We start from the raw sequence: 57671 nt of genomic DNA on the forward strand, positions 1-57671 counted from the left end.
CATCGAATTCCAAGGCGATCTTTGCGGAAACCCCCTCCAATCCTACTCTTAAGATCACGAACCTCCCTGCGGTCGTGGAGATAGCCCGCAGGAGGGGGCTTCTTACCATCATAGACAATACCTTCATGAGTCCCTATTTTCAAAGACCGATCGAATTGGGGTTCGATATCGTGCTCCACAGTGCAACGAAATTCGTGGGAGGACACAGCGATGTGATAGCAGGTCTCGCGGTCACCGGTGATAAAAAATGGGGCACCCGACTGGGAGAGATTCAGACTTATTTCGGATCGGTTCTCGGGCCTCAGGATTCATGGCTTCTCCTCCGGGGTATCAAAACCCTTTCGGCAAGAATGGAGGCACAGCAAAAAAGTGCGGAGATGATGGCAAACTGGCTCTCCGGACATCCCGCCGTGAAGCACGTCTATTATCCCACCCTGCCCTCCCATCCCGGCAGAGAGATCCACTTGCGGCAGGCTACGGGCGGGGGGGCCGTGGTATCTTTCGAATTAGCGGACGGCAAGGCTGCGAAGCACGTGCTGAGGCGGGTAAAGCTGCCCCTGATGGCGGTAAGCCTCGGCGGTGTGGAAAGTATACTTTCCTACCCCGCAACCATGTCCCATTCTTCCATGTCACCCGAAGAGAGGGGCAGAAGGGGCATCTCGGACGGGTTGGTCCGGTTCTCGGTAGGTCTCGAAGATCCCCTCGATCTTTGTGACGATCTGGAGCAGGCTATGAAAGGCCTGAGCCCTGCAAAATAAGAGCAAAAAGGTCGGGGTTGAAGGGGGAAAAGATCTTCCTTCTGTTGGTCTAGGATCTTATTTTTGCTAAAATCTTGGGGTGCCGGAACTCCCTCAACGCGTCGGAAGCAATCCAGCGGGCGGAACCCGGTCCGAGACCGCGGATGCGCAGGGCTGTCTCGACGGCGGCTTGATTGAGCCTTCCGTTCCTCTTTCCGATCTGTCTCAAGGCCCAATTTATTGATTTTTTCACGTAATTACGTTCGTCGGTGGCCTGGCTCTCTATTAGAGAGAGAAACCCGAGGAATGGGTCATCGCCCGCTTTCTTGTCATGAACGGAGAGGGTCGCCATGAGCACAAAACCCGCCCTCTTCACGAACTCTCCCTCTTCCCGACTCCATGCATGCGCCTTTGTATATGCAAAGGGAGTGGCCCTGAAGAGGTTGTTACAGGTAAGATCACATATGTCCCACGAGTCGAAATCGGCTGCCCAATTTTCCATCTGCTCCTCCGTCCGCCCCGCCATGTCGATGAGGGCGGCGACGATCCGCGCCTCATGGATGGCCTATTCCCAGAGCCTTAGCGCCAGGTCATGGTTACGGCCCAGTCCCTTTGCCATTCCCCTAAGCTCTCTTACGGAAACTCCTAACGTATTGTCGGGATTGATGCCGAACCTCGCCATCGCCGCGACGTTTACCGCATTGGCCCTGACATGTAATTCCCGTATGATCTGATCGTACGACATGCTTCCTCCCCTCCATTCATTCTACCACAAAAGGAGACTTTTGGACGTCCTCAATCGGACCCGTCTTCGCCAAAATCAACGATCAATTTTTCAGTTTTGAACTCTCTCAACGAGTCTCAAAAAAGAGGGAGGCCCCACCCTTGACGACCGGCCTTTTCATCACCACTATATATAGAAGATGCCACTAACATTGATGAAGGAGGTAACATAATGGGAACGCTTCAGGAGAAGGAAATCAGGGGACTGCAGCTTAAGAACAAGGAGATCGTGTGCTCTGCGTGTGCGACCGATGAGGAGAGGGCGGAAGCCACTGAGTTCCCGGCAGAGGACGTGATTCACGATCAGTATCCCTGGTTTTGCGTAAGGTGCAAGAAGAAAGTGGAAAAACCCGCGTAATGTCCATTCTCATCGCTTCCCGGGGATTAGTCCGGGACGCGCGGCTTATCACGACAGGCATTGTTGCTATCCCTCGCCTCTGATAAAGAGGCGAGGTTTTTTGTAGTTCATACCTGTATCCTCGAAAAGAGGTAACTCCCGAACGCCATTATCGCCGCTGCAGTCAGAACCAATATCCCCAGATCCGTCATCAGACCGAACTGCGAACCGTGAGTCAAAATGCCCCTCAAGGCGTCCACGCCGTAAGCGAGCGGATTGAGAGAGGAGACGATGACTACGGGCCGGGGCAGGCTCTGCATGGGGAAAAGGGCCCCGGACAGAAAAAAAGTAGGCATGACCAGGAAGTTCATAATGAGCTGAAATCCCTGCATATCTTCGATCACGCAGGCGACGGCCGTACCGAAGGCGGTAAAGGTTACGGCAATGAGCGCCATAAATACGAGGGCCAGGGGTACCATGGAGGGGTCCACCGGCCGAAACCCGAATATGAGGGCGAGTAAGAAGACAAGCATGCCCTGGAATATGGCCACCGTTGCCCCGCCGAGAGTACGACCGATCATGATCCTCATCCTGGACACCGGCGCCACGAGTATCTCCTTCAGGAATCCGAACTGTCTGTCCCATAAGACCTCCATACCTGCAAAGGTCGCGCTGAAGAGGATGCTCATGGCGATAATGCCGGGGGCGAGAAATTCTATATAGTTCCCTCCCCCTGCCTTCGTGTAGATAGGACCGAAACCGTATCCGAGGGCGAGAAGAAAAAGGAGCGGCTGTCCGAGAGAGCCTACGATCCTTGCCTTTGACCGCCAATATCTTTTCAGTTGTCTTAGCCACAATACGTAAATAGCTTTCATCTCCGCTTGCTGAAAAACCTCCTTCGCACCCGCATCCGCTCGGGGCTGCTCGACTCTTCAACCCGTATATCACGTCCCGTGAGAGCAATAAAGGCGTCTTCCAGACTGGGAGTCCGCGTTTCTGCCATCAGTTCCTCCGGACTGCCCTGGACGATAATTCTGCCATGGTCGATAATTGCGATCCTTTGGGATACCCTTTCCGCTTCCTCCATATAATGAGTGGTGAAAAAGACGGTAATCCCGCGGGACCTGTTAAGGTCTTTTATATAATCCCAGATCAGGCTCCTCGTTTGAGGATCGAGCCCTAGCGTAGGCTCATCGAGAAAGAGGATGACCGGGTGGTGGAGGAGTCCCCTTGCGATCTCCAATCTCCTTTTCATGCCTCCGGAAAAATGTTTGACGAAGTCTTCCCTCCGGTCCCACAACTCCACGATCCGAAGGAGCTCTCCTATTCTCTGACGCCTCACATCCCGGGGAATATTGTAAAGTATGCCGTGATACTCCATGTTCTCGAAGGCGGTCAACTCCTCATCGAGGCTCGGGTCCTGAAACACGATACCGAAGGTCTGCCGCACTTTGTGCGGCGAGAGGGTGGGATCGAAACCATTCATGCGTATTCTGCCGGTAGTGGGGTGCAACAGGGTTGTCAGCATCTTGATGGTAGTCGATTTTCCTGCTCCATTGGGACCCAGGAATGCAAAGATTTCTCCGGACTTGACTGCAAAAGATATGTGATCGACCGCGACAACATCCTTAAATGTCTTTGTCAGGTCTTCTACGGAGATTATCTCATTCACGGGTGGTGCCATTCTCCTTTATTCTATCATATGTGCCGGGGCTGTGATATCATTTATCTTCCCTTACCTCTTTACATCAAAGGTCCCTAAACCCTACATTATATAAGCATATCCTGAGAAGTTTCCCATCGCAGGCCATAAGGGCGCATCGTTAAAGAGGGATTGCGGGGGAAGCAAACCTATGGTAAAGATATGATCACGGGTTATTACGAACGGCTCAGAAGCCGCGAACAGACTTGACGGCAAGACGATTTGCTCTTTAAAGTAAAAGATCTTCTTCGAAAGGAGTGTGCACGATGTGGGAATATACTGATAAAGTTCGGGAGTATTTTCTGAACCCGAAGAATGTGGGTGAGATAGAGAATCCTGACGGCGTGGCGGAAGTAGGCTCCATCGCCTGCGGAGATGCCTTGAAGCTCACTTTCAAAGTAGACGAGAATAAAAAAATCGTGGACGCCAAGTTCAAGACCTTCGGCTGCGCGAGCGCAATCGCTTCAGCGTCGGCCCTTACCGAGATGGTAAAGGGTATGACCATAGAAGAGGCGGGGAAGATCACCAACCAGGATATCGCCGATTTTCTGGGCGGGCTTCCGGCGGAGAAGATGCATTGTTCCGTCCTGGGCCAGGAAGCGCTGGAAAAGGCAATCGAGAGCTACCGCGGGACCGCCTCCCCGAAAAAAGAAGGGCAGATAGTGTGCGAATGCTTCGGCGTAACCGATAAAGAAATCGAAAAAGCCATCAAAGAGAACCATCTCACCACCGTTGAGGAGATCACTAATTATACTAAAGCCGGCGGCGGGTGCAGAAACTGTCATGAGAAGATACAGGCCATCATCGATCAGATCTATGCCCAGCCGAAACCTGACGCCCCTCCTGCGGAAAAACCCCGGCTCACCAACATACAGAAGATCCGCCTCATTGAAGAGACTATCGACAAGGAGATCCGGCCGTCGCTGAAACATGACGGCGGCGATATCGAGCTTGTGGATATCGTGGGAAACCGGGTGCTCGTGGCGACACGGGGCGCATGCGCCGTCTGTCAGGCGTCGCAGCTCACGCTCAAGGGGTTCGTGGAGATCAAGTTGCGCGAACTGGTCTCGCCCGAACTGGTCGTTGAGGAGGTGTCGCAGTGAAAACAGTCTATCTCGATAACAATGCAACTACCCGGGTTGCTCCCGAGGTCCTTTCGGAGATGACCCCCTATTTCAGCGAGCTCTACGGCAACCCTTCGTCCATGCATAGCTTTGGCGGCCAGGTGGCAAAGAAGCTGAGCGATGCCCGATTGAAAGTGGCGGGCATCATCGGCGCGGAGCCCGATGAGATCGTTTTCACGAGCTGCGGCACCGAGAGCGACAATACGGCGATTCTCTCCGCCCTTGCAGTCAATCCGGACAAACGCCACGTGGTGACGAGCCGGGTGGAGCATCCTGCTGTGAAAGTGCTGTGCGAGCATCTGAGAGAGAAGGGATATAATGTCACCGAGCTCGATGTGGACACGGACGGCAATCTTGACATGGACCAATATGAGAGGAGCCTCACTGCGGACACGGCCGTGGTCAGCATCATGTGGGCAAATAACGAGACGGGTGTAATATTCCCGGTTGAGAAGGCGGCACAGGCGGCACGGGAGAAAGGCATCATCTTTCATACCGATGCAGTCCAGGCAGTCGGTAAAATGCCTATAAACATGAAGGAAAACGCCATACACCTGCTCTCCTTTTCGGGCCATAAGCTCCATGCCCCTAAAGGTATAGGAGTACTCTATATCCGCAGGGGAACCCGTTTCTCACCTTTTATGATCGGGGGTCACCAGGAAAAGGGGAGGAGGGGAGGCACCGAGAATACCCCGAGCATCATAGGTCTCGGGGCCGCATGCGAGCTTGCGGCGCAAAAGATGGAAGACGAGAACACGAGGGTCCGGAGCCTTCGCGACAGACTCGAAAAGGAGCTTATCTCCCGCATCCCCAATCTCAAGGTGAACGGAGGCAAGGCGCCGCGCCTTCCCAACACCACCAACATCAGCTTTGAATTTATCGAGGGTGAGAGCATCCTTCTCCTCATGGACCAGTTCGGCATATGTGCATCCTCCGGCTCCGCCTGCACCTCGGGGTCTCTCCAGCCTTCCCATGTGCTGCGGGCAATGGGCGTGCCCTATACCATGGCCCACGGATCGGTCAGGTTCAGCCTGAGCACCTATAACAGCGAAGAAGATATCATGCTCGTAATCGAAAAACTCCCGGCCATTGTCGAGCGGCTGAGGGGCATGTCGCCCTATTGGGCCGAAAGCAATGTGTGCGCGCCTGCATAAAAAATATAGAAACAGAATCAGGTGAAAATCATGGCTGAAGACAGCTATTCCGCCACCACGGTGGAAATATTGCGGGAGATCAGGAGACGCCGCCCCCTGATCCACCATATCACAAATTTTGTAGTCATGAATACCACCGCAAACGTGACTCTCGCCGTAGGGGCATCCCCCATTATGGCCCACGCGAATGAGGAGATGGAAGCTGTCTCCGCCATCTCCGATGCCTTAAACCTGAATATCGGCACCCTCACGCTTCAATGGGTAGAGTCCATGATCGTGGCCGGACTCGCTGCGGGCGCGAGAGGAATACCAATTATCCTCGATCCCGTGGGCTCGGGCGCAACCCCGCTCAGAAGCTCCGCCACAGCCCGGATCCTCAAAGAAGTCCCCGTAACCGTGGTGAGAGGCAATGCGTCCGAGATCATGTCCCTTTTCACGGACGGGGAAGTCAGGATTAAGGGCGTTGACTCCCTGGAATGCGTTGATAACGTGCGTGACGGCGCCCGACGGCTGGCAGGGAGATTGAAGAAAGTCATCGCCGTTACCGGAGAGGTCGATTTTGTGACCGACGGAGAAAAGTCCTTCGAGGTGCACAACGGCCATCCCATGTTCGCCCGCGTGACCGGGACGGGATGCGCTGCCACGGCGGTAGTATCCTGTTTCAACGCGGTCGTGACCGACCCTCTCCTTGCCACCGCCGCTGCCCTCGCGTATTATGGACTTGCGGGAGAGGAGGCTGCACGCCTTTCACAGGGACCGGGGAGTTTCCAGGTAGCCCTTTATGACATACTCTACAGCCTTCCGGAAGAACTTATGCTCGAGCGGCTCAGGATAAAGGCCATCACATAAACGGCCGCGGATAGATGCTGAAAAGCGACACGGATATGGGCAAAAGGAACGACACAAACGAGGTTCACGGCACGCGGCGGAAACCTTCCCCCCACGACTACAGACTCTATTTCGTCACCGATTCCCGCTTGCATAAAGGCTATTCCGTCCTTGAACAGGTAGCCCTCGCCCTCGAAGGAGGGGTAAAGATTATCCAGATAAGGGAAAAAGAGATGGTCCCCGGCGATTACGCGGCATTGATCTCGGCGGCGCTCATGTTGACGCGGCAACACGGGGCATATCTGATCGTCAACGATCTCCCTGCAATCGCGGCGTCAACGGGCGCGGACGGGATCCATCTGGGGCAGGATGATATGGCCGTCAAAGCAGCCAGAGAATTGTTGGGGCAGGATGCGATAATCGGCATATCCGTCAAGACCCCGGAAGAGGCGGTGAAAGGCGAGAAAGACGGGGCCGACTATATCGCGGTAAACGGGGTTTTCCCCACCTCCACGAAAAGGGACCTCGGATATTGTCCCGGGCTTGAAGGGGTGACGCGGATTTGCCGGAGCACCAGTCTTCCCGTGGTCGGAATCGGAGGCATCACCCTCCACAACTGCCGCTCCGTTTTAGAGGCCGGAGCGCAGGGCATTGCGGTAGTCACCGCCCTTACCATGGCTGAGCACATCCCCACCGCGTGCAGGAACTTATGGGAACGCCTTTCGGATGAAAGGCAGTTGTCCGGGTCGCAAGTCCGGAAAGGTCCGTGATGGAAACAAAGCTGAAGGTCCTGTTGATCAGCCACACCCCCATGCCGGAAATGACGATCGCCGCTGCCGCCCGCCTCTGCTACCGGTCCGGAGACATTGAGACCCTCAAGGACGACAGGTTGGCAGGTCAAACAAAGAACTTTCTCTCAAAAATCATGGGGATGGGCCATATGAGCCCCGTAGAGCATGTCTCTTTTACCTTTGCCGTCGAAGGCATCTCGAGGGCCTGCTCCCACCAACTCGTCAGACACCGCATCGCGTCATACAGCCAGCAATCGCAGAGGTATGTGGATAAAACCGGCGGTTTTCACTATGTAGTGCCCCCTTCCATAGGAGGCGACAAGGAATTGAAGCGGCGCTTCGACTCTTTTATGCGGGAGACGCAGGAGTTCTATGACTATCTCGTCCGGATGCTTGAAGAGCAAGGGCGTACAGGTGAATCGGTCCGGGAGGACGCCCGGTTCGTGCTGCCCAATGCCGCGGAAACGAAGATCATGGTCACCATGAACGCCCGGGAGCTCCTCCATTTCTTCACCCAGCGGTGCTGCAACCGTGCCCAATGGGAGATACGGGCCATGGCAACGGAGATGCTGAGGCTCGTGAAGGCGGTTGCCCCTACCCTATTCGCCGGCGCAGGTCCGGGATGTGTGAGCGGCCCCTGCCCGGAAGGCACTTACTCCTGCGGAAAAATGAAAGAGGTGAAGAAGCGGTTCAGGTCCCTGTCGTGAGCCTGCCGATTATTGCTATAGGTTAATCAAAAGGGCGGCCCTGCGTGGGCCGCCCTTTTTAACTTACTTCAGGATCTGCTATGGTTTTCTCTGGGTGACGGTAAAGACTTTCTTCGTATTCTTCTGCTCAAGTATCACGTTAATCTTACCCACCCGGGCTTTCCCTGCATTGGATGATACGTCATAGGTAACCGTGCCGGGACCGGCTCCGAAAGCACCGGAGGTTATCTGGAGCCATGCGGCAGCCGCTCCGTCTACTGCGGCAGTCCATGAGCAATCAGCAGGGTTGGTAGTGATTGCGAAAGTATTACCCGGATGGGCGTTTGCATCAAATGATGCCCTCGGTGGGTTCAGGGCCTGCATGGTGCAGGGCCTGCCCCGCTGAGTGACGCTGAGCGCAGCTCCGCCTATATCAACGGTTACCGGTCCTCTTTCCACAGAACTTGTGTTTGCTGCAGCCGTGATTTTCACTGTTCCCCTATTGTTCCTCCATGTGACGTTGGAATAAGTGAGCCATGCTTCCGTCGGTGTCACCGTCGGCTGGGGACATCCAGTTCCTCCACTGGCGGTTATCCTCGCCACCGTTGATCCTCCGTTAAAATTGAGTGTTACACTTGAAGAGGACGTGATGGAATAGGCGCAGGTCGGCGCCTCGGTGGTGACCCAAGAGGTGCCTTCGCCTACCCTGGATATGCCCCAACCTATATTCATGTAACCGGCAATTCCCCAGTTCGGACCCCAGCTATTGCGAAGGATCCAGTATCCTCCGTTATTATTGTTCCAGCCCACGAGGATGATTTGATGGTTCGTCGAACCGCCGCACTGCGAGGTTTCATTGGTCCTGAAAACGCCGTTGCTATACGTATCCCAGCCGTCACCGGCACATACTCCTGCGGTGATCGGGCCATAGGTATAGATCGCACTCTTTATTTGGTCAACCGTGGGAATGGTCCACTCGGAGCCGGTAACGAATTGCCAACTATCCAAAATATAGGGTTTGGCATAATTGGTGGGGCAGGTTCCGTTGCTTTCGGTATAGGGTTTCACCGATTCGAGGACAGCCCCCGGAGCGCCTTGATTCATACCGGCGGTGTCATAATGGTAGATATGCGCCGTGAGTCCGCCATCACAATCCCAACCCGATTCGTTGCACGATATCAGGTACTGCTCGGAAAGATCGATCGCCTTGGTGGCCTGTCCGGTTTTCGCAAGGGCCGATTCCATAATACCTACCGTCCCAAAGGACCAGCAGCTCCCGCAGTTCCCCTGATTGCGAACCGCCGGGACGATGTTCTGGTTCCGCCAGTCAAAGCTTGCGGGCAGCGCAGTTTTCACTTTCGGAAAGATTTCTGTTTTTACGGCTCCCGCTGGTACGGATGCCTCACCCTGCGGGGCAAGAGGATTGCTCAAATCGAGTTTCGAAGACATAGACGAAACTTTAAGCCTGATCTGCCTCGCTACGGGCTCATTTTCCCACGACCGGCCGTAAAGAAGTTTCACGGTTTGATTACCGGCTCCCCTTGGAGCAAGGCTGATAATCTGCCGCTGGGGTACTCCGTAACCCCGGGTGTGGGTCTCGTACACATTCGCGGCCGTCGTGGTCATGCCGCTGTCCGCGGTGACATGCCATCTGTAGCCGGTGGACGGGTTTGATTCGAGAACGACCACCACCTCCCCATTCGCAGGGGGACTTTCAATAGTCATTTCCGTCACGCCGCCGAGTACATTAAATTCGGGTTTTGCGGTGGAATAAAGAAATTCGCGGAAACTCCCGACAGTGCCCTTACCTGATGCGGTGAGCGCATAGGCGACGCCTTTTTCATCACTGCCGATCACCTTTTTTTCCACTGTGATGCCCTTGGACTTCAGTTTAGAAACGAGCGCATTTATCGAACGTTGCGTGGCAACCTTCATTCCTATCTCCGCCGCTTCACTGTCAGAGACCGTTATCTGTGCCTCGAGGGACCACTCGGCAGCCGGAGACGCCGCCGCACCGGTTTCTGCAGACGCTGCAAAACTATTACCCGACCAAAACAATGACAAAACAAGCATAATGATGCAATACCCGATAACGGAACTGCCCCTTCTCTTCATCCGTCTGATCATTTTTCCCCCCAGGAATTCGGCCGTAATTCTGATATTCTCATCGGCAGCCTTTTTATAAAATGTGTGTATTGGCACTCTGACTTTGTCGGAGAATTATTGCTTTTTTGGCAGCTGAATCCTCCGCGACATTCATCCTAGAAGAGTATCGTGATTAGTCTAATTTTTCAAGTGCTTTGACGAAGATGCCCGTCATGATTGCCCTCGCCTCAAGGCATGGACACGATCTCTTGTCAATAAAGGAAGTTCGTTCTGTGCCTGGATAAATCATACACAGTCAATCATATTTACCGGTGGGAAAAATTGATCGTAGGGCGTGCACCCCATACGGAACATCATCCCATCTTCGCCATCTGGGACTGGAACTGCTCTTTAAACTTCTTCAGCACTTTGTTTTCTATCTGCCGTACCCGCTCGCGAGAGATTTGAAATATTTCGCCGATCTCCTGAAGGGTCAGGGGCTCTTCGGCAAGGGTTCGCTGGTCGAAAATAAATTTTTCTTTATCGTTTAAACCGCCTTTAAATTCCGTGACTTTCTTCGAGAGCCTTTCCGATTCCTCTTTGCGGCTCACGATCTCCTCCACGTCCTCGTCCGTTTTCATGGTATCCATGATCGTGTCGTCGCTTCCGTCATGGACCGGCGCTTCGAGGGAGATGTCCGTAAAGGCCAATCGCTGCTGCATGCAGTCGACTTCTTCCTCTTTCACTTCCAGGATGCCGGCGAGCACTTTCGGCTCCGGATAAACACCCAGGGCCTCGAGCTTCTGCTTCTCCTTGTTCAGCCGGTAGAAAAGTTTGCGCTGGCCCTGTGTGGTCCCTACCTTTACAAGACTCCATGAGTCCATTATATGCTTTAGAATATAGGCCCTGATCCAGAAGGAGGCATAGGTAGAAAATTTAGTGCCTTTATAGGGATTATATTTTTTCACTGCGTGGAGGAGTCCCACGTTTCCCTCCTGGATTAGATCCAGAATATTTAAATAGGAGTTGTAATATTCCAGGGATATCTTAACCACAAGCCGCAGATTGGCCATCACAAGCCTCTGGGCTGCATCGAGGTCCTGGTTTTCAAAAGCGAGGCGTGATACTTCGAACTCCTTTTCCCGCGACAGGACCGGGTATTTCGATACCTCCGCAAGGTATGTCTTCAACGGATCAAACGGGATTGGGAGGTCCTGGCTCTCCTTCTTCCCGGAATGTTCCTGAGGGGTCTCAGCGCTCATATCGTCAGTCATCTCTTACGAATCTCCTTACCGACAGGACGGCCTTTCCCGTCGACCCGGTGAACCTTTATTCCAAGGTCTTCCGACTCGCCGGCGCCGGCCTGTGTAGTTACGGTACCCGGTAACGAGCACCGGTCTGCCCCTCCCGACCTGGCCCGTCCTCACACGACTTTTACAGAATATAAGCACCTTTTTTGGGGTTGTCATGAAAGATTAATTCGAATAATAACTTTTTTTCACTCGGGGGAGTGGTCCGAAAAAGACACAATTTGCGGAGAGAGGTTCAATCTATCGACGCTGGGGGTATGAGGCCGATCTGCAGTTCAATTGCGTTTGATGCGGCGCCGGCCGGTCTCGGAAGATTGAAAACCGGCCTTATTCCTCCCGTTATTCCTTATCTTCCTTTTTTACCGGTTTGTCGCCTTCTTCGGGCTCGTGCACCGATTTCTTGAACCCCTTGATAGCCTTGCCTACCGCCCCGCCGATTTCCGGAAGCTTTCCCGCCCCGAAAATAAGAACTACTATTACAAGAATGATGATAAGTTCAGGCGCGCCGAGTCCAAACATTTATTCGCTCCTTTTTTTACGTTTATCGATATATAATAGTACCGTAAATTAACCCGGTCAACAGGTTATTTTACGGGTATGGCTCTGTCCCTTCCCTTTATCCCGTGATTGTAGTCCTTTCCCCTTAGAACGCATGGGAGACCTGCCCCCTCTGTACGATAATATATCCATTCACACCGCTTTTTTATTGATAATTACAGGAAATTGCGGGAGAATCTATATACATGAAGGGGCCGGGCACTGTCACGGAATAGAGTCCTGTGATGACCGGAGCGTCGGTCTTCTCTCTCCGGTCCTTGTTATAATCCGGCAAATCTATTAAATATCAGGAGGTTTATATGAGCGAAGACACAAAAAAACCGAAGAACTTATCGAGACGCGATTTTCTGAAAACTACAGGTGGCGTTGCGGCAATAGCGGGTATGACGGTGGGCGCGCTGGCAGGTACCGCGAAAGAGTCTTCAGCGGCAGCAGGTCCGATGCCCAAAAAATGGGATGACGCCTATGATGTCATTGTAGTGGGCACGGGATTTGCCGGTCTCGCCGCAGCCATCGAGGCAAAGAACGCGAGGGCAACCGTGGCCGTCATTGAGAAAATGCCGGTCCACGGGGGCAATTCCATTATCAACGGCGGAGATTTCTGCGCCCCGGACACAAAATTGCAGAAGGCGGCAGGGGTCCAGGATTCCGCCGAGCTCATGTACAAGGATATGATGAAAGCAGGGCAGTACCTGAACCAACCGGAATTGGCCAAGACGGTTGCCTACGGCGCCAAAGATGCACTTGAATGGTGCGAGAGCCTTGGAGCCCGATTTACCAAACTCGGTTTCCATGGAGGACATTCGGTAAAAAGGGCCAACCAGACGGTTAATGCGTCCGGTTCGGAAGTGGTCAATAAACTTTACGATAAAGCCAATGCTGTCGGAGCCAAGATAGAGACCCGTACAAAGATGGTGCGCCTCATCGCGAACAAGGATGGCAGGATTGTGGGCATGGAAGTAAAGAAGGGTTATAAATTCCCTGATGAGAATTCAGGCAAAACAGCCTTTATCAAAGCAAAGAAGGCAGTGATCCTGACTTCCGGCGGTTTCTCGCGGGATCTACCCCTTCGCCAGTTGCAGGACCCGCGCCTCAATGACAGGTTTGAGTCCACGAACCAGCCCGGCGCAACAGGCGAGGCATTGCTGGCCGCGTGCATGGCGGGAGCCATGGACCTTCAGATGGACTGGATCCAGCTTGGTCCCTGGACGAGCCCCGACGAAAAAGGATTCGGCCATGTCCCCCTCTTTTGCGAGCGTCTCGTCGGCTACGGGCCCATGATTAATCCCAAGACAGGCAAACGCTTCTTCAAGGAAACAGGAAACAGGAAAGAGCGAGCGGACGCGATCATCCTTGTCGGTGATCCCGTTATCATTATGGGAGATTCCTATGCGGTGCCGAAACAGGTATTCCCCAATGCCCTTCAGAAAGGGATGGAGGCGGGGGCCATTAAGAAATTCGACACCCTTGAGGATCTTGCGAAATTCTATAATATGCCGGTTGATGTCTTCAAAAAAGAGATTGATCGTTGGAATTCGTTCGTGGAACAGAAGAAGGATGCCGATTTCGACTGTATGATCTTCCCCGATGCAAAACCCACGGTTACCGCACCTTTTTATGCGGCCAGGCTCTGGCCTAAGGTCCACCACACGATGGGCGGGCTGGTGATCGATAAGAATGCCCAGGTAAAGGGGTTTGACTTCAAGCCGGTAAAAGGGCTTTATGCCGCCGGTGAGGTGACGGGCGGAGTACATGGGGCCGTGCGTCTTGGCGGGGTTGCCATGGCCGACTGCGTGGTCTTCGGTCGTATTGCAGGCAAGAACGCCGCAAAGGAAAAGGCCTGGGGCTGATTTTTTGAAATAATGGATGGAGAGGAAGGGGCGCTCGTTGCCCTTTCCTCCTTCCTTAACCTCCCGGGTTCTCCCGCGGCATTCCCCTTAAAGGGAAAGGAGATATTATGAGACGCGGCGACACCAGCCTTAAAATATCGGAGCGCTACGGCAGGCTCCTGATCGGTCTCTCTCTCGCCTTCATCCTGCTCTCGACCATGGCGACGAACGTCATGGCCGTACCCAAAAAACTCGCCACTGCGAAACCGGGCGATTGTGCGGCCTGCCACGGGAGCGAAAAGAGGCTTCCTCAGGACCATAAAGCCACAAAAGGCATGTCATACCAGGCGTGCCTCGAGTGTCACGAGAAAAGCGGGCCCATGAGCCTTACCGGTAAAATGCCGGGAAGCCACATGCACCAGATCTCAGGCATCACGTGTACGAAATGTCATGGCAAAGTCAAAAAACCTGAGGAAGTGAAAATGAAGCAGTGTGTGGCATGCCACAATACGGATAAAATCGCTGAGAAAACGGCAAAGGTAAAACCTCAGAATCCACATGAGTCTCCTCACTACGGCAGGACTCTGGACTGTAACTTGTGCCATCACCAACACGGGAAATCAGAAAACTACTGCAATCAGTGTCATAAGTTTGATTATAAAGTGCCTTGAGAGAGACCCGTTTTGGGTGAAGGGAAGGCTTCGGCCTTCCCTTTTTTTATTCGCCGGACATGGGATGATTTATCTCTTGGGTGGGGTCTTCTTTGCGGGTGCAGCCTTCTTTTTGGCTTCCGCCGCTGTCTGACGCTCCCTGGCAACCTCGGCCTGGCGTCGCTGCTGGGCCTTCATGGCGTCGATCTCATTCCGGAGCTGACTCACCTCTGTTTTCAACCTGTTCCGTTCCTTATTCATGCCTTCAACAGCCGAGTCGAAGCCGGTCTGCATGGTGGAAAGCTGTCCCCTGATCCCTTTCACTTCGTTCAGCTCGGTATTGAGAGCCGCCATTTTTGCCGCAAGAAAAGCTACAGCGCCCCCTAAGAGCACCATGAGGATAATCAGTACCAGCGAAAGAAGGGGTATTTTCTTTATAAAGGAAGGGATCTTCTCTTTTTTCTCTTCTTTTTTTGCATATCCCCGGGTGACGGAAAAATCGGGGAACCCGTCCATGTTGTTCGTTCCCTTATCGTCTTCATCAAAAATGGGCATAAAGCACCTCCAACGCATGAAAAACCTTCTCCCCTTAATATCACAGATCGACCCGCTATGCCACAAAAAACTTGCCGACCCGCCGGGTCTTATCCCGTCACGAACTAAGACTGGGGCATGAAGCCGGCACTCTGCCTCTTCAGTGCTGCCCTCTCAGAAACCCGGCGCTCCTTTTCACCGGAGATGCCTTGTGCTCTCAGGGTTGGTGCGTCGGGTAAAGATTCTTGACAAGGATGTTCAAAAAACGTTACCTTTTTGCGACGGTTTATGGACAGGACGCTTCTTCTCAATACCACTTTTGAGCCTTTGAGCGTCCTCTCTTGGAAGAAAGCAGTGACCCTTGTATTTCTTGGTAAGGTAGAGGTCCTGAAGGAATATGAACGGGAGATCAAGGGGGTCTCTTCCAGGATGAGGCAGCCTGCGGTTATCAGGCTTCTAAAGCTCGTCCGCAACCATCATATGAGCGTCAAGTTCTCGAGGAGGAATATCTTCCTGAGAGATAACCATACGTGCCAATACTGCGGGAAGAAATTCGACGGCAAAAGCCTGACCTGCGATCACATTATCCCGAAATCAAGGGGCGGTTCATCGGAATGGACCAATATCGTGACCTCATGCACTCATTGCAATTTGAAAAAAGGGGACAAGCTCCCCGAAGAAACGGGAATGCATCCCCGCAAAAGACCCTCGCGACCGAACGGTTTCTACATGATCATGCTTCTGGTAGGGGTGAATAGGATGCCCGATTACTGGAAAGACTATGTATTCCTGAAGGATTGATATGGACAGAATATGGGCGCCCTGGAGAATGGAATATGTCGGCGGAGGTGCTGACCGGAAAGATGGGAAATGCTTTCTCTGTGTCGGGGAAGGAGATGACGAGCGATCTCTCGTAGTAGGCCGGCAAGGCTCCGCTTTTGTCATCATGAACCGCTATCCATATACCAATGGACACGTTATGGTGGTTCCTGTGCGCCATGTCGGGTCTATTGAGCATTTGCCCGACGAGGAGGCTCTCGACATGATAAGGCTCGTGAAGATCATGTCCGCCATCTTCAAGGAAGATTTCGAGGCACACGGGGTCAATATCGGGATCAATTCAGGCAGGGCGGCCGGCGCAGGGCTTGAAGACCATTTCCACATTCACATGGTGCCCCGATGGTTCGGTGATACAAATTTCATGACCGTCGAGGGAGAGGTGAGGGTTATCTCCGAACATATCACGGAATCCTACAGGAGATTGAAGAGAAGGTTCGTTGAAAAAGTTCTTTGATCCTTCCCCTCCTGTTCTGACTCCCCATGACATTGTCACGGCTCTTACGGGGAGAAAAGAAAAGGAGCTTCTTCTTCCGAAAAGGGCGATAATCACTTTCGCCGCGGGAGACCTCAATTTTGTAGTTCGTCAGAAAAAAGGCGTTCTTATCGATGCATGGTCGCCTTTCAAGCAGTTTTACCGGCTCGATGACACAAATACTATAATAACCCGTTCTTTTATCGGAGGCCCGGCCATTGCGGCCCTCGTGGAAGAGCTCACCGCCTTTGGCATTGAAGAGCTTATCATGTGGGGCTATTGCGGGGCATTGAATGAAGAGCTCCTGGTGGGAGATGTGATTACGGCGGTGGGCGCCCTCAGAGAGGACGGCGTTTCACATCACTACCCCGGAGAGGACCCGGTCGTGCAGTCGAACTGGCTGGAGGAGTGGCTGCCTCCGGCAAGGTCTCAGAGCTTTCATGAAGGGGTTATCTGGAGCTGCGACGCCATATACAGGGAAACGGTCTCCAAGGTCTCGCAGTACCGTGATATGGGCATCAAGGCGGTGGAAATGGAAGCAGCATCTTTCTATGCCGTCTCAAGGTACAAGAACGTCAAAGGGATTGCCTTCCTCGTTGTCTCCGACCTCTTAAGCGGTGATAAATGGGTTGGTGGTTTCGGTACAAAGGCATTCAAAGCAGGCGCCCGGAAGCTTTCACAGTTCATCCTCGAGAGGGCGATCGTCTAAACCGGGTTGCCCCATGTTTCGGGGAATAAAAAAAGGGCCGGTTATACCGGCCCTGACTTTTCGTTCCTTTCCGCCTTATTTTTTTACCGCTTTCTTTATTACCACTATACCATTGGTAGGTCCCGGAATAGCACCTTCGACCAAAAGAATATTGGTATCGCCCCGCACGTCGACGACCTTCAGATTCTGTACCGTTACCTTCTCCGATCCCATATGACCCGGCATTTTCTTTCCCTTCATGGTTCTGCCGGGTGTCATATTCTGTCCGATGGAGCCTCCGTGTCTGAAGAATTCATGGCTTCCACGCGACGCGGGAGCCCCTTTGAAATGAAATCTCTTCATGACGCCGGCAAAGCCTTTTCCTTTGGATGTGCCGGTAACGTCGACAAATTCTCCCGGCTCAAAAATATCTACTAAAACTTCCGCGCCCACTTCGTGAGCTTCAAGCTCTTCGGCTTTAACCCTGAATTCCTTCAGAAATTTCCTGGGCCCTACCCCGGCTTTAGTGAAATGGCCTGCGAGGGGTTTATTGACGCTTTTCACCTTTACCACTTCCTGGAACCCGAGCTGAATTCCGTCATATCCGTCATTGGAGACGGTCTTTTTCTGAACGACTGCACATGGACCCGCCTGAATTACCGTAACAGGTATGGCAGTTCCATCTTCTCCGAATATTTGTGTCATTCCGAGTTTTTTTCCAAGTAAACCGATTCCCATGGTCCTTCACCTCCGAAAAGTGTTAAATAATAGTAGAAAAAGACAGTAAAGTCAAGGAGAAATCACATCGCCCCCTTGCCCCTCTCTTTGTTGCCCCGAATCTGCTACACTATTCCGTGATGAACAATTTTTTGCCTCTCACGAAAAAAGATATGGATGCACGGGGATGGGAGTCGCTCGATATAATTATAGTGACCGGCGACGCCTATGTCGACCACCCTTCATTCGGCGCGGCAATAATAGGCAGGGTATTGGAATCAGCGGGTTTTCGTGTGGGTATCATCGCTCAGCCCGATTGGAAAAAGACGGACGATTTTCTGGCTCTCGGAAAGCCCCGGCTTTTTTTCGGCGTCACTTCCGGAAATCTCGATTCCATGGTGGCAAACTACACCTCCCATAAAAAAATAAGGAGCAAGGATGCCTATTCACCCGGCGGGAAGGCAGGCCTGCGGCCGGATAGAGCCGTTATTGTGTATGCGAACAGGATAAAGGAGGCCTTTCCCGGCTCTCCCCTCGTTCTCGGCGGCATCGAAGCCAGTCTGCGCAGGGTAGCCCATTATGATTGGTGGGACAATAAGGTCCGGAGGTCCCTCCTCCTCGATGCTAAGGCGGATATCCTCGTATACGGAATGGCTGAATCACAGATTGTGGAGATTGCCCGGCGTCTTGCGGCGGAGCAGGATCTTTACGGGATCAGAGGGACTGTGATCGTGCGAAAAGAGGTCCACCCGGGCGAGGATTACCTTGAGTTGCCGGCCATGGATGAAGTCTCCCATGATAAGAGACGATTCAACGATGCCTTTCGAATATTCTATACCAACCAAAACCCTTTTTCAGGCAAGACGCTGGTCCAGCGGCATGACAAGAGGTATGTGATCCATTTTCCCCCTGCCCTGCCTCTCGGCCGGGAGGAGCTGGATGGCGTCTACCGCCTTCCCTATGCCCGCTCTCCCCATCCCTCGTATAAAGAAAAGGGCGGTATTCCGGGATTCGAGACAGTCAGGTTCTCGATCATCTCCCACAGGGGATGCTGCGGCGCGTGCAGCTTCTGCTCCCTTTCGGTCCATCAGGGGAAGATCATCCAATCAAGAAGTCCCGGGTCAATACTCGAAGAGGCAATGGCGTTGTCCCGGAACGAGGAATTTAAGGGCACGATCACCGATATCGGCGGTCCCACCGCCAATCTGTACGGCGCCCGGTGCTCCCGGTGGGCACGAGACGGCGGCTGCGGAAAAAAGGAATGTCTCGTACCGACGAAGTGCGCAATGCTGAAGCTAGGCTACAGGGAAAGCATCGATCTCTATAAATCGGTTATGGCTATCCCCGGGGTCAAACATCTGTTCATCGAAAGCGGGATACGTTATGACCTGCTTTGCGACGATGATTCGGCGGAATACTTCGAGCATCTCTGCCGCCATCACGTGGGAGGCCAACTGAAAGTAGCCCCGGAGCACGCATCGCCCGCGGTTCTGCGTGCCATGAACAAGCCCTCATTCGATAAATATGAAATATTTGTGGAAAAATTCAGAGAGATCAAAAGGCGCGTGAAAAAAGACCAATACCTGGTCAATTATTTCATCAGCGCCCATCCGGGAGCGACACTGGAAGACGAGGAGATTCTCTCTTCCTATCTCAGGCGAAGGGGGATGCACCCGGAGCAGGTACAGGATTTCACTCCTCTTCCCCTTACCCCGGCGGCATGCATGTATTACACGGAAGAAAATCCATTTACAGGAGAAAAAGTCTTTGTGGCAAAGACTTTTCAGGAGCGGAAATTGCACAGGGCCTTGATCCAGCACCATACCCCTTCGCACAAGCCTCTGGTTGCTAAGGCTATGCAATCATTGTCGAAAAAAGACCGTCTGAAACCCGCTCGATAAAAAATATATTGACTTTTTACGTGATTCAGGTGTAAAAAGGTACCTTATGCGACATTTGGGAAAACCTACACACCTCATAATCTCCGTCATCGTGGTGGCGTCCTTTGTCCTCGCCACTTTCTCCGTCATACAGGCGTTCAATGGCGACCAGGGAAAAGAAGGTTTCTTTATAAAGAGCAAGATAGTCGAATACCTGAAGTCCAAGAAAGTCAATGCGTCGGATGATAAGCTGAAGACCATTGCCGACAGAGTCTATGAAGAGTCGCAGGAATATGGAGTAGACTACCGGCTCATACTCGCGGTGATGAAGGTGGAAAGCAATTTCAAAAACGAAGCGGTCTCCCGAAAAGGCGCGCGTGGTCTCCTGCAGATTTCCCCCTCCCTTGCCCGGCATGCCTCAAAGAATGAGGGAATCACCATGAAAGGGAACAAGTCCCTGCACGAGCCTGAAAAGAATATTAAAATAGGCGTGAACCACATGTCATGGCTCCTCGAAAAGTTCGAGAATCTGAATACCGCTCTCCATGCCTATAATGTGGGATCTTACAAAATAAGAAATAAGGCTTCGAAAGAATATTCTCCCGATACGCCTTTCACCCGAAAGGTCCTCAACGAATACAATAAAATGCTTCTGGACCTGCCGGACCCCGACGAAGAGTAGCCCCGGCGTTAACGGCATCTTCCCCATTTTTAATAAGATATTCTCGAAGACCAAAACAAAGCGTTATGCCGTCTCGTTTTCAGCGGGAGCTATGGGTTTTACCGGATGAAATCCCTGTTATCCAATTCCAACTCAAAGCGCTCTCTTCGTTGCACTCGTCATCTGTTCCTCGGTGTACCGCGAAGTACACCTGCGTCGCTCCTTCCTTAAGCGCCTCGATATCATCTTTGATTTGGAATTGGAATTACGTAAAAATCTTACCCGGATTGAGAATATTATTGGGATCGAAAAGCGTTTTTATCTTCTTCATGGTGGTGATGAGACGTTCGGACAGCTCCATGTCGAGGTACGCGGCCTTGGAGATGCCTATGCCATGTTCTCCTGAAAGGGTGCCCCCAAGCTTCAACGCCTCCGAGAATATCTCTCTTACGGCCTCATGGGCCTTTTCCCTGTCTTCCTTCGTATCTTTGATCATGATATTGACGTGAAAGTTACCGTCTCCTGCATGGCCGAAGCTGAGAATAGGTATGGCATAGCGCTTCCCCAATTCCTCGAGGGCATGGATGAGGGCGGGGATGTTCGAGCGTGGGACCACCACGTCTTCCGCGATCTTTACCGGATTCAAATTGTAGAGCGCCTGAGAAAGGGTGCGCCTGGCGAGCCACAGCTTGTCGGCCTCAATCGGATCCCTGGTCATGCGACAGTCTATCGACTTATGCTCCATCATGATCTTCTTGACTTTGTCCGCCTGAGAGTCGATCGACTCCTCGTCACCGTCCACCTCAATGAGCAGAAGCCCTCCTATATCGGGCGGAAGGCCCATGGGATTGGCCTGCTCACTGCAACGGATCGAGGCTTTATCCATAAATTCGATTGTCGAAGGCACCACCCGGGCCGCAATAGTAGCTGAGACAGCTTCAGCCGCGTCGTCCACTTCGCTGAAGAGGGCGAGGATCGTGGCCCTGGCAGCCGGCAGGGGAATGAGCTTCAGGGTGATCCTGGTTACCACCCCCAGGGTCCCTTCGCTCCCCACGAAGAGTCGTGCGAGGTCGTAGCCCACCACCCCCTTCATGGTCCTTACACCCGGGTGAATGATCTCACCCGTGGGGAGAACAACTTCGAGACCCAGGACATAGTCCCTCGTGACTCCGTACTTTAAAGAATTGGGTCCACCCGCGCATTCAGCGATATTCCCCCCTATGCTCGAATATTTGTAGGAAGCGGGATCAGGGGGATAAAAGAGGCCATGTTTCGCGGCTTCTTCCTGAAGGGTAAATGTCACCACCCCCGGCTCCACCACGGCAATCAGGTTCTTCGGGTCTATTTCGAGTATCCTGTTCATCCTGGTAAAGGAGAGGATCACTCCTCCGGATAAGGGTACCGATCCTCCGGTGAGGCCGGTGCCGGATCCCCTTGGAATCACGGGAAATCCATGGGTATTTGCGAGGATGAGAATCCGGGATACCTGCTCGGCCGACGAAGGAAAAACCACCAGGTCGGGAATTGCCCCATCCGTTCTCGCGTCATAAGAATAGCATTGCCTCTCCTCAAGGGAAGTCTGTACGTTTTCCTTGCCTGCAATGGCCTCGATCTCGCTGATGATCTTCTTGTCCATCTATTCCTCGTATTGTAGTAATGGGACGGAGAGTTTACCGATTAATGCGGCACAGGTCCGTGCACAGATATTAATCGAAAACTCATTGGAAATCAAGGAAGAAAGCGGGAGGGGAAACATGGCAATACCCGCCGGGGATGAATATATTTGTCTCACGATGACGCCCCGCACACCATACTCCGAAATAACGGAACAGAGACCCCGCCGCCCCGGTCGTTCGCGCCCCGGGCCGGAGAGCGCCGTGGTCCTTACATTCGATGGCCTGAAAAGGAGTCTGCTCTATTCGGAGGAGCTGGGCATTAAACTCGGGACGCGACAGGACGGCGAGCTCTTCAAATGGTTCCTGGCGAGTATGCTTTACGGGGCCCGAATCTCGGAGAAGGTGTCGAAACATACCTACGAGGCATTTGCCGCCCATAATCTCCTTGCCCCGGAGGAGATTCTCCATGCGGGTTGGGATTTCCTCATAGATCCCATCATGCGGACCGGCGGGTACGTCCGGTACGACGGAAAGACATCAACAAAGATCCTGAAGAATTGTGAAACCCTGATCGCGCGGTACAGGGGCAGGCTCTCCCGCCTTCATGAAGAGGCGGAAGACGCTGAAGACCTGGAGAAGAAGATAACCGATTTCTACGGTATCGGGCCTGTAACTGTCAATATCTTTTTGAGGGAGCTGAGACCTTATTGGAAGAAAGACAAGGTCGGGATCCTGCCGGCAATCACGAAACTCGCATTGGCCCACGGGCTGGACATAACCGGGCTTAACAGAAGCACCCTTTCCTTCGTGAGGATAGAGGCGGGGCTTATCCGGCTGAGAAAGGAGCTCTCACCGGGGAAAGAGGATTATAGCCCTTGAGTTATTTGTGATTCCTCCGGTTCGTCTATGGCAGAAACTCTATTTTGAGCATGGAAAAATCGTCATCGAGGTCTTTTGACCCCTGCATTCCCTGAAGGGTGGTATAAAGATTTTCGATCTCGGATAGGCCGTTTTGGGGACCGGCAAGAAGGTATTCCTTGAGTCCGCCAAGGCTCCACATGGGTCCGTCTTTCATCTTTACCTCGTAGGCCCCATCAGAAAATATGTAGAGCTTCGCGGGAAGGTCCACCACGGTAGTCCCGCTGGTATAGGTTATACCCTCCATACCGCCAATAAACATATTGGGCGTGATGAGCTCCTGCACCTGCCCCTGCCCTGACATGAGCAAGGCGGGCGGGTGTCCCGCGGTCGCATAGCGGAGCTCCCTTGTAACCTTGTTGAACACTCCGTACCAGATGGTAAAGTAGAGGTTGTTCTGCTTCTCCATCTGGAAGGCCTCATTCAGTGAAGTAAGCACCGAACCTGGCTCGGTAAAATTGGTATTGGGCAAAGATTGGGAGCGAAGCACATTAAGGGCCGAAACGGAGAGCAATGCAGGTCCGACGCCGTGGTCGCATACATCGAGAAGGTATATGGCGAAACGGTCTTCATCGATCCAATGATACCCGAAGGCATCCCCTCCAAGCTCGGCGGACGGAAAGAACCGCCAGTCCGTCCTCAGGTCCCCTTCGTCGAGCGCCGGAGGCAGCAGGGAGATTACGTACTCCGCCGCACTGGCGAGCTGGGCGGCCAATATTTGTTGGCTCCTGTAGAGCTTCTCGTAAGCTTCGTTCTTCTCGAGAAGGTTTATATACCCTTTGGAGTGGTAACGGATTCTGGCAATCAACTCGATTCTGTCCGGCAGCTTCACCAGATAATCGTTTGCACCGACTGCAAAGGCGTCAGCCTTGGTCGACGCCTCCTCCTTGCTGGAGAGCACGATAAGGGGCACATCTTTGAGTTTGCTGTGGGCCCTGAAAAATTTCACGAGGGTAAGACCGTCTATATCGGGCATGACGAGGTCCTGGAGTATCACCGTGGGGCCCGTCTCCTGCGCCGTTCTAATAGCTTCCGTCGGCTCTTTGCAATAATGAAACAGGATATCCTTTTCCGGGGCGAGCATTCGCCTCACGGTTTCACCTACGATCGGCTGATCGTCGACCAGGAGCACGGTGATGGTATGGTGGGTCTCGGGGGTATGGAAAAGGCTCTCATTTTCGTTCATCGCTCACTATTCCTTTATTCGCTTTAATGTGGGTGACTACGGAAGCGGCGATCTTTTCAACCCCCAGGATCTCACGCGCCGCGCCGATATCTGCCGCGGCCTTCGGCATTCCGTACACTACTGAGGTGGCCTCATCCTGAGCTATGGTATGCCAGCCGGCGTCGCGCAAAGTCAGCAGGCCCTTTGCCCCGTCTTTACCCATACCGGTAAGGAGCACCGCCACGCCCTTCTCACGCCACCAATCCCTCGCGCTTATGAAGAACCGGTCCACCGAGGGCCTGTAGGGGTAGTCCTTAGGCTCGATCACGTAATGGAATGCTAGCTCCGGCCCCACTATGAGGTGATCGTTCGTTCCCGCCACATACACCGTATTATCATCTACTCTCATATCCTCTTTTGCGAGAACGACCTTAAGCGGGGTCTGTCCGTCAAGCCATTCCGCAAGGCCGTCCGCGAACTGAACGTCCAGGTGTTGCACCACCACGACCGAAGCGCCGAGGTCCGCCGGCAGACCGGACAGAAGCGCCGCCAGGGCCTTCGGCCCCCCTGTCGAAGATCCGATGGCTACGAGAGGCCGCGGGGGGATGGGAGAGCCCATATGGGTCGATTGGCCGTTCATCCGGACCTCTTCCCTTCTTATCAATTTTTCTATCATTGCCAGCTTCTTGAGGAGCTGGTCTTTGCCTTTTATATGGCCCTTCTCGTCCCGGACGGGCACGCTCACCACATCGAGGGCGCCGTTCCCCATGGCCTCGAAGACCCGCGCGGCATCCCGGGCCGCGGAAGGGGTAACGATCAGGATCGCGCAGGGGTATGTCCTCATAATGAGCCGGGTTACTTCGGCGCCCTGTGCGCCTGATAACAAGAGGTCTACAAGCAGCACATCGGGGGGATCGGCCGCGGCCTTGTCTATGGCCTCCGCTCCCGTTCCTGCGACCCAGGCGACCTCCTGGCCCGGTTCCGCGGCAATAACCCTCTCGAGTATCTTCGCTTCACGCATCACGCTGTGGGCAATGGCAACCCGCATCTTCCTATGGCTCCCCTATCAGGTCCCTTACCGCATTGGTGAGACCTTCGTCGTGAAAACTGCTCTTGGTGAGGTAGTAATTCGCGCCTGCCTCAAGGCCTTTTATCCGGTCCTCTTCCCTGTCTTTGTAAGAGACGATGATGACGGGGAGGTTCTTAAAACGTGGGTCGCTCCTCATTCGTCTGATAAATTCAATCCCATTCATCCGGGGCATATCGATATCGGAGACCACCAGCTCGATTCCGGAGCCAACCTGGAGCAGATTCCACCCGTCCATCCCGTCGACCCCCACGGTAACGTCATAACCCCGATTCTCCAGGAGCCTTCTCTCGACCTCTCGGACCGTCAGGGAATCATCGACCACGAGAACCTGTTTCCTGCCCCCGTAAATCTTCTCACCTTTCTCCCTTACCCTCTTAAGTCTTCCGTGGGTGAGAAGGTTGTCGATCGACCGCACGAGATCGTCAACATCGAAGATGAGAGCGGGTGCTCCGTTCTCGAGGATTGCCCCTGCGCTGATATTGGGGATTTTGCCGAGACGGGTGTCGAGGGGGATAACGACAAGTTCTTTCTCTCCTACGAAACCGTCTACCACAAGGCCGTATCGGTTGAGACGGTCACTCACTACCACAATGCGAAGCTCGGACGAGACTTCACCGGGGGGTTGGGTCTCAAGGAGCTGATGGGCGTCCACAATGCCGAGATGCTGGTTTTCATAGGTATAAAACTGTTTATCCTCCAGAATCCGGAGGTCCTCTTTTCCTATCTGTAAGATGCGGTCGATGCGCGCCAGCGGTATGGCATAGGGCTCGCCCCCGATATTCACGACGAGCCCTCTCACGACCGACAGGGTGAGGGGGAGATGGAGGTGAAAGGCCATGCCTTTTCCCCAATCCGATTCCGCCCGGACCGATCCGCCTACCGCTTCCACCATGGACATGACCACATCGAGCCCCACGCCTCTGCCCGACACCTCGGTCACTTCCGACGCAGTGGAGAAACCGGGGAGAAAGAGAAAATCGAGAAGCTCGCCCTGGGTAAGGGTGGCAGCCATCTCCCGGGAGACGCGTCCATCCCGGATGATCTTTCCCCGGAGCTTTTCGATGTCGACCCCCCTTCCGTCATCGGCAACCATGATGTGGAGCGTTCCCGAGCTGTGGCGTGCCTCAAGGAGGAGGGATCCTTCCGGCGGCTTTGATGCGGCAAGCCTCTCTTCAGGCGTCTCCAGCCCGTGATCCACCGCATTCCTGAGCAGGTGGGTGAGGGGCGCTTCCAGTCTTTCGAGTATATCCCTGTCTACCCGCGTCGCCTCTCCTGTCACCCGAAAATTCACCTTTTTCCCAAGCTCCTTTGCGAGATCCCGTATCATGCGCGGGAATCCCGGGATTCCATCGGAAAAAGGCCTCATTCTTATGGCCAGTACCTCACTGTAGAGTTGATCGGCGAGCCGCTCGAGGCTTCGCGTGAAGGCATCGAATTTCTCCATATGATCGCCCATAAGATTACGGACGTGATCGAGGGTGGACAGGACCTCGCCCAATCTCTCCCTTAATCCTTTTGGCGCGGCCTTGCGCTGCATGGAGTGGAGTAATTCCTCGAGAGAGCTGGTAAGCTCCAAGTGCAGGTCCTTCACCGTAAGAAGAGACGAAGAGAAGGGCTTGGTCAAATTGGCCTGCACGAGACATTCTCCTGCAAGCCCCATAAGCCGGTTGAGGCTTTCCGAGACAACCCGCACCGATGTCTCCTCTACCCGTTCCTGCGGTCGCTCCTGTGGCTTTTCCATTACGGAAGCCGTGTGGGGGACCACATCTTCGGGAAGAGCAGTCAAGGTTCCGTCCGCTCCTGTCCTATTCGCCGCCGGGGCATCCGGGAAGGCGGCGACCGGCGTGGCCGGCGTCCCGCCTGATTGAGATTCCCGTATGATGCTGCTCAGCGCCTCGACCCGCGGCCCCTCGTGGGAAAGCCATTGCGGGATCTCCGACGCATTCAGGGATGAAAGGAGGGAGAGTATATCGTTGCCTTGCAGAAGAAGATCGATATGATGAGGAGAAAGGATGATTGCGCCTTTTTGCGCTGCCGAAAGCACGTCTTCCATGGCATGGGCAAGAGTAACCACGAGATCGAGCCCGACAATACGGGCTGCCCCTTTGATTGAGTGGGCCGCGCGCATGAGAGGCTCGATTCCCTCCGGGCTACCCTGATTCTCGACTTCCACAAGGCCCTTATCGAGGACTTTCGCATAATTTTCGGCCTCTATGCGGAAGAGATCGAGCATGGAGAGGTCCGCCATATCGAATGCGCCTGATTCGCTCACGAGAGGAGACTCCTTTTTAATGTCCGGCGCAACCCGTCCTCGTCCACAAGGCCTATTCTTCTCTCCTCGAGGTTGAAGATACCTTTGATCAGGCTGGTTGGTGATTTTGCCATGGTTGCGGGAGGCTCGCCCATCGCGCTCAGGCAAACCCGGTAAATCCCGAGCACCTCATCGACGGGAAATACATAACGCTCCGACTCGATCCTCACCACAAGCATGCGTTGGAATACCCGTTCCGCGGGTTGCCCTGCCTGACCTTCTATGGCATAATCGAGGAGGTCCGCCACCGACATGCACAGGAGCAGCTCCCCGTTCACGTTGACTACGCCTTTAAATATATTATTCGTACGCAGAGGTACATGATGGACCGGACGGATGGCCGCCGCCTCCTCGAGACAGACTGTTTTCAAGGCAAGCCATTCGCTATTCACCCGAAAGACGATGACCGAAAGGGTTTCTTCAATGTCGGCCCCTTTTATCCCCGCGATGTTTTTTGTCCATTCATCCAGAAAACCCTCCGGGATCTCCCTATCAAAAAGACGCCTCCCTGCCCGGTTATATTCTTCACAATTACGGCAATGGATGATATCGACAAGTTTGGGGCATGATAAATCCCCGGAAATCCCGATTTCCCGCCAACATCTTATTTCCCCGGACCCCTTCTCCCCGCTCATGGTTCCTTCCTTCGATTCTTCTCAGCGTCCTCAATCCTTCTCATACGCTGTCTGAAAATCTCCGCCCTTGCAGGGTCGCCTCTTTGTTCGCATAAAAGGGACATATGAAGGAGGGCATCGTAAAACATGGGGTCCAGATAAAGGGTCTTCAAAAAATAAGCCTCTGCTTCATCCGATTTTTTCTCGGCCTGGCTTATAAGACCCATGAGGCAGTATGCCTCTTTGTCGGCGCCGTTATCCCTCAAATATCTCGAGCAGAGCTCCCGCGCATCGGAAAGAGAACCGCGGTCCGCCAATCTGCGGATCCCATCGAGAGACGGGGCGAGGGATTTTTTCTCACCCACCGAAGCTTCGTCTTCCGGGGCCTTTTTGCGTTCCTCTGCCGCGAGAGGTTTCTTCACTCTTCTTCTCGTAAGGGTCCGCTCCTCATCTTTTTTTGCCGGCCCGGTCGGCCGCCCGCCGGGAACATCAGTCCGCGCCGCAGGTCCTTGTTTCACGCAGGCGAAGGACCTGGAAAAGGAGACTGCCTCAAAACCGTTCTGAAGAAAAGAGGCAAGCTCCGAGTGACCGGTAAAGAGGACGCCATCGGGCATGAGGATTCTGTTAAGACGGGCAAACAGCCTGCGCCGCGCCTCAGGATTGAGGTAGATGAGCAGGTTCTTGCAGAATATGATCCGGTAGGATTCTTCGTCGGCGAAAAAAGTCTTGCCCAGAATATTGTCCTGATGAAAAGTGACACGTTCCGCAATAAAGGGGATTACCTGAAGTCGTTCTCCTTTGGGGATGAAATACTTCTCTTCGTAGTACTTCGTCCCGCCCCTGAATGAAGTCCTGCCGTATTCCGCGGCTGCGGCAATGCGGAGCGCAGCTTTACTGATATCGACGGCATCTATGTGGAAATCGCCGGGGGTTACTCCCGCCTCATACAAGGTCATGGCGATGGAGAACGGCTCCTCGCCGGTGGAGCAGGGAGCGGACAGCACCCTGAGGGGCCCGGATGCTCCGGCGAGAATTTCGCCGGCATATTGCTTCAGAAATTTAAAAGATTCCCTATCCCGGAAAAACCAGGTTTCGGGGACTACGATCTTCTCGATGAAGCTCCCCATCTTTTCTTCGTTCGAGACAAGCTCTTTAAGGCACTCCGTCAAATCATCAGTTCCCAGCGCCCTCATCAGTGAATCGACTTCGTTCCTGATTACCCGCGAGCCCATCACCTCGGGGTCAAGCCCTATGGCGTCCGTCAGAAATCTTTCAGCCTCGCCATACCTGCTCACTCTTCTTCTCTCCCGGCGGCAAAGAGATATGCTTGCACATTCTCTGGAAGTATACGCTCCACCTCTACCCTCTGGACCATTCCATCTGACCTGTACATCGCATCTCCGAGAAAACGCGCCCCTTCGACCTCTATGCCCGGTGGCGTGAAATCTTCCGCCTTGCAAGATACCGTCTCTGTCGCCCGTTCGACCAGTAGGCCGAGAATATGGTGTTTTTTGTCCGCTCCCGTATAATCGACAAGGAGGATGCGCGTGCTGAGGAGAGGACGGCACGGCTCTTCATAAAGAAGGGCGGAGAGGTCTATCACGGGGACGATGGTTCCCCTGTAGTTGAAGAGTCCTGCCACATAAGGGGGTGCATGAGGAAGGAGATTAAACCGCACCATGGGCACTACTTCTATGACCCGGGAGACATCCATGCAGTAATGCTCACTTCTGATTTGAAAGAGAAGAAAAAGCATGTCCTCCTACGAGCTCACCCTGAACCTGGATACCTCATCCTGCAATCCTCCAACCGCCTCGTTGAGCTGCTCCGTCACCTTCTTGAACTCCACCAGAGAGTCACGGGTCTGCCGGGCCGTCTCATTGAGCTGGGACATGGCCTCGCTTATCTGGCCGGCACTATCCGACTGCATGTGCATACCCTGGTTTACGGCTTCGAGATGGGGCTGCAGCTCGCGGGTGTGAGCGATTACCCTTTCCAGGTCTCCGCTGATGTGAGAGATATTCCCCGTACTATCCCTCGTCTGTTCGGTATAGAGCTCCACTGCGCCTATGCCTTCCCTTACGGACGCCTGAGTCTCGGTGATCATCGATTCTATCTCGAGGGCGGCCACTGCCGTCTGGTCTGCGAGCCGCCTGATCTCACGGGCGACAACCGAAAATCCGATGCCGTATTCTCCCGCCTTCTCCGCCTCGATGGCCGCATTGAGCGAAAGGAGATTGATCTGGTTCGCCACTTTGGTGATCGCCGTGATCACCTGGCCTATATTGCCCATCTTCTCACTGATGGCGCCCAATTTTTCAGAGCTTTGTGAGGTGCTGTCGAGCAAGTTTTTCATGCTTGTCCTGATCTGGGAAAGCCCATCCATGCTCGACCCTGCCAGCTCGGCGGCAGTGGCGGCCATACGGGTGATATTGTTCATTCGTGATGCAAAATCCTGTGCGGTGGCCGATATTTCCGCGCTTGTCACGCTTACCTCGTTAATGGAAGCTGCCTGTTCTGCCACCGTTGCCTCGAGCTCTCTCGCCGAAGCGGCAATCTCAGCGGAGGACGAGGTGACCTGGACACCCGATTTCCTCACCTGTTGAAGCAAAGAATCGAGGTTGAGGGTCATGGCGCTTATTGCATAGAAGAGCTGATGGACCTCGTTCTTCCCGATGGACGGGGATGAATTGCCCGAATTGAGCGAGTGACCGTCCTGGCCTGCGGCCCAAAGGCTCTCCCTCGCCTGCTGAAGGTTCCCCCCGGCGACCTCTCCCGCGATCTGCGCCACTCTTCCGAGTGGCCTCGAGATACCTCGGGATATAAGAAGGACTATGGTCACCGCAAATCCCAGGGCAAGAATACTGAGCGACAGGGCGCCTGCCGCCTTAGTTCGAAAACTCGATATCCTTTTGTTCAGGAGGATCTTAAGCTCCCCCATGGCCGTCTGTCGCAATGCGGAACCGGCATCCACAACTTTTTGCGAAGGCTCGAGGAAATCGGATACGGTCATGGTGTAACCGGGATCGCTCGTGAGCAGTTTGCCTATTACCAGGAATTCCAGCAATGAGGATTCATACCGGGAGAGGGCGGGGGCGATGTTCTTCTGCAGGGTCGGGCTCCCTCCGTAAAAATCCCTGTCTTCGCTGAAAACCGTTGCCATGCTCTGGCGGATGCGCTCCAGATCGTTTTCGAGAAATGCGGAGTATACTGCGAGCTTGTTCACGTCGTCCTTTGACCTGAAGCCTTTATAAAGAAGGGATTCAATGTAAAGGATGAAATTGGTCAGCCGCTCCTGGGTTTTGGGAAGAACCGAGAGGGTGACATCCACCAGATAGGTGGTCTCCAGGTCCGGGTCAAGGACCATATTCGACGTGTCGCCGACCCGCTTGATCAGGGCAAGGACGGGTTGAATCACGGTTTCATGCCAGCCGTCATTTTGAACCGTGTTATCAAATTTTTTCCAGGTCGCATTCAGCTCCTGCCAATTCTTGTAAATACGGGTGTAATGGGATTCCGTCATGTTGGCGGATTTGAGCCACCCTTCGCTGATTTTGAGAAGCCCTTCCTGTTCTCTGGCCACCTTGATAAGTTCCGTGAAAGCGCTGTCTACGGCCTTGCCGTTTGTGACGATCTTCTGTTCCAGATCCTTGTTGCCTTCCAGATAGAGACGGACCAGGAGCTGATGCTCCGAAATGAGCTCTGCAATTTTTTGCAGTGGCTCTACCACCTTAAGGCCCTGCATCTCCTGCCGGGAAAATTTGATATTGTGGTTAAAACCGGCGACCATGAAATAGAGAAGGACGAGGATGGGCACGGCAAAGACGAGGCTGCTGATCAGAATTTTATGCGAAATCCTGAGACCTCTTAAATATTTTCTCATATAGACCCGTGACTCAGCTTGAACCGTGACACTTCGGCGCGGAGGACCTGAACTGCAGAGTTCAACTGCTCAGTGACCTCCTTGAATTCCGAAAGTGATTCCTTGGTGTGCTCCGCCATAGCGGAAAGCTGGGTCATTGCCTCGCTGATCTGCTGTGCCCCCTCGACCTGATAGTGCATGGTGGCGGTCACATTCTCGAATTGGGGACTGATCGCCTTTACCTGGTCGATGATCTTGCCGAGCTGATCGCTTATGCTCGAAGTTTCTTCTACCCCCCGGCGTACACCCTCCGCGAACTTGTCCATCTCCATAACGCCCGATGTAACGGACGACTGCATCTCCCTGACCATATATTCGATGTCTTTCGTTGCAATGGCGGTTTGGTCGGAAAGATGGGTAATCTCCCTCGCCACCACTGAGAAGCCTTTCCCGTATTCTCCGGCTTTCTCTGCCTCGATGGCTGCGTTCAGGGAAAGGAGGTTCGTCTGGTCCGAAATCTTGTTGATTGTCGTCACGATGCCGGAGATCTTGTTTGCCTTGTCGTTTATCACTCCCAGTTTTGTGGAGATATATCCGGTGGCCTGAATGAAATCACGCATGGATAGCTCCATGCGCCTCAGCTTTTCCCGGCCCGATTCTGCGGTGGAAGCGCTTTCGGCCACTGCATCGCCCACGCCCTCCATCGTCTTTGCGAGGGATTCCGAAGTATTCGATATCTCTTTCGTGGTCGCGGTGACCTCCTTGATCGAAGCGGCCTGCTGCCCCACCGTAGCCTCAAGCTCCCTGGCGGAAGCGGCTATCTCCGTGGTGGATGAAGTAACCTGCATACCCGAAAGCTGCACTTTCCCGATGAGCGAATCGAGGCTCGACCGCATGTTGTGAAGGGCCCTCAATAGTTGGCTTGTTTCATTCGTGCCTTGCCCGTAATCTTCCTCTCTCGGCCCTTCCGTTTCCAGTCTGAGATCTCCCTCGGACATCCTCTTAAGCCTTTCCCGAACGGCGGCGAGAGGTGTGGTAATGCTCCTCGCGACGAGGGCGGAGACTGCGACGATCGCGCAAAAGACCAGAAGCACCAGGAGCGCCTCCCTTAACGCCTTATTCCACAGGGCGGTATCGATATCGTAGGTATAGATGCCCGAGCCGATCACCCAGCCCCAGGGCTCGAAACCTTTGACGTATGCTACTTTGGGGGCTAAGACCTCCGAATTGGGTTTCTTCCATACATAAGGGACAAAACCTGCTTTCTGAGATTTTACCTTGTCGACGAAGGCGATGACTATGGCCTTTACGTCACCGGGGAGATTGGTTGCATCTTTTCCTTCCAGCTCAAAAAAGGGGTGGGAGAGCATGGTGTGGTTCATATCGTTGATCCAGAAATACTCATTTCCGTCATAACGTAAAGACCTCACCACGGACCTGGCCCGAAGCTTCGCCTCCTCTTCGGTCAGCTTTCCCAGCTTCGCTTCGTTGTAATAATATTGGACCATATCATACGCGGTTTCGACGACGCTCTTGGTTCTCATCTTCTTTTCTTCGAAGAGATCGTTCTTGAGGGAACCGAGAAATATCGCTTCGGTCAGGACCAGCCCCACGAGCGATATGCCCACGATGATCCAGAGCTTCTGTTTTATCTTCAGTTTTCCGGCGAGACCGCTCATATTTTACCCCCTCATGAATCGTGACTATATTAACACAAATATTCAAAAAACTGTCAATCCTTATAGGAATGGGGGGTTTACGAAAGAGTACCGGCAGGCATGCGTTCAGGTCCGGCCGGGGGCCTAGACATCGAGGACCACGGTTGCCTTCCATCCTTCATCGGTTTTTGTAATTTCAAACATATGAAGGGTAACCGCCTTCACATCGACTTTGAAGGCATGTTTTTCGGGGTCCATACGTTCCCCTGACAGGACGGCCTCAAGAACGAGAGGGCCTTCTTTATCGAAGATGGTGATGTGACGGGGGCGCAGCAAAAGCTGCTCCGAGTCTTTGAAAAAAATAAATTCTTCAAGAAAATCGAGAAGGAGAAGATCGAGTGTATCGTTGGTAAGGCGCACGTTCCGTACCTCGCCCTCCCCAATTGTCCCCAGGTCGTCGACCATTACGCTCATCACCGCATCCGCGGCGGCGGCGAACAAGGCTTCGCGCGTTTCCCCCGTGGCTTCAAATGCCGTATCGGCAATGGCTATGTCGGGAAGATTCCGGTACGGCACGTCACCTACCCCTTGATGTTTCCTATCGGCATCAATCGCACTACCCTGCTGCTGAGACCGGCGAGCTCGGTAGCCTCTGCGACCTCATCGATGTCCTTATAGGCCCCACCCGCTTCTTCCGCCAGACCCGCCATAGAGCTCGAGCGGACATAGATTCCCCGTTCCTCCATGGCTCTCTGGAGAGTCCTCCCCTGGACCAACTTCTTTGCCTGATGCCTGCTCATCCTTCTCCCGCTGCCGTGGGCGGTCGAATAAAAGGCCTCATTGCCTGAGATCATGCCTGCAAGGAGGTAAGAGCCCGTCTCCATGCTCCCACCAATGATCACGGGCTGACCCGTCTGCCGGTACTTCTCGGGGATCCCTTCCATTCCCGGCCCGAAGGCTCTCGTGGAGCCTTTTCTGTGCACCACCACATCGCGCTGCCTTCCGTTTACCAGATGGCGCTCCATTTTGGCCGTATTGTGAGCCACGTCGTATACCATGTGCATTCCCAAATCACGCGGGTCGCGGTCAAACACTTCCGAAAATACCTCCCGCACCCGGTGGAGAATCATCTGCCGGTTCGCATAGGCCATGTTCGCCGCGCATTTCGTCGCGGCAAAATAATCCTGCCCTTCCGGGGAAAGGAACGGGGCTGAAGCCAGCTCCCGGTCCCTTAGATGGATACCATATTTCTTTTCAGCCACACTGAGAAATATTTTGAGATAATCGGAGGCAACCTGATGACCGAATCCACGGCTCCCGCAGTGGAACATAAGGACCACCTGGTTCGGGATGGTAAACCCCATGAGGCGCGCCTTCTCCGGGTCGAATATATTTTCAGGTTTCGCCACCTGGATCTCGCAGTAATGGTTGCCTGAACCGAGAGTGCCCAACTGGTCGGTCCCCCGTTCCACCGCCCTGTCGCTTATCTTTGCGGGGTCCGCGCCTTTGAGGCAGCCGTTCTCTTCAGTCATCTCCAGATCCTCGGGCCAGGCGCAGCCCCTTTTGTAACACCACTGGGCGCCGGAACTCAGGATTTCATCAAATTCTTTCCGCGAGAGTTTGACGAACCCCTTGCTGCCCACTCCCGCAGGCACTTTGTGGAATAGCCTGTCTACCAGTGTCTTGAGGCGGGGCTTGACCTCGTCGAATGTGAGGTTCGTACGGACAAGCCTCATTCCGCAGTTTATATCGAATCCGATTCCCCCCGGTGAGATTACGCCTTTTTCAGGATCAAAAGCAGCCACGCCGCCTATGGGAAAACCGTATCCCCAGTGTCCATCGGGCATACAGCAGGCATGTCCGATAATCCCGGGGAGACAGGCAACATTCGTGATTTGGTCGAAGACCCCGTCGTCCATGGCATTAATGATCTGCTCGGTGCCATAAATACGTGCGGGCACATGCATACCGGGCTTATATGTAACGGGGATCTCCCAGAGAGTGGGGGAGCGTCTTGTAAGAACTTCCGGCCTTGCCATTTCCTTTACCTTAGGGAAAGGTTTAATCATCCTCCTGGATTTTGGCAATCGGGGAAATGTGGGACCCAAAAGACGAATGACGTGATTTTCCTGAAAAATGAAATCTAACCTGCGGCGAGGGCTGAATCTTATCCTTCGCGCCATTCCCCGACGAAAACCATCCCTTCCGCCACCTCTGATGCCTTTTCTCTATCGAAAAGGTATTCCACGAGGGTAAGAGAAAATTCCACCGCCACACCCGCACCGCGGCCGGTAATCACATTTCCGTCGACTGCCACCGCACCTGAAATAACCTCGGCATTCGTGATGAGATGTCTGAATTCGGGATGACAGGCGACGCGACGGCCGTCAATAAGACCGTGATGATGGAGCACTATGGCAGGGGCAGCACAGAGGGCGCCATAGAGTTTTTCCTCCTCGGCCTGTTGCTTCAAAAGGTGAATTACCGCCTTCGAGTCACGAAGATGCTCTGAACCGGGCATCCCGCCGGGAAGTACCACGAGGTCATAGGCATCATTGACGCATTCCGCGACCAGACGGTCGGCCATCAATTTTACGCCCCTGGAGCCGACTATCTGAAGTCCGCTCACGGATGCGACCGTTACCTGCGCCCCTGCCCTCCTCAGCACATCGATGATGCAGACCGCTTCCAGTTCTTCACTGCCGTCGGCTATAGGTACTATAACGGCCCTATCCAATGGTACCTCCTCATGCCTGCCGCCTCTTCCCTTTCATCGAAATGGGGAGGAAAGCTGTCAACCGGAGAAGTTCGCCTTCACCCATCCCGAATTAAGAGCCACATGCGCTGCCCCCAGCAGCGCCGTCATAATACCGCCTGCAACATGTACCACTTCAAAAGCCTCCGTTCCTATGTATCCTCCGAATACTGCGGTGATCACCTGATTGAGAAGGGTGAAAAAGAGCACACCATTTACGATTTTCAACAGTCGAATTCTCTTCATCCATGTCGCTCCGCCGGCTCGAAGCCCTGTTTTTCACACATTAAGCCCTCCCTGAGCCGGATGCAAGGGCAGCAGTCGTGACGGACCTCCCGGATTGGGTGAGAAAATAGTACCATCAGGTTATTATCCCATGGCCTTAAGAGCGCACTTTAAACTGGGCGATCATCTGTTCAAGGGCCTCTGCTACCTGGGCTACCCGAATCGCGGCGGGGCCCGTCTCATGAATTGTCCTGGACGTTTCACTCATAACCGCCGATACCTTCTGTATATTACCGGCCGTCTGGCTCGTGGTCGCAGTCTCCTGTTCGACCGCCACGGCAATTTGATTGATCTGAGTATCGACCGTATTCATTTGACCCACGATAGTACGGAGAAATTCTCTGGATTGGTTGGCCTTTTCAGTGCCCACCTCCACCTCCCTCACGCTCTCGTCAATAGAGATGACGATACTGTGAGTCTCGAGCTGCATCGCCTCGATGGTCCGTGCGATCTCCCCTGTGGCCACCGTGGTGCGCTCCGCCAGCTTACGCACCTCATCCGCCACCACGGCAAAGCCCCTTCCGTGCTCGCCCGCCCGGGCCGCTTCGATGGCCGCATTGAGGGCAAGCAGGTTGGTCTGATCCGCAATGTCGTTTATAAATCCCACCACCTGTCCGACCTGGTCCGATTTTGCCCCCAGGGTCTGCACAAAATGGGCGAGACCCTTCACTTTTTCGGCGATATTCTTCATCACTTCCACTGTTTCTTCTATGATGGTGCCACCCGCATGTATCGCCTGATTGGAGTGCTTCGAACTGTCCGCAGCCAGCGTGCAGTTACGGGCGATCTCCGAAGATGTCGACGAGAGCTCTTCGGAAGCAACGGCAATTGAGTTGACCTGCGAGGAGATCTCCTCAAAAGCCGATACCATCTGCTCGATCGTGGCCCGCATTTTTGCGGACGCCGAAGACATCTCATCGCTGTCCTCGGCAACATGCTTCATTATACGCCGGAGGTTATCGATAAACCCGTTGAACTGGCGGCCAATTTCGCCCAGCTCGTCACGGGATTCCACCTCCACCTGTTTGGTGAGGTCTCCCCTGGTCACCTGCCCGATAGCTTCTACCGTCTTCTTCAGGCCAGCCGTAATAGTACCGGCCAGGCCGAAGCTGGCAGCAAGGGAGGCAACGGTCGCGACACCGATCAGCGAAAACTGCACTACCGGCGGGTAAGCGGCGTAGATCGCCCATGCAAGCACCAGAAGAAAAAATATAAAGACGCACGGCGCAATCAGTAGTTTCTGAGATATCCGCAAATCGGCAAAAATCTGTTTCACGATGCCCTCCCCTATTGAGGTGATTCCCCCAAATAATTCAGATCAAGGTCATTCCACCCCTGAAGGGCGGCTGTCCTTATCTTACGCTATTGTAGCCGACGCCGGGGTATTTCGGGTCCATCTTTGCACCCGGGCGGTATCTAATTTGTTTATCGGTATTCTCGGAAAAGCCTTAAATGATTATGCCCTTTTCAACTTTATTTTTCTCAATTTGGGATAAATCGAGTTGTTTCATAATGACAACGCCTGCGCTCTTCATCTCCTCGATGGCTGCGGCAGCGGTATCCGACGCGATCCCCCTGGAAAGGCTTTCTATTACGATAGTGGAAAAACCCCTTTTTCTGCCGTCGAGGGCGGTATATTTCACACAGTAATCGATAGCAACCCCGAAGATTACGATTTTCTCTACCTTTTTGGAACGGAGCAGGCTTTCGAGCGCGGTCTCATTACCACCCTCATCCTGAAAGGCTGAATAGCTATCGAACCGGGAATCGGCACCTTTTTTCACTATTTCATGAAAGAGGCCGTTGTCGATAAGAATCGCGGCCTTTTCCGTGGCCTGCACGCAATGGGGGGGCCAGAGCATCTGTCTTCTTCCGTCGACCTCCACCGTATCTCCCGCTTTTTTTCCTTTATGAGACGTGAAGAAGGAGACATGGTCCGGAGGATGCCAGTCCTGGGAGCCGAAAACAAGGAACCCCGCCGTCTTCAGGAGACGCGCCGCCGCCTCGACCTCATCGATATAGTTCTTGCCCGTCCCCGGCACCGCAAGAGATCCGGCGGCAAATTGGGTAAAATCCCCCTGCATGTCAATGACGAGGGCCGCGATGCCCTTTCCTTTCTCTCTTTCCCTGCTGTTCATCGATCTCTCCTTTTCCTGGAAGCAACGAAGGTGCAATCCCCCGGGCACCCCTATGGGGTTTAACAAATCTGCTGAGACGAACACGAAAGCACCTGAAAAGCCCGGCTCTTATCGCGGAATACGGTGGTCCCTTTAAGGCCGCTCCGAAAGGCCTGCTCGTATATCGCTATAATCGCATCAGGCGTCGCGGATGCGGGGAGATTGATGGTTTTCGAAACCGCGTTATCCACATGTCTCTGGAATACCCCCTGGATCCTGAGATGGATGAGCGGCGGGATCTGGTGGGCAGTACGGAAAAGTTCATCCGGCGGTTTTGCATACCGGGAGTCCTCCCTCATCTCCTCATAGAGAGGATCTCTTATCTCGAGCTCGACGTCTCCAAGAAGACGGCGCGTGTACCGGATGTCGTATACAGGCTCTATACCTCCCGAACAACCCGCAATAATGCTCAAGGTCCCTGTGGGCGCCACGGTGGTAGTGGTGGCGTTGCGCTGGGGCATGTTTTTCCTGTCCCACGTGCTTCCTTTATAATTAGGGAAGACCCCCCGCTCCTCGGCAAGGCGGGCCGATGCGGTTTTCGATTCCTTCTGGATAAAGCTCATGACCTCTTCTCCCGCCTTCTCCGCCGAAGGGGAATCATACGGGATGCCCAGGCGTATGAGCATGTGGGCGAACCCCATAACGCCCAGCCCTATCTTGCGGTTGCCCCTCGTCACTTTATCTATGCCGCCGATGGGATACCTGCCCATTTCGATTACATTATCCAGAAATCTCACCCCAAGGTGAACGAGGTCTCCCAGCCTTTTCCAGTCTATCGTCCCCTTCAGCGCAATTTTCGAGAGGTTGATGGAGCCGAGACAGCACGATTCATAGGGGAGAAGGGGTTGCTCTCCGCACGGGTTCGTCGCTTCTATGTCTCCCATGTGGGGAGTCGGATTGGCCCTGTTAATGGTGTCAATGAAAAGGACCCCCGGTTCTCCTGATATCCAGGCTGATTCAGCGATTAGTCTGAAGAGGTCGCGGGCTTTCAGCCTCTTCGTTGTCTGCTTCGTTCTCGGGTTAAGAAGGGCAAAATCCTCTCCTCCCGCATAAGCTTTCATAAATTCATCCGTAACCGCAACCGAGAGGTTGAAGTTGGTGAGCTCATGAGGGTCTCTCTTTATGGTTATGAATTCCTCTATATCAGGGTGGTCGATCCTGAGGACGCCCATATTCGCCCCCCTGCGGGTACCGCCCTGCTTAATCACTTCGGTGGCAACATTGATAACTCTAATGAAGGATACGGGACCGCTCGCCTCGCCCATGGTGGAAAATACCCTGTCATTCTTGGGCCTGAGTCTCGAGAAGGAAAACCCGGTGCCCCCGCCTGTTCTATGCACCATGGCTGTCTCTTTTACTACGTCGAATATGGATTCCAAAGAGTCAAAGACAGGCAAGACAAAGCAGGCCGCCAATTGGCCCAGTTCCCTGCCCGCATTCATGAGGGTCGGGGAATTAGGCAGGAACTCGAGATTGGAAAGCATCGTATAAAATTCCTCTTCCCTCTCGGCTTTCCGGGCAGAATCAAATTCGTCCTCGCCCCCGGCAATATGGCGTGCCACCCGCCTGAACATATCAAGCGGCGTTTCGATGACCGATCCTGATTCATCCCTGAGGAGGTACCTCTTCCTCAAGACGAGGATCGCGCTCTGATCCATCTTTTCTTCCCTAACCGTGATGCCCGACTGAGTCTTCTCTAGCCCCATTGATATCCTTTTCATATGAAAAAAAATAATCTGAGAAAAATTAACTATTTCCGATCCCCCTGTCAACCGGTCATCGGGAGCCCGGAGCGGTCTGAGTGTGACAAAGGTCATGTAATCGATCCGATTCCTCAACGTATACTGTCTCTTCAGTCTATCGACGGTTTATGGAGAGTTTGAAGGCTATAGCGCTTTTATGCGCGGGTACCATTATACTGTGCCTGCTCTTTCTCTTTTTCCGCACCCGGATAAAGGAAAGGCAGAGTCATGGGCTCCCTGCGCCCGCCCCAGTGAAAACGGCCCGCCTTGTCGGATCCCATGATAACCGGTACGAACAGGACCCCGAGATAGAGGCCGTCCTGAACCTCTATCCCGTGCTTAAAGCAATCCCCTATGTTCTTGTCCCGGAAGGGGCTGTCCTCAAGTCCGCCGACGCCGTGGAAGCGTCGGCGAGGAGAGAGATGGAGCAAAGGATATCGGCCTGTGGCCTGTTGCAGGCCAACTCAGGCAAACTCCTCAATCTTCTGAGGGACCCGGAGTCGAATCCGGGCGAGATCACTATCATCGTCTCCACGAACCCGGTGTTTTCGGCAAAGCTTCTTCGGGCCGTCAATTCCGTCTATTTCAGTCTTCCCCGCAGGATCACGTCGGTGGGGCGGGCAATTACCCTTCTGGGATATAACAACGTGAGGTCCCTGGTGCTCCAGGACGCGCTACAGAGTATGATCCCGGTCAACCGAGCCGGCTCGGACACTTCGGTAAAAATATGGGTCCATTCGGCCATCGTCTCGGCTTGCTCGGCATACCTTGGAAAAACGAATTTCGGTCTATCGGAATATGAGCTTGCGACCATGGGCCTGCTCCATGACATAGGAAAGTACTATATGGAGGGCTCCGATCCAGGACCGCATGCTCACCCGGGCGTCCCTCTTCCTTTATGGGAGGAGCAGACCTACGGTTTCACCCATGCCTTCCTCGGTTCTCTTGTTGTGGAGAAGTGGCGACTGCCTGCCCTTGTCTCCCGTGCCATCGCCCATCACCATGACCCGTCGTTCAGCTCCCCCGGGAATATACCCGCGGATTGCATCAGGCAAAGCTTCATCGTTTGCCTGGCCGATCTGACGGCAAAGCTTCTCGATTACGGCGGAGCCGGAGACGGGATACTTCCAATACGGCAGGAATACTTCAGAAATTTCGGTTTACCGGACGACCCGGCAGCCCTTATCACTCCCACGCTTATCAAAGAGGCCCATAAAGCGCGGAGTATCGTAGAATCTTATGTGAGACCCATCACCGACTGATCGAGATCGAAGAAAACCTCGTGTCGCTTTTTATCCGAAAAATTCACGCCCCGGGTCTTCGTCCGGTATCTCGTCCAGCAGGGCCAGCCAGACCGTTGCTTCGCCGTCACTCGGCGCGCGGTAATCTCCTCGGGGAGAAAGGGAACCGCCGGAGCCCACTTTCGGCGCATTCGCGATACAACTGCGCTTATATTGACTGTATGTGAAAAATCGTTCCAGAAAAACTTTGAGCCAGCTTTTTATTTCTCCGATGGAATATTGATTACGCTGCTTCTCGGGAATATCGGGCCATGATCCCGACCTGCGGTCGCGCCATGCGGTCCAGGCGAGAAAAGCCACTTTGGTAGGCAAATAACCGAATCGAAGGATGTAGTAAAGGCTGAAGTCCTGAAGCTCATAGGGTCCGATCACGTGCTCCGAATGCTGGCCCGGCTCTTCATCGGTCATCCCCGGGATCAATTCCGGGCTTATGGACGTGGCGAGCACATCATAAAGCACGCTGCTCACATCCGCCCCCGCTTCACGAGTTTTGGCGAGCCAGCGGATCAGGTATTGGACCAGGGTTTTAGGGACGCTTGCGTTCACATGGTAATGGGCCATATGGTCACCCACCCCATAGGTCGACCAGCCGAGAGCCAGCTCACTAAGATCGCTTGTGCCCACGACTAATCCCCCCTGAAGATTGGCGATGCGGAAAAGGTGGCTGGTCCGCTCCCCTGCCTGAACATTTTCGAATGCAATATCGTAGAGCGGCTCCCCTTCGGCGAAGGGGTGCTCCATGTCCCGAAACATCTGCATACAGCTCGGCCTGATATCTATTTCCCGCGTGGTGCAGCCCACCGAGGCCGTAAGCCTCCTCGCCTGATCGAGTGTGCGCGCGCTGGTGGCGAATCCCGGCATTATGAAGGCAAGTATATTTTCCCTGGGCAGGGCCATGACATCCATGGCGCGGGCACAGACGATGAGCGCCTGGGTCGAGTCGAGTCCTCCCGATACCCCGATCACCACCTTCTTGATGCCCGTTGCCCGGAGTCTTTTTACCAACCCCTGCACCTGGATCTCATAGACTTCGCTGCACCTTTCGTCCTGTCTCGAAGGATCGCTCGGCACAAAGGGGAAGCGCTCGTATTTCCTCTCCAGGGGGAGTCCCTCCCCGTCCGGGAGGTTAAGGTCCACCCGGATTTTACGGAACCGGCTGAGCTCCTCTTTATGGTATTCGCCATTCTGGCTGAAGCTGTTCTGGTACATACGGTCCTGGCTCAGGCGATCGAGGTCGACGTCACCCGTTATTATCTGAGGACCATAGGTGAAGCGTTGCGATTCCGCTACCAGGGAGCCGTTCTCACTGATTATCCCGTGACCGTCCCACGCGAGATCGGTGGTCGATTCACCGAAACCGGCGGCGGAATAGGCATAGGCAGCGATGCAACGCCCCGACTGGTTGGAGACGAGCTGTCTCCGGTAATCGCCCTTGGTCACCGTCACGTTGGATGCCGAGAGATTGAGGAGGACCGTCGCTCCGGCAAGTGCCGCATATGAGGAGGGCGGGACCGGTACCCAGAGGTCTTCGCATATCTCCACATGGAACGACAGAAGGGGCTGCTTTTCAAACCTGAATATGAGGCTTGACCCGAAAGGAATATCCGGCTGCCCCGGAAGCTCGATTGTATCACCCGGGGCCCTGGTGGCCGGAGCAAAATGGCGCAGCTCGTAATATTCCCGATAATTGGGCAGGTACGTCTTCGGCACCACTCCGAGTATACGCCCTTCGCACAGAATGACCGCACAATTAAAGAGCATGTCCCGGACTTTAAGGGGCAGGCCCACTGCCGCCACCACCGGCAGGTCCCGGGAGGCATCGATTATTTTTGCGAGTCCTTTGATGCAGCCGTCGAGGAGCGCCTGCTGGTGGAAAAGGTCCTCACAGGTATAGGAGGAAAGACCCAATTCAGGGAAAAGGGCAAGCACGGCTTTTCTTTCTGCCGCGAGTCGCATTAAGGCAACCGTCTGTTCGGCATTGAAGGCAGGGTCCCCCACCTTTACTTCAGGTATGGCTATGGCGAGGCGCGCGAAGTTATGGCGGTAAAGATTGAAGAATGGCTTTCCCGATGTCACTTAAATACTGCCCCTGTGGAAGCGCTTGTCACCATCTCCGCATAACGGGCCATATAGCCGCTCTTTATCTTCGGTTCGGGCCGCTTCCATGCCTTTTTCCTCTTATCCATCTCCTTCTTGCCGACCTTGAGCTCTATGCTCTTTTTTACCAGATCGATCTCTATTCCGTCCCCGTCCTTTATAAGGGCAATGGGGCCGCCCTCCGCAGCCTCGGGGGAAACGTGGCCTATGCAGAGCCCCCTTGTTCCTCCGGAAAACCTGCCGTCCGTGATCAAGGCACATTCGGCATCGAGACCCCGACCCGCGAGAACCGCGGTCGGTGTAAGCATCTCCCTCATGCCCGGTCCACCCTTCGGGCCCTCATAGCGAATGATCAGTGCGTCACCCGGACGGATCTTCCCCTCCATGATCGCCGCCCCGGCCTCTTCCTCGCTTTCGAAAACCCTTGCAATACCCGTAAAATGCCAGGCCTCTTCCGGTACGCCGATCCGCTTCACGATCGCGCCGTCAGGGGCAAGACTTCCATAAAGCACGGCGAGGCCGCCTTTTTCGTGATAAGGCCGCCCGAGGGGACGGATCACTTCATTCTCTTCCACGGCGGCTTCTTTGAGGAGATCGCCCAGCTTCCTGCCTGCCACGGTCATGCACTTCTTGTTGATGAGGTTCTTCTTTGAAAGCTCCTTCATGATGGCATAGACGCCACCTGCTTCAAATAGATCTTCCAGATGATGGGGACCCGCAGGGCTCATATTGCAGATGTGGGGAACCCGTTCCGATATCTCGTCAAATATGGCTAGCGGCAGCTTCAGGCCGGCCTCATGGGCTATCGCCGGCAGATGGAGCGCCGTATTGGAGGAACCACCGAAGGCCATATCGACCGTGACGGCGTTGGTAAAGGCATTGAGGGTGACGATATCTTTCGGCTTCAGGTCTTCCTTTATAAGGCCCACGATACGCTTTCCCGTCATCTTCGCGAGTCTCACCCTTGCCGCATGGACCGCGGGAATGGTCCCGTTGCCGGGCAGGGCGAGGCCGAGGGCCTCGGAAAGGCAATTCATCGAGTTGGCGGTAAACATACCGGAGCACGAGCCGGGACCCGGGCAGGCGCATTGCTCGAGCTGAGTCAGAGCCTCTTCGGTCATGAGTCCTCCCGCTACTTTACCGACCCCTTCAAAGACAGTGATAAGATCGACGGGTTTTCCCTTGAACTTACCGGCCAACATCGGACCTCCGCTCACCATGATGGCGGGTATATTAAGTCTCATGGCGGCCATCATCATGCCGGGAATGATCTTGTCGCAATTCGGGATCAGGACCAGGCCGTCAAAAGGGTAGGCCTTGGCCATTACCTCTACGGAATCACAAATGAGCTCCCGCGAGCCGAGGGAGTATTTCATGCCTTCATGGTTCATGGCGATGCCGTCGCAGATTCCTATGGTGGAAAATTCCATCGGTGTTCCACCGGCCAGCCGTATACCGTCCTTTACCGCCTGGCAGATACGGTCCAGGTGTATGTGACCGGGTATAAGTTCGTTGGCCGAATTGGCAATCCCTATTATCGGTCTCTCCAACTCTTCCGGTAAGCAGCCCATGGCACTGAAAAGGGACCTGTGAGGCGCTTTTTCAATCCCTTTTTTCATTTTATCCGATCTCATTCGTCTCTCCTCCTACGGTATAGGTGAACCGTTTTCCGCCTTCCTTCCGAAATTCCGAAATAGGCGTCAATATAGAAGATTATTATAAAAGCCTTTTAGAATTCAACTAAATAGTAGGCGTGGTTGATTTCTCTTTCGTTTTATTCTAATGTTATACCCATACTCAACCGGCATTTGAAAGGCCATCCGGGGGAAAGATCATTAGAGGGCGGTAAGAAGCTCATGAGGGAATCGATACGACAATTTATTGAATTGGCAGCGCGGAACCTGCCCATGGAAGAGCCCATTTTCGAATTCGGCGCCCTTCAGCTACCAGGTCTTGAAGGAGTGGCCGATTTACGGACTTTTTTTCCGGGAAAAATATACGTGGGATGCGACATGAGGGAAGGCACCGGAGTCGACAGGGTGCGCAACCTCCACCATATTGAAGAACCGGGGGAGTCTGCGGGAACGGTCATAGCCCTCGATACCCTGGAGCATGTGGAATTTCCTCACAAGGCATTGCGTGAAATCCACCGTATACTCAAGCCTGACGGGATCGTGGTGATAAGCTCGGTCCTCGATTTCCGGATTCACGCCACACCCTATGATTACTGGAGGTTCACCCCGGACGGTTTCCGGAGTCTTCTCGCGCCTTTTGCCTCCTCTTTTATCGGCTTTGCCGGTATAGAGAGGTTCCCTCATACGATCGTGGGCATAGGTTTCAAGGGAAAGGGCCATGGACTGGACGGCTTCTTGAATGAATTCGAGCCGTGGAAGACACGCTGGAGAAAACCGAAAGGTGATTCCTGGAAAGATGTGGCAAACCTCTTCATCCCTCCTCTCTTCGTAGGACTGGACAGAAGGATTGCCCGGCTCGTGGGAAAGGCAAAATCCCGCACATCGTGATCCCGGTCCATCATGCCATTTTAAACTGTAATTTCAAAAGCGTAATTTGCCTGTCCCGCTGAAGTTCCCTCTGAAGAAATCGAATGGCCTGCTAAGATGTGTTAAAGATATTAATGGAGAGACGTAAGGGCTCCCGCAGCAGGCGGCGCTATCCGCCCTCGAACTCCCGGGGGTAACTTACGGTCGCGCCCGAAGTGGCAAGGGCCCCTTCTTTCAATTCGATTGCCATGAACCTATCCCGCGGGGCCCCGAAGGGGGCCTTGATGTTCCATGCCCTTGCCGGTTTAAAACCGAATCTTCTATAATAGGAAGGATCACCATACACGATGACCGATTCGTGGCCAAGCTCCCTGGCGGTTTCCAGCCCCTCCCTCACAAGCTCGCTGCCCACCCCTTTCTTTTGATAATCCGGAAGCACGGCCAAAGGGGCCAATTCGAGGCTGGAGCAATGAACATTGTTTCCTTCGATCAATATGGGATAAAACAGAATGTGACCCACTACCTTGCCCGGCTCAGCCTCAGCCACAAGAGAAAGGTTCCGGGTGAAGCGTTTTGACTGCCGCAGGAGCCATACGAAACGACCCTCGTTCGTCTCCTTGAAGGCCGAGTCATGCACCATAGTGATGCCACAGCAGTCGGTATCGTTCTCCGGCCTTACCTTCACACCCAGCCTGCTCAGAAACCGTCCTTTACTCAAAAAATGCCTTCTTCGCGCGCTTTTCATCCCGAAGGGACATCCCTTCACCCAACGTCGCGGCATATCGGCGTGTACGCCCGGGGCCTCTCGATTAACTGTCCCAAGAGCCGGAACTGCTCGCTCTTCAAGTAATCTTTGTTCAATTGATGTTAACACCCGCACCGGGAGGTGTCAAACAATTTTTCGCCTTGACCGTGGTTTTTCGAACTCCTTGTGACGTCAGCGGGGCCGGTGACCGACTGTTCGGGTTATTAGACGCAAAGGCCAATGGAGGGGGCTTCTCAGTATTCTGCACGCTGACGAAAGCCTCTTCAAGTGCTCACCCGAAGTTTTGATCTCTCCGTATACCGCCTGACTATAGATGGTTACTATAATGCCGATATCAATGCTGAGGGAGGGGAAGCGAGTTCCCAGGCGGTTCGCGAATTCCGACGGGGTCTCTTCCGGACGGGAAGGGCATCCGGAGCGACGGGCCCATTTCATCAGTATCCTATAGCCGTCGCCTGCCGAGCGGATGCCTCTCGTGTGCTGCCTTATCGTCGCGCCCGTACCGACTAATTTCCTCCATAACCAAAAGAACCAGGGAGGGACATGAAATACCTGGTGCCGTGGGCGCCGCTCTTTGCGTGTTGCGGACAGGAGCCATCTCGCCGCCAGGGCCAATGCTACGGCCATCATCGCCGATGACAGGAGGAGAAGGACACCCCACAGACCGTAGCCCAGTATTTTATCGACAAGCTCCATCCACCAACTATCGCCCGCCCCATAGGACACGCTCCATGCTTTTCCCCGTGAAACGGAAGACGCCGGCTCGGGCCTGATGCTTCCTCTGGAAAAGAGAAAGAAGAGAGTACTTTCGATAAAAGGAACCGAGAAACCGGCAGCGTTCTTCAACATTCCATGAGTCGCGCGGGCAGCTGAATTGAGCGCCGGAATTGCCGGACCTGTGGCGACCACTACAAGAATAAGAAGAATCAGGATGAAACCCATGATAACCGCGGTCCCTCTGAAGGATGCAGAGCGGTTCCCGTCGTCCGGCCGTAAAATTACAATAGCAAAAATACCGGCGAGGAGAAAAGGAAAGATCAGGACCTCCGGTATGACCGCGTCTATTATCAACCCCCCTTTCACGCGCAGAGCCAGCTTGAAGAGAAAAAGGCAGAAAAAGGCAGCAAGGCCGATATCGAAGCGGGAGCAGTATTTATAATATGTCGCGGGTCTGCGGCTCATGGCGACCCCGCCTATCCAGAAGAAAAGTGTCCAGAGAACCACCAACCCAAGACCCGCCCACTGGACAAACCCGTGGAAATGGGAAATCGGGGCCTTAAGCCATTCAACATCGCTGAATGATTGGAGGGGGAAATAAACCGCATTTACGGCCGCCGTCGCGATGCAGGCAAACCCGGCCAGATGAAGGCCGAGGACCGCAATAATCCTCCATCCCCTGCCCGTAGCCGCACGGCTCGTCAATAGACCCGCAATAAAGGCCCCGAGGGCCACATGTAGAGGATAATGACCATCGACAATTCTACTAAGAGAGAGGGCGGCCCAGGAATAGAGCCAGCACATCTCCATAATGACCGCAGCCGGATAGAGAAGAAAGGACTTCCGGTTCACGGGGCCCTCGCCTCTCTTCGAAATGGGCCGCCCTCAAAAAGAGTCTCCCCTGAGGTCGAGGAAAAATCCACCTCCTGACGGGACACATCTCCCTGCGTGATAAACCGAACCGGTATGTTTCGTCTACGGAATGATTCCAACGCCCTTTGCACGAGGAGGTTTTTTTGAAAGGCAAAATAAAGACATGTGAGCCCCCACGGCAGAGGTAACCCACGGTTCAAAAAGTCTCCCCCATCGCCTTCGGGTTGATTGGATAATCTCGCAAGGATTTCGAGAATGGCAGCCAACCGGCCTCCGTTCCTCGCGACCCGCAGAAAAGAGGGGCTCTCCCCGTTTCTCTTCCCGTTCGTGAGGAATCCCACTGCCGCGCCCCTTCGGTCAAGCTGCACCACAATAGATGCGGCGACCTCGAGGAGCCGTTCGAACGAGTCCCGTTCATTCTCATATCCCGCAACATCTATAACGATCAGCGCCTTTTCGTGTTGGGAGGACTCGAAGACTTTCTCCTGAAGACGGTGGTGTCGCGCGCTCGCCTTCCAATGGATGTAACGCGAGGGCGTTCCATGACGGTAATCAGCAGTGCCCGATATATAGAGAGGATCCTTAATGGCGCTTTGAGCTCCGGCCGCGCCGAAAAGATCCCGCCTCGGGAAGGAAAGGGGACCGGGATCGACCAGTCTCGGGAAGACTATAATCTCGGAGGAATCCCCGATCATTTCCTTCCTTGGAAAAAAACCGGGAAGGTCCGCGGATGTCGCACAAATGGGCCCTATCTCGTAAACGCCCCTTGTCAAAACCCCTAAGCTCCGTTCGGCACGTATCCCCTGGTGCCACAGGAGCGTGCCCTTGACCGTCACGTCCATTTCGTCCGCCGGGGACTCCCCGGCTTCGCAGACCGGCGCATGGAGCTCTAACCAGATGGGCATCAATTTACGGTTTTCGGCCGCCAGAACGAAAGTAAGCTCTTCACCGGCAAAAATCCGCCGGTTTCCCAATTCCCGGCTGCATTCCACCCCATGGAAACTGAAACGGCCCCATACCCTTAAGCCTCCCCCAAGGCCCAAAACGAGCAATGAAAGGGCGATCAGGCCCCGCTCAGCGTAAATCAGAGAAAGAAAGAGTGTCAGCCCCGCGAAAAGCATCGCGGGGACCGTCAAGAAAAGAGTCGATACCCTGCGGAGTTCTTCGGTGTTACGGGTCATCACCCCACCGGGGCAGGAACGGGCATGTGATTCAGGATCTCGTCGATTACATCTTCCTGTCTCTTCCCCTGCAACCGCTCTTCATCCCTGAGAATCAGCCTGTGGGAAAGGACCTGGACCGCCAATGCCTTTACGTCGTCGGGAAGCACATATTCCCTCCCCCGAAGCGCCGCCAACGCCTGACCGGCCCTCATGAGTCCAAGGGAGCCCCTGGGGCTTGCGCCGAGGCGGAGCGACCGGTGTACGCGGGTGGCCCTGACGATATTGGCAATATACTCCCTCACGGGCAAAGAAACCCTTATCCTCTTCCGCGCCTCCTGGAGGGATAAGATAATCTCGGGACTCGCCACCCCATGCAGCTCATGTAACGGCTCCTTTTCCTGAAAGCGCTCGAGGATCTCGACTTCCTCACTCATATCAGGGTAACCGGGGCGGATTCTTAGGAGGAACCTGTCGAGCTGTGCTTCCGGCAGAGGGAACGTCCCCTCCAGCTCGATAGGATTTTGGGTGGCTACCACGAAGAATGGATGGGGCAGAGCGTAACTCGTACCGTCCACCGTGACCTGGCGTTCTTCCATGCTCTCGAGGAGGCTCGCCTGGGTTCTGGGAATGGTACGGTTAATCTCGTCCGCCAGGAGCACGTGGGTCATGACGGGACCGTGCTGAAAAGTGAATTGACCCGATTGGGGATTATAGATATTAAATCCCGTAATATCGGCAGGCAGGAGGTCGGGGGTAAACTGTACCCGCTTAAAAGAAGCGCCTATGGATAATGCGAGGGCTTTTGCCAGCAGCGTCTTTCCAAGACCTGGTGCATCTTCAAGAAGCACATGCCCGTCCGCCAGAAGCCCCACGAGAAGGAGCTCCATGGTGTCCCGTTTTCCCACAATCACACGTGAAATATTTTCAATTATTGCTGCGCATGAATCGAATTGCACCGCGCCCCCGGCTGTCGTTCTCCTTGTAAGAGGAAGGGAAGATTACCCGCTATTTAGTACCACGCAGGCGGCAGTCTGTAAAGAGAATTGTTCCCCCGGTTCCTCCTCAAAACCGGGACCGGCGATTCGCTCCTTACCGGTCCAATATCTCCCTCACCTTCCGGAGCAGCTCGTTGGGGGAGAGAGGTTTCGATATAAAATCGAACTCCTTTTCCTTAAGTCCTTTATCGAGAAGGATATCCATGGTATGACCGCTCATGAAGAGGAACCTCACGTCGGGCCTTATCTTTTTGATCTCCTCCAACGCCTCTTTCCCATTCTTCCTGGGCATCACCGTATCGAGAAGGAGAAGATCGATTTTTTCCGCCTCACGAAATTTAGCCACCCCATCTTCACCGTCAACCGCTTCTACAACCCGGTACCCGCACAATTTCAGGATATCTCTCGTAAACCTTCGCACCTCGTCATTGTCCTCTGCAATGAGAATGGTCTCTTTCCCTTTATCCAGTGCAAGAGACTGGGACTGTTCCGTCCTGGGCGCCCCTTTTGCGACGGGAAAATAGATTCTGAATGAGGTGCCCGTGCCCTGTTCGCTGTAAACCGTAATATACCCGCCATGCTGTTTTACGATTCCGTATACTGTGGCCAGCCCGAGACCCGTGCCCTTGCCTGTCGCTTTTGTGGTAAAAAAGGGCTCGAATATCTTCTCCCTTGTGGCCTCGTCCATTCCCACGCCCGTATCCGACACCACCAGGAGCACATATTGACCCGGTTGACCGAAGCCATGAATGGACATGAACAGCTCATCGAGCAGGACCGTCTGCGTTTCGATGGCGATCACGCCCCCTTTAGGCATGGAATCCCTCGCATTCGTGACGAGGTTGAAGAGGATCTGGTCGATCTGCGTCGCATCGGCCATGAAGGATACATTTTCCGAATCGAGACGGGTGTGGAGGGTGATATCTTCGGTGAGGAGCCTGTTCAGGAGCTGCTTGGTCCCTTCCACGATATCGTTGAGACGGATAGGTTGCAGGTTGATCGGTTGTTTACGGCCGAAGGTGAGGAGAACCTTCGTCAGTCCTGCTGCCTTTTGCGCTGCAGAAAGAATTTGGTCCACGTAGACGCGCAAAGGATCGGAGCCGTCCATTCTCATCTGGAGAAGGCTGCCGTAACCCACGAGGGCCGTGAGGATATTGTTGAAATCATGTGCGATGCCGCCCGTCAGGGTACCTATGGCCTCCATTTTCTGGGCCTGACGAAGATGGGACTCCAAATGCTTCTCCCTGGTAATCTCGATAACCGTCCCCATTGCCGCAACCCGCCCTTCGTAGGTGATGGCGCTGCCCAGGGTTTTCAGAATACAGACATGGCCGTCTTTTCTGATAGACCTGAAGTCATACTCGATATGGTTCATCTCGCCCGCCATTCTGGCCGCAATGTTTTCACTCACCAGCGCCTTATCGTCCGGGTGGGTCAGGTCGGCGGGGCCTAATGTATCTACGAGCTCGTTGTAAGAATACCCCGTCATGTCGCAGAACCTTTGGTTCACGAAACGGAAGAAGTCATCCTGAATGATATAGAAGCCCACGAGGGAGCTCTCCACCACGCCCCGGTATTTTGCCTCCGATTCCTTAAGCGCCTGCTCGATGCTTTTTCTCTCCGATATATCGATGATAATGGCCCGGAATCCTGAGAGGACCCCCCCTCTCATTATGGGACTCGCATAGATCGTCACCGGGAAAACACTGCCATCCTTGCGAACTGCCATATACTCCGGCGTTCCCATCCGTGTCTCCCCTGCTGCCAGCCTCCTCACGTTCTCGCTCGCTCTTTTGTAATCCTCCGGGGTGAGCACCTGACTCAAGTTTCGGGTCCGGCTATCGAACTCCTCTTTCGTGTAACCGAACAGCCTGCACCCATGCTCGTTTTCAAAGGTGAAGTTGCCCATTTCGTCCAGTTCCGCGATCGCCTGGGGCAGCGATTCCGCAAGCTCCCGGTAGCGTCTTTCTCCTTCGGCTGCCTTTTCTTCCGCGCGGAGAAAGGCCGTGATATCGGTGGAGACTCCCAAAACTGCCCTTTCCCCTGTCGCCGAGACGGAAAAGGGTATCTTGACGGTCCGCAGGATGCGCGTGCGGCCGGTGATGTCGGTGATCCGCTCCTCCGGGATCTCTTTGGGAACGCCCCCTTCTATGACCCCGAGATCGTCCTCCCGGAAATGCTCCACTTCCTCCCCCTTCGGATTGAAATCACGATCCCTTTTCCCGAGGAGACCTTCCACCGTGGTCCCGAACGCGTCGGCCACTGCCTTATTTGCGAGAATGAAGCGGCCATCGCGATCTTTTGCGAAGATGAAATGTGGGACGAGGTCAATTACCTCGCGGAGCCGCCCCTCGCTCTCCCGGAGGGCCTCCTCCGCTTGGTTCCGCATCTTTATCTCTTTTTCAAGCCGGGTATTGTCCTCTTTCTGGAGTCCCATGGATGCCGCCATCCGCGTGTGAAGACCATGGGTCGCCAGAACCAGAGGCACCAGATACATGAGATAGCACAGGAGATCCATGATCCAGCCAAAGGGAGAGATCATGTAAGCAGCCACGCCTGGCCTGGTCACCACAATTCCGGTGCATACACAGGCTCCTGCAAGACAGATAATCATTCCACCGGCCGCGACAGCCATAACGCCTGCCCTCAGTCCGAGAAAAATCCCCGCAAATGCGCATAGGGCGGAGAGGTGAAGCATGCCGGTACCCCCCAAACCGAGATCCAGGAGCGACTGGAGGGCAATGAAATAACCGATCAGGAGCATGAATCCGAAAACACGGGGAACAGGCCACCTTCTCCGGTATTTGAAAACAAGAGAAACTGCGAGGAGTGTCACCACATGGAGAAAGAAGGGGAAAGTGAAACCTGGCTTCGAGAGGGCACGCCAGAGAGAGACTCCCAGCGCGGCCACTCCGAAAGTCAGCATCAGGGGGAACATCCTGTCGAATATTTCTGCTACCGCGGGAAATATTCGTTGATAATCTTCAAACGTGGAATAATCGGCGGTGATGCGTCGTGACGGATGGATTCGTGAATTCATGGGCGGCCCCGGTATAAGGCAAATCCCGGCCGGGCTATTCGCCGGCTGTGCGACCCAGGCCCGCCAAAAACCGGTCGAGCCTGTCCGAGATGATCTGTTTTTGACCCTGTCACCCTCAATTACCTTAATTTCCTGTTATTCCCAAAGTCGCAATTCCCGCATGGGTTCGTCCTGAACCGCAGGAACAACCAATTCATGCAACGCACTTTATCGTCTTATAGTATTAACGGACGGGCAGAGGATTTCTTAAGTATTTTAGATTTTTAAATCGATTTTTTGTTGGATTTGTCGTCATGTCCCTTTACGCTCTCAGCATTTATCGGTGAACCTTTTTTCACTCTCTCTCGGAAAGGATATGAGTTTCCTTCGGGAGAGTGAAGTAAAAAGTTGCGCCTTGACCGGGCAGGCTCTCCGCCCAAACCCTTCCCCCGTGAAGGAGTGCGATACGCTTGACGATAGCAAGTCCCACCCCTGTCCCCTCGAATTCGTCCCGGGTGTGAAGGCGATGGAATGGATCAAACATTCTCTCCTTCTCTTTCATGTCAAATCCAATGCCGTTGTCCTTTACGGAATAGACATTCTCCTCTGCCCCTTGCATGCCTCTCACTTCAACGAACGGCCTCTGCCCATGGGAAGAAAATTTGAATGCATTCGACATAATATTTGATAAAAGCTGCCTCACCATCCGCTCATCGCCAAATGCATCCGGGAGAGGGGAAACCGTCGCTTCGCTTTCGGGATAGATCAGCTTCAGGTCCTGTACCACGTTATCCGCGAGTTTTCCCATGGGAATCTTGCTGAATTGCAGGGCTTCCCTTCCGAGCCTGGAATAGGCGAGAAGGTCCTCTATAAGGTGCCCCATCCTGTCGGCGTCCGACCTTATCAGAGTAAGCCAATACCTGCACTTCTCGTCAAGATTTTCCCCGCACCTTTCCCACAAGCGGCGCGAAAAACCTTGTATGGTAACAAGGGGGGTACGCAGATCATGGGAGACCATGGAGTTGAAGGCTTCCAGGTCTCTGTTGGCGATTTCCAGGTCCCGCACGTGCTGTTCAAGTTCTTGATTCAACTGCAGGATTCTCGTCTCTGCTTTTTTGATCTTCGTAATGTCCCGGAGTACCGCCAGGGTCCCAGAACGACCCATGTAGTCGATCATTCCCACTGATGCCTGAAGAGTGCGCATCTCACCGTCAGGCCTCTGGATTCTGTATTCCGCCATTCCGTCAAGGCTCTCTCCTCTCTGGCGGGCACGAACCCTTTCCTTCACTGCCTCTTTATCCTCGGGCACAATGAATTGGTCAAAGGGATGGTCAATTACCCGGGAAGATTCGTCCAGACCGTGGATCTTCAGAAAAGCCTTATTCACGAGAACCCTTTCCGTCCCGACCGTAATAGCGATCCCGTCGGCCACATTTTCCACCACGGCTTTGTAAAGCTCCTCATTTTGTCGCAGAGCTCTTTCAATACGCTCGCGGCCCGCCGTTTCGCCCGCGTCCTTTTTGAGGAGATCCCGGTACTTCCCGAGCATGAGATAGGATATGGCGGGAGCAGTAAAAGCGGCAAGGAGAACGGACATTATGTGAATACCTTTCAATGTGAAGGCCGGAAAAAAATTCTGGTTGAGGAGCTCATAGGCGGACATGGTGGAAAGGGCAACGACGGAAATCAGAAAGAGCGAAAAAGCCGTCCTTGCCGTGCCGGAAGCCTCCTTCCTCCTCTGCTCCGGGAGAGAATTACGAGACATTTCGATCGCGGAAAGGGCTGATTTCTCCTGCTCTTCTTCTCTCATGGCATCCCCCTTCCAGGTCAGAATCACGTTGCTGGTTATAGTCTTCTTCGGAAGCCGTAGGGCCACGTCCATTAACCGACACTCACAGTATACCAAATCTTCTGGCTGGGGAAAAGCCGCGCTTCAGGGGGGCTTGATCCTGTCGGGAGTAACGGGTATACTGTGGCGGTTGTGAATTTGAAATCCCGTACACAATTTCTCGTACTCGCTGTCCTCTTCTTCCTGCTCTCCTGCGCCCATTATCCCGCTTCCATCGATGAGGCCAAATGGAGAGAACAAGTTGAAGCGGTAAAACCCGGTAGTCTCTACGCCCCCCATTTCCAGGACGGAAGGTATTTTAACCCATGGATGGACCAGGAGCACGGTGGTTTCTTGAGACTGGTCAAGATGTCCTTCTCCGAGAGTACCCTCTATACGCAGGAAGAGATGGACTTCAAGCCCCGGTTTGTCCCCGGGCTCAAAGATCGGATAGAGGCCGCGCCTTCCGGTGATTTTATCGCCTGGATAGGCCATTCCACGTTTCTGATCCGCGTGCGGGGCATCTACATACTCACCGACCCCATATTTTCGGAGAGGGCGCTCCTTCCGAAACGGCTGACCCCGCCCGCTATTACTGCGGAAGAGATAAACGGGATCTCGCCTGAAGTTAATATCCTCCTCTCCCACAATCATTATGATCATCTTGACGTGCGGAGCATGAAGGAATTGTCGGATAAATCGAAGGTCATCGTTCCCCTGGGGCTCAAAAAGCACGTGGAAAAGATGAATAAAACCCATGTGAAGGAAATGGACTGGTGGCAGAGCGCCGATATAGGCAACGACGTGCGCGTCTTTTGCCTGCCCGCGCAGCACTGGTCGAGGCGTATGACCCAGAGTACGAACAGTTCCCTCTGGGCGAGTTATATGATCGTGACACCTGAGGTCACTATCTATTTTGGCGGCGATAGCGGATATTTTACGGGTTATAAAGAGTTCGGAAAACTATTTCCCTCCATCACCTATGCCATTATCCCCACCACTTCCCTCAATCCCAGGGCATACATGCATTATGCCCACATGAACGTGGATGAGGCGCTCGATGCTTTTCAGGACTTAGGTGCGAAATATTTTATTCCCACCCATTGGGGAACCTTCCAAATCAGTACGGAACCCGCGGGGTATCCCATAGTCGAATTAAAAAGGAAGATGGAATTGCTCAATCTGAACCCCTCACGTTACCTGATAATGGATTTAGGGACTCTTCTCCCCGTTGAGAATGCAGGAACCGGTGTTTTGCCGGCAGCCGGTCTGGCCGCGGCAGCCGGAAGATAGTCTCCCACACCCTGAGAAGTTGACCGGATAATCCGAAGACCTCTGGATGCCATCGCGAATGTCCCGTTCCCCTCGCCTCCGGTTTGCAGCAGCGCTTGAAAAAATGTTAGGGTATTTAACCGCCGGATAGCCGTATTCCCGGAATCCCATGGAAAGGAAAAACTATTGGCCGTTATGAGGGCCATGGCCCGCTTCGCCGCTTTTATCATCTTTTTCGCCGTCCTCGCCTCCGCATCAGGGGCCCAGGGGATCCTGCAATCAAAGACCCTGAAAACCGGGGATAATGCGCGGCCTTCGGAAATCTCGAGCGACCCGCTGGGCAGGACCACGCCCCAGGGAACCATTGTCGGCTTTATGATGGCCGCCCGGAAAGGCGACTACGAGAAAGCGCTGAAATACCTCGATACAAGGAAGGCAGGTAGAGGGGCAAACAAGCTGGTCGATGAGCTGCAGGTAGTCCTCGAAAGGGGATTTTCAGGATTGGGGATATTGAGCACGAAAGCCGAAGGCAGGCTGGATGATAACCTTCCCCCATCCAAAGAACTGGTGGGGACCATCG

General features: G+C 54.0%; 50 protein-coding genes and 1 pseudogene (2 of these 51 running past the window's edge). 19 read left to right on the forward strand and 32 right to left on the reverse strand.

Annotated features, from left to right (window positions below; translation table 11 throughout):
* Positions 1 to 758, forward strand: partial view of an aminotransferase class I/II-fold pyridoxal phosphate-dependent enzyme gene (locus VGJ94_08165; protein HEY3276581.1) — the 3' portion only. It extends 394 nt beyond the left edge of the window; the window shows 758 of its 1152 coding nt (coding positions 395-1152); its start codon lies off the left edge, out of view; its stop codon occupies positions 756 to 758.
* Positions 759 to 807: 49 nt separating this feature from the next.
* Here the strand turns inward: VGJ94_08165 and VGJ94_08170 are convergent.
* A pseudogene (locus VGJ94_08170) lies at positions 808 to 1482 on the reverse strand (DNA alkylation repair protein).
* A 210-nt stretch (positions 1483 to 1692) separates the two neighbouring features.
* On the opposite strand from VGJ94_08170, the gene VGJ94_08175 reads away from it, so the two are divergent.
* Positions 1693 to 1878 carry a hypothetical protein gene (locus tag VGJ94_08175; protein HEY3276582.1) on the forward strand — a complete coding sequence of 62 codons (186 nt, stop codon included), beginning with the start codon at positions 1693 to 1695 and terminating at the stop codon, positions 1876 to 1878.
* A gap of 107 nt (positions 1879 to 1985) precedes the next feature.
* Here VGJ94_08175 and VGJ94_08180 read toward each other — a convergent pair whose 3' ends face one another.
* Positions 1986 to 2732: an ABC transporter permease gene (locus VGJ94_08180; GenBank protein ID HEY3276583.1), complete on the reverse strand. Its 747-nt coding sequence runs from the start codon at positions 2730 to 2732 to the stop codon at positions 1986 to 1988.
* A complete protein-coding gene (locus VGJ94_08185) occupies positions 2729 to 3529 on the reverse strand; it encodes an ATP-binding cassette domain-containing protein (GenBank protein HEY3276584.1) in 801 nt (266 codons plus the stop codon). Before VGJ94_08185 ends, VGJ94_08180 begins: the two co-directional genes overlap by 4 nt.
* A gap of 296 nt (positions 3530 to 3825) precedes the next feature.
* On the opposite strand from VGJ94_08185, the gene nifU reads away from it, so the two are divergent.
* From nifU to thyX, 5 genes are read left to right on the forward strand one after another with little or no spacing between them, the layout of a single operon-like run.
* A complete protein-coding gene (gene nifU / locus VGJ94_08190) occupies positions 3826 to 4662 on the forward strand; it encodes a Fe-S cluster assembly protein NifU (protein HEY3276585.1) in 837 nt (278 codons plus the stop codon).
* Positions 4659 to 5837 (forward strand): cysteine desulfurase NifS, encoded by a 1179-nt coding sequence (nifS, locus tag VGJ94_08195; protein HEY3276586.1) that lies wholly within the window; start codon positions 4659 to 4661, stop codon positions 5835 to 5837. The genes nifU and nifS overlap by 4 nt, the downstream gene beginning before the upstream one ends.
* 30 nt (positions 5838 to 5867) lie before the next feature.
* The gene (thiM, locus tag VGJ94_08200; GenBank protein HEY3276587.1) at positions 5868 to 6686 is read left to right on the forward strand and encodes a hydroxyethylthiazole kinase; all 819 of its coding nucleotides are present in this window, start codon (positions 5868 to 5870) and stop codon (positions 6684 to 6686) included.
* A gap of 14 nt (positions 6687 to 6700) precedes the next feature.
* A complete protein-coding gene (gene thiE, locus VGJ94_08205; protein HEY3276588.1) occupies positions 6701 to 7435 on the forward strand; it encodes a thiamine phosphate synthase in 735 nt (244 codons plus the stop codon).
* A complete protein-coding gene (gene thyX, locus VGJ94_08210) occupies positions 7435 to 8163 on the forward strand; it encodes an FAD-dependent thymidylate synthase (GenBank protein ID HEY3276589.1) in 729 nt (242 codons plus the stop codon). The genes thiE and thyX overlap by 1 nt, the downstream gene beginning before the upstream one ends.
* A gap of 78 nt (positions 8164 to 8241) precedes the next feature.
* Here the strand turns inward: thyX and VGJ94_08215 are convergent, their stop codons facing one another.
* The 3 genes from VGJ94_08215 to tatA all read right to left on the reverse strand — a co-directional run bounded on the left by VGJ94_08215 (position 8242) and on the right by tatA (position 12056).
* Positions 8242 to 10269, reverse strand: a complete 2028-nt coding sequence (locus tag VGJ94_08215) for a C1 family peptidase (protein ID HEY3276590.1) — start codon at positions 10267 to 10269, stop codon at positions 8242 to 8244.
* Between the two features lie 332 nt (positions 10270 to 10601).
* Complete coding sequence (locus tag VGJ94_08220; protein ID HEY3276591.1) at positions 10602 to 11501, reverse strand: RNA polymerase factor sigma-32; 900 nt, start codon at positions 11499 to 11501, stop codon at positions 10602 to 10604.
* A 375-nt stretch (positions 11502 to 11876) separates the two neighbouring features.
* Positions 11877 to 12056 (reverse strand): twin-arginine translocase TatA/TatE family subunit, encoded by a 180-nt coding sequence (gene tatA / locus VGJ94_08225; GenBank protein HEY3276592.1) that lies wholly within the window; start codon positions 12054 to 12056, stop codon positions 11877 to 11879.
* A gap of 338 nt (positions 12057 to 12394) precedes the next feature.
* Between tatA and VGJ94_08230 the strand changes: the two genes are divergently transcribed.
* Both VGJ94_08230 and VGJ94_08235 read left to right on the forward strand, forming a co-directional pair.
* Positions 12395 to 13945 carry a flavocytochrome c gene (locus tag VGJ94_08230; protein HEY3276593.1) on the forward strand — a complete coding sequence of 517 codons (1551 nt, stop codon included), beginning with the start codon at positions 12395 to 12397 and terminating at the stop codon, positions 13943 to 13945.
* A gap of 107 nt (positions 13946 to 14052) precedes the next feature.
* A complete protein-coding gene (locus VGJ94_08235) occupies positions 14053 to 14595 on the forward strand; it encodes a cytochrome c3 family protein (GenBank protein ID HEY3276594.1) in 543 nt (180 codons plus the stop codon).
* Positions 14596 to 14664: 69 nt separating this feature from the next.
* Here the strand turns inward: VGJ94_08235 and VGJ94_08240 are convergent, their stop codons facing one another.
* The gene (locus tag VGJ94_08240) at positions 14665 to 15129 is read right to left on the reverse strand and encodes a hypothetical protein (protein ID HEY3276595.1); all 465 of its coding nucleotides are present in this window, start codon (positions 15127 to 15129) and stop codon (positions 14665 to 14667) included.
* 267 nt (positions 15130 to 15396) lie between these two features.
* On the opposite strand from VGJ94_08240, the gene VGJ94_08245 reads away from it, so the two are divergent.
* Genes VGJ94_08245 through VGJ94_08255 form a run of 3 tightly spaced genes read left to right on the forward strand, consistent with a single transcriptional unit; the run spans position 15397 to position 17129 of the window.
* Complete coding sequence (locus VGJ94_08245) at positions 15397 to 15909, forward strand: HNH endonuclease (GenBank protein HEY3276596.1); 513 nt, start codon at positions 15397 to 15399, stop codon at positions 15907 to 15909.
* A 1-nt stretch (position 15910) separates the two neighbouring features.
* Positions 15911 to 16402, forward strand: coding sequence for an HIT domain-containing protein (locus VGJ94_08250; GenBank protein HEY3276597.1), 492 nt, complete (start codon positions 15911 to 15913; stop codon positions 16400 to 16402).
* A complete protein-coding gene (locus VGJ94_08255) occupies positions 16386 to 17129 on the forward strand; it encodes a nucleoside phosphorylase (GenBank protein ID HEY3276598.1) in 744 nt (247 codons plus the stop codon). Before VGJ94_08250 ends, VGJ94_08255 begins: the two co-directional genes overlap by 17 nt.
* A gap of 75 nt (positions 17130 to 17204) precedes the next feature.
* On the opposite strand, the gene rplC is transcribed toward VGJ94_08255, so the two are convergent.
* Positions 17205 to 17846, reverse strand: coding sequence for a 50S ribosomal protein L3 (gene rplC / locus VGJ94_08260; GenBank protein ID HEY3276599.1), 642 nt, complete (start codon positions 17844 to 17846; stop codon positions 17205 to 17207).
* Between the two features lie 119 nt (positions 17847 to 17965).
* Between rplC and VGJ94_08265 the strand changes: the two genes are divergently transcribed.
* On the forward strand, positions 17966 to 19726 hold the full coding sequence (locus tag VGJ94_08265; GenBank protein ID HEY3276600.1) for a YgiQ family radical SAM protein: 1761 nt from the start codon (positions 17966 to 17968) through the stop codon (positions 19724 to 19726).
* 46 nt (positions 19727 to 19772) lie between these two features.
* Entirely contained in the window at positions 19773 to 20387 is a 615-nt protein-coding gene (locus VGJ94_08270) for a lytic transglycosylase domain-containing protein (protein ID HEY3276601.1), read from the forward strand.
* Positions 20388 to 20631: 244 nt separating this feature from the next.
* Here VGJ94_08270 and VGJ94_08275 read toward each other — a convergent pair whose 3' ends face one another.
* The gene (locus VGJ94_08275; GenBank protein HEY3276602.1) at positions 20632 to 22002 is read right to left on the reverse strand and encodes an FAD-linked oxidase C-terminal domain-containing protein; all 1371 of its coding nucleotides are present in this window, start codon (positions 22000 to 22002) and stop codon (positions 20632 to 20634) included.
* Between the two features lie 241 nt (positions 22003 to 22243).
* Between VGJ94_08275 and VGJ94_08280 the strand changes: the two genes are divergently transcribed.
* Positions 22244 to 22861 carry a hypothetical protein gene (locus VGJ94_08280; GenBank protein HEY3276603.1) on the forward strand — a complete coding sequence of 206 codons (618 nt, stop codon included), beginning with the start codon at positions 22244 to 22246 and terminating at the stop codon, positions 22859 to 22861.
* 25 nt (positions 22862 to 22886) lie between these two features.
* On the opposite strand, the gene VGJ94_08285 is transcribed toward VGJ94_08280, so the two are convergent.
* From VGJ94_08285 to VGJ94_08355, 15 genes are all read right to left on the reverse strand, one after another.
* Positions 22887 to 24086, reverse strand: a complete 1200-nt coding sequence (locus tag VGJ94_08285) for a SpoIIE family protein phosphatase (protein HEY3276604.1) — start codon at positions 24084 to 24086, stop codon at positions 22887 to 22889.
* Positions 24073 to 25113 (reverse strand): chemotaxis-specific protein-glutamate methyltransferase CheB, encoded by a 1041-nt coding sequence (gene cheB, locus VGJ94_08290; protein HEY3276605.1) that lies wholly within the window; start codon positions 25111 to 25113, stop codon positions 24073 to 24075. The genes VGJ94_08285 and cheB overlap by 14 nt, the downstream gene beginning before the upstream one ends.
* Before the next feature lie 4 nt (positions 25114 to 25117).
* A complete protein-coding gene (locus VGJ94_08295; GenBank protein ID HEY3276606.1) occupies positions 25118 to 27427 on the reverse strand; it encodes a hybrid sensor histidine kinase/response regulator in 2310 nt (769 codons plus the stop codon).
* Positions 27424 to 28101, reverse strand: a complete 678-nt coding sequence (locus tag VGJ94_08300) for a chemotaxis protein CheW (protein ID HEY3276607.1) — start codon at positions 28099 to 28101, stop codon at positions 27424 to 27426. The genes VGJ94_08295 and VGJ94_08300 overlap by 4 nt, the downstream gene beginning before the upstream one ends.
* A complete protein-coding gene (locus tag VGJ94_08305; protein ID HEY3276608.1) occupies positions 28098 to 29375 on the reverse strand; it encodes a CheR family methyltransferase in 1278 nt (425 codons plus the stop codon). Before VGJ94_08305 ends, VGJ94_08300 begins: the two co-directional genes overlap by 4 nt.
* Positions 29372 to 29836 (reverse strand): chemotaxis protein CheW, encoded by a 465-nt coding sequence (locus VGJ94_08310; protein HEY3276609.1) that lies wholly within the window; start codon positions 29834 to 29836, stop codon positions 29372 to 29374. The genes VGJ94_08305 and VGJ94_08310 overlap by 4 nt, the downstream gene beginning before the upstream one ends.
* Positions 29837 to 29842: 6 nt before the next feature.
* Positions 29843 to 31963, reverse strand: a complete 2121-nt coding sequence (locus VGJ94_08315) for a methyl-accepting chemotaxis protein (protein ID HEY3276610.1) — start codon at positions 31961 to 31963, stop codon at positions 29843 to 29845.
* Positions 31960 to 33621, reverse strand: coding sequence for a methyl-accepting chemotaxis protein (locus VGJ94_08320; GenBank protein ID HEY3276611.1), 1662 nt, complete (start codon positions 33619 to 33621; stop codon positions 31960 to 31962). The genes VGJ94_08315 and VGJ94_08320 overlap by 4 nt, the downstream gene beginning before the upstream one ends.
* 123 nt (positions 33622 to 33744) lie before the next feature.
* Positions 33745 to 34176 carry an archease gene (locus VGJ94_08325; protein HEY3276612.1) on the reverse strand — a complete coding sequence of 144 codons (432 nt, stop codon included), beginning with the start codon at positions 34174 to 34176 and terminating at the stop codon, positions 33745 to 33747.
* 5 nt (positions 34177 to 34181) lie between these two features.
* On the reverse strand, positions 34182 to 35669 hold the full coding sequence (locus VGJ94_08330) for an RtcB family protein (protein HEY3276613.1): 1488 nt from the start codon (positions 35667 to 35669) through the stop codon (positions 34182 to 34184).
* Positions 35670 to 35767: 98 nt separating this feature from the next.
* Entirely contained in the window at positions 35768 to 36337 is a 570-nt protein-coding gene (locus VGJ94_08335; protein HEY3276614.1) for a DJ-1 family glyoxalase III, read from the reverse strand.
* Positions 36338 to 36394: 57 nt separating this feature from the next.
* Complete coding sequence (locus VGJ94_08340; protein HEY3276615.1) at positions 36395 to 36601, reverse strand: hypothetical protein; 207 nt, start codon at positions 36599 to 36601, stop codon at positions 36395 to 36397.
* A 136-nt stretch (positions 36602 to 36737) separates the two neighbouring features.
* Positions 36738 to 37916: a methyl-accepting chemotaxis protein gene (locus VGJ94_08345; protein ID HEY3276616.1), complete on the reverse strand. Its 1179-nt coding sequence runs from the start codon at positions 37914 to 37916 to the stop codon at positions 36738 to 36740.
* 172 nt (positions 37917 to 38088) lie between these two features.
* Entirely contained in the window at positions 38089 to 38778 is a 690-nt protein-coding gene (locus VGJ94_08350) for an isochorismatase family protein (protein HEY3276617.1), read from the reverse strand.
* 59 nt (positions 38779 to 38837) lie between these two features.
* A complete protein-coding gene (locus VGJ94_08355) occupies positions 38838 to 40523 on the reverse strand; it encodes an adenosylcobalamin-dependent ribonucleoside-diphosphate reductase (GenBank protein HEY3276618.1) in 1686 nt (561 codons plus the stop codon).
* A gap of 173 nt (positions 40524 to 40696) precedes the next feature.
* Between VGJ94_08355 and VGJ94_08360 the strand changes: the two genes are divergently transcribed.
* Complete coding sequence (locus VGJ94_08360) at positions 40697 to 41821, forward strand: HDOD domain-containing protein (GenBank protein ID HEY3276619.1); 1125 nt, start codon at positions 40697 to 40699, stop codon at positions 41819 to 41821.
* Positions 41822 to 41851: 30 nt separating this feature from the next.
* Here VGJ94_08360 and VGJ94_08365 read toward each other — a convergent pair whose 3' ends face one another.
* Together VGJ94_08365 and ilvD are read right to left on the reverse strand one after the other, a co-directional pair.
* Positions 41852 to 43936, reverse strand: a complete 2085-nt coding sequence (locus tag VGJ94_08365; GenBank protein HEY3276620.1) for an NAD(+) synthase — start codon at positions 43934 to 43936, stop codon at positions 41852 to 41854.
* Entirely contained in the window at positions 43933 to 45591 is a 1659-nt protein-coding gene (gene ilvD / locus VGJ94_08370; GenBank protein ID HEY3276621.1) for a dihydroxy-acid dehydratase, read from the reverse strand. Before ilvD ends, VGJ94_08365 begins: the two co-directional genes overlap by 4 nt.
* Positions 45592 to 45813: 222 nt before the next feature.
* On the opposite strand from ilvD, the gene VGJ94_08375 reads away from it, so the two are divergent.
* Positions 45814 to 46479, forward strand: coding sequence for a methyltransferase domain-containing protein (locus tag VGJ94_08375; protein ID HEY3276622.1), 666 nt, complete (start codon positions 45814 to 45816; stop codon positions 46477 to 46479).
* A gap of 148 nt (positions 46480 to 46627) precedes the next feature.
* On the opposite strand, the gene VGJ94_08380 is transcribed toward VGJ94_08375, so the two are convergent.
* The 6 genes from VGJ94_08380 to VGJ94_08405 all read right to left on the reverse strand — a co-directional run bounded on the left by VGJ94_08380 (position 46628) and on the right by VGJ94_08405 (position 55801).
* The gene (locus VGJ94_08380; protein HEY3276623.1) at positions 46628 to 47176 is read right to left on the reverse strand and encodes an N-acetyltransferase; all 549 of its coding nucleotides are present in this window, start codon (positions 47174 to 47176) and stop codon (positions 46628 to 46630) included.
* Positions 47177 to 47395: 219 nt separating this feature from the next.
* The gene (locus VGJ94_08385; protein ID HEY3276624.1) at positions 47396 to 48793 is read right to left on the reverse strand and encodes a DUF4129 domain-containing protein; all 1398 of its coding nucleotides are present in this window, start codon (positions 48791 to 48793) and stop codon (positions 47396 to 47398) included.
* Positions 48790 to 49995, reverse strand: a complete 1206-nt coding sequence (locus VGJ94_08390; GenBank protein HEY3276625.1) for a DUF58 domain-containing protein — start codon at positions 49993 to 49995, stop codon at positions 48790 to 48792. Before VGJ94_08390 ends, VGJ94_08385 begins: the two co-directional genes overlap by 4 nt.
* On the reverse strand, positions 49995 to 50933 hold the full coding sequence (locus tag VGJ94_08395; GenBank protein ID HEY3276626.1) for a MoxR family ATPase: 939 nt from the start codon (positions 50931 to 50933) through the stop codon (positions 49995 to 49997). The genes VGJ94_08390 and VGJ94_08395 overlap by 1 nt, the downstream gene beginning before the upstream one ends.
* 133 nt (positions 50934 to 51066) lie before the next feature.
* Positions 51067 to 54012: a PAS domain S-box protein gene (locus VGJ94_08400; protein HEY3276627.1), complete on the reverse strand. Its 2946-nt coding sequence runs from the start codon at positions 54010 to 54012 to the stop codon at positions 51067 to 51069.
* Positions 54013 to 54346: 334 nt separating this feature from the next.
* Complete coding sequence (locus VGJ94_08405) at positions 54347 to 55801, reverse strand: ATP-binding protein (GenBank protein ID HEY3276628.1); 1455 nt, start codon at positions 55799 to 55801, stop codon at positions 54347 to 54349.
* Between the two features lie 177 nt (positions 55802 to 55978).
* On the opposite strand from VGJ94_08405, the gene VGJ94_08410 reads away from it, so the two are divergent.
* Positions 55979 to 57112: an MBL fold metallo-hydrolase gene (locus VGJ94_08410; GenBank protein ID HEY3276629.1), complete on the forward strand. Its 1134-nt coding sequence runs from the start codon at positions 55979 to 55981 to the stop codon at positions 57110 to 57112.
* A gap of 174 nt (positions 57113 to 57286) precedes the next feature.
* On the forward strand, positions 57287 to 57671 hold the beginning of the coding sequence (locus VGJ94_08415; GenBank protein HEY3276630.1) for a mechanosensitive ion channel domain-containing protein. The gene runs 1247 nt beyond the window's last position; only the first 385 of its 1632 coding nucleotides appear in the window; the start codon lies at positions 57287 to 57289; its stop codon lies off the right edge, out of view.

Source organism: Syntrophorhabdaceae bacterium (genome assembly GCA_036504895.1).
Classification (GTDB): domain Bacteria; phylum Desulfobacterota; class Syntrophorhabdia; order Syntrophorhabdales; family Syntrophorhabdaceae; genus PNOM01.

Bases quoted from the DNA above. Each gene is read 5' to 3' on its own strand.
- VGJ94_08175 (HEY3276582.1), top strand. From the start codon at position 1,693: ATGGGAACGCTTCAGGAGAAGGAAATCAGGGGACTGCAGCTTAAGAAC.
- VGJ94_08180 (HEY3276583.1), bottom strand. From the start codon at position 2,732: ATGAAAGCTATTTACGTATTGTGGCTAAGACAACTGAAAAGATATTGG.
- nifU (HEY3276585.1), top strand. From the start codon at position 3,826: ATGTGGGAATATACTGATAAAGTTCGGGAGTATTTTCTGAACCCGAAG.
- thiM (HEY3276587.1), top strand. From the start codon at position 5,868: ATGGCTGAAGACAGCTATTCCGCCACCACGGTGGAAATATTGCGGGAG.
- thiE (HEY3276588.1), top strand. From the start codon at position 6,701: ATGCTGAAAAGCGACACGGATATGGGCAAAAGGAACGACACAAACGAG.
- thyX (HEY3276589.1), top strand. From the start codon at position 7,435: ATGGAAACAAAGCTGAAGGTCCTGTTGATCAGCCACACCCCCATGCCG.
- VGJ94_08215 (HEY3276590.1), bottom strand. From the start codon at position 10,269: ATGATCAGACGGATGAAGAGAAGGGGCAGTTCCGTTATCGGGTATTGC.
- VGJ94_08220 (HEY3276591.1), bottom strand. From the start codon at position 11,501: ATGACTGACGATATGAGCGCTGAGACCCCTCAGGAACATTCCGGGAAG.
- tatA (HEY3276592.1), bottom strand. From the start codon at position 12,056: ATGTTTGGACTCGGCGCGCCTGAACTTATCATCATTCTTGTAATAGTA.
- VGJ94_08230 (HEY3276593.1), top strand. From the start codon at position 12,395: ATGAGCGAAGACACAAAAAAACCGAAGAACTTATCGAGACGCGATTTT.
- VGJ94_08235 (HEY3276594.1), top strand. From the start codon at position 14,053: ATGAGACGCGGCGACACCAGCCTTAAAATATCGGAGCGCTACGGCAGG.
- VGJ94_08240 (HEY3276595.1), bottom strand. From the start codon at position 15,129: ATGCCCATTTTTGATGAAGACGATAAGGGAACGAACAACATGGACGGG.
- VGJ94_08245 (HEY3276596.1), top strand. From the start codon at position 15,397: ATGGACAGGACGCTTCTTCTCAATACCACTTTTGAGCCTTTGAGCGTC.
- VGJ94_08250 (HEY3276597.1), top strand. From the start codon at position 15,911: ATGGACAGAATATGGGCGCCCTGGAGAATGGAATATGTCGGCGGAGGT.
- rplC (HEY3276599.1), bottom strand. From the start codon at position 17,846: ATGGGAATCGGTTTACTTGGAAAAAAACTCGGAATGACACAAATATTC.
- VGJ94_08265 (HEY3276600.1), top strand. From the start codon at position 17,966: ATGAACAATTTTTTGCCTCTCACGAAAAAAGATATGGATGCACGGGGA.
- VGJ94_08270 (HEY3276601.1), top strand. From the start codon at position 19,773: ATGCGACATTTGGGAAAACCTACACACCTCATAATCTCCGTCATCGTG.
- VGJ94_08275 (HEY3276602.1), bottom strand. From the start codon at position 22,002: ATGGACAAGAAGATCATCAGCGAGATCGAGGCCATTGCAGGCAAGGAA.
- VGJ94_08285 (HEY3276604.1), bottom strand. From the start codon at position 24,086: ATGAACGAAAATGAGAGCCTTTTCCATACCCCCGAGACCCACCATACC.
- cheB (HEY3276605.1), bottom strand. From the start codon at position 25,113: ATGCGGGTTGCCATTGCCCACAGCGTGATGCGTGAAGCGAAGATACTC.
- VGJ94_08300 (HEY3276607.1), bottom strand. From the start codon at position 28,101: ATGAGCGGGGAGAAGGGGTCCGGGGAAATAAGATGTTGGCGGGAAATC.
- VGJ94_08310 (HEY3276609.1), bottom strand. From the start codon at position 29,836: ATGCTTTTTCTTCTCTTTCAAATCAGAAGTGAGCATTACTGCATGGAT.
- VGJ94_08315 (HEY3276610.1), bottom strand. From the start codon at position 31,963: ATGAGAAAATATTTAAGAGGTCTCAGGATTTCGCATAAAATTCTGATC.
- VGJ94_08320 (HEY3276611.1), bottom strand. From the start codon at position 33,621: ATGAGCGGTCTCGCCGGAAAACTGAAGATAAAACAGAAGCTCTGGATC.
- VGJ94_08330 (HEY3276613.1), bottom strand. From the start codon at position 35,669: ATGATTAAACCTTTCCCTAAGGTAAAGGAAATGGCAAGGCCGGAAGTT.
- VGJ94_08340 (HEY3276615.1), bottom strand. From the start codon at position 36,601: ATGAAGAGAATTCGACTGTTGAAAATCGTAAATGGTGTGCTCTTTTTC.
- VGJ94_08350 (HEY3276617.1), bottom strand. From the start codon at position 38,778: ATGAACAGCAGGGAAAGAGAGAAAGGAAAGGGCATCGCGGCCCTCGTC.
- VGJ94_08355 (HEY3276618.1), bottom strand. From the start codon at position 40,523: ATGGGGCTAGAGAAGACTCAGTCGGGCATCACGGTTAGGGAAGAAAAG.
- ilvD (HEY3276621.1), bottom strand. From the start codon at position 45,591: ATGAGATCGGATAAAATGAAAAAAGGGATTGAAAAAGCGCCTCACAGG.
- VGJ94_08375 (HEY3276622.1), top strand. From the start codon at position 45,814: ATGAGGGAATCGATACGACAATTTATTGAATTGGCAGCGCGGAACCTG.
- VGJ94_08390 (HEY3276625.1), bottom strand. From the start codon at position 49,995: ATGACCCGTAACACCGAAGAACTCCGCAGGGTATCGACTCTTTTCTTG.
- VGJ94_08400 (HEY3276627.1), bottom strand. From the start codon at position 54,012: ATGAATTCACGAATCCATCCGTCACGACGCATCACCGCCGATTATTCC.
- VGJ94_08405 (HEY3276628.1), bottom strand. From the start codon at position 55,801: ATGAGAGAAGAAGAGCAGGAGAAATCAGCCCTTTCCGCGATCGAAATG.